The organism is Mesorhizobium escarrei (genome assembly GCF_935825525.1).
GTDB classification, from domain to species: Bacteria; Pseudomonadota; Alphaproteobacteria; order Rhizobiales; family Rhizobiaceae; genus Mesorhizobium; species Mesorhizobium escarrei.
The window spans coordinates 1-57,671 of sequence record NZ_CAKXZT010000138.1 but is presented as its reverse complement, the minus strand read 5'-3'; the positions used below and the strand labels follow the sequence as shown (position 1 = coordinate 57,671).

At 63.3% G+C, this 57,671-nt stretch carries 46 protein-coding genes and 2 pseudogenes; 17 read left to right on the top strand and 31 right to left on the bottom strand.

All coding sequences use genetic code 11. From position 1 onward, the window contains the following. Positions 1 to 6 precede the first annotated feature (6 nt). Positions 7 to 921, top strand: coding sequence for a metallophosphoesterase family protein (locus NMG80_RS21800; RefSeq protein ID WP_254020027.1), 915 nt, complete (start codon positions 7 to 9; stop codon positions 919 to 921). Here NMG80_RS21800 and NMG80_RS21795 read toward each other — a convergent pair. The 7 genes and pseudogenes from NMG80_RS21795 to NMG80_RS21765 all read right to left on the bottom strand — a co-directional run bounded on the left by NMG80_RS21795 (position 911) and on the right by NMG80_RS21765 (position 9,172). Beyond that, a complete protein-coding gene (locus NMG80_RS21795; RefSeq protein ID WP_254020026.1) occupies positions 911 to 1,534 on the bottom strand; it encodes a hypothetical protein in 624 nt (207 codons plus the stop codon). The two genes, NMG80_RS21800 and NMG80_RS21795, sit on opposite strands and share 11 nt — an antisense overlap. A gap of 130 nt (positions 1,535 to 1,664) precedes the next feature. Further along, positions 1,665 to 2,471 (bottom strand): annotated as a pseudogene (locus tag NMG80_RS21790) (alpha/beta fold hydrolase). A 102-nt stretch (positions 2,472 to 2,573) separates the two neighbouring features. Beyond that, positions 2,574 to 4,352, bottom strand: coding sequence for a tetratricopeptide repeat protein (locus NMG80_RS21785; RefSeq protein WP_254020025.1), 1,779 nt, complete (start codon positions 4,350 to 4,352; stop codon positions 2,574 to 2,576). A 321-nt stretch (positions 4,353 to 4,673) separates the two neighbouring features. Then, positions 4,674 to 6,434: a 2-isopropylmalate synthase gene (gene leuA, locus NMG80_RS21780; protein ID WP_436798651.1), complete on the bottom strand. Its 1,761-nt coding sequence runs from the start codon at positions 6,432 to 6,434 to the stop codon at positions 4,674 to 4,676. A 445-nt stretch (positions 6,435 to 6,879) separates the two neighbouring features. Beyond that, entirely contained in the window at positions 6,880 to 7,968 is a 1,089-nt protein-coding gene (locus NMG80_RS21775; protein ID WP_254020024.1) for an AbrB family transcriptional regulator, read from the bottom strand. A gap of 69 nt (positions 7,969 to 8,037) precedes the next feature. Beyond that, positions 8,038 to 8,346, bottom strand: a complete 309-nt coding sequence (locus tag NMG80_RS21770; protein WP_254020023.1) for a putative quinol monooxygenase — start codon at positions 8,344 to 8,346, stop codon at positions 8,038 to 8,040. Positions 8,347 to 8,392: 46 nt separating this feature from the next. After that, complete coding sequence (locus NMG80_RS21765) at positions 8,393 to 9,172, bottom strand: SDR family NAD(P)-dependent oxidoreductase (RefSeq protein ID WP_254020045.1); 780 nt, start codon at positions 9,170 to 9,172, stop codon at positions 8,393 to 8,395. Between the two features lie 346 nt (positions 9,173 to 9,518). Between NMG80_RS21765 and NMG80_RS21760 the strand changes: the two genes are divergently transcribed. Further along, the gene (locus NMG80_RS21760) at positions 9,519 to 9,764 is read left to right on the top strand and encodes an antitoxin (protein WP_254020022.1); all 246 of its coding nucleotides are present in this window, start codon (positions 9,519 to 9,521) and stop codon (positions 9,762 to 9,764) included. Next, positions 9,761 to 10,147 (top strand): type II toxin-antitoxin system VapC family toxin, encoded by a 387-nt coding sequence (locus tag NMG80_RS21755; protein ID WP_254020021.1) that lies wholly within the window; start codon positions 9,761 to 9,763, stop codon positions 10,145 to 10,147. The genes NMG80_RS21760 and NMG80_RS21755 overlap by 4 nt, the downstream gene beginning before the upstream one ends. 6 nt (positions 10,148 to 10,153) lie before the next feature. On the opposite strand, the gene NMG80_RS21750 is transcribed toward NMG80_RS21755, so the two are convergent. From NMG80_RS21750 to NMG80_RS21725, 6 genes are all read right to left on the bottom strand, one after another. Then, positions 10,154 to 11,083, bottom strand: a complete 930-nt coding sequence (locus NMG80_RS21750; protein WP_254020020.1) for a cation diffusion facilitator family transporter — start codon at positions 11,081 to 11,083, stop codon at positions 10,154 to 10,156. Between the two features lie 28 nt (positions 11,084 to 11,111). Continuing rightward, positions 11,112 to 13,301 (bottom strand): anthranilate synthase, encoded by a 2,190-nt coding sequence (locus NMG80_RS21745; RefSeq protein ID WP_254020019.1) that lies wholly within the window; start codon positions 13,299 to 13,301, stop codon positions 11,112 to 11,114. Positions 13,302 to 13,581: 280 nt separating this feature from the next. Beyond that, entirely contained in the window at positions 13,582 to 14,688 is a 1,107-nt protein-coding gene (locus tag NMG80_RS21740; RefSeq protein ID WP_254020018.1) for a succinylglutamate desuccinylase/aspartoacylase family protein, read from the bottom strand. Between the two features lie 85 nt (positions 14,689 to 14,773). After that, entirely contained in the window at positions 14,774 to 15,943 is a 1,170-nt protein-coding gene (locus NMG80_RS21735) for an MFS transporter (protein ID WP_254020017.1), read from the bottom strand. 133 nt (positions 15,944 to 16,076) lie between these two features. Then, positions 16,077 to 17,453, bottom strand: coding sequence for an FAD-containing oxidoreductase (locus tag NMG80_RS21730; RefSeq protein ID WP_254020016.1), 1,377 nt, complete (start codon positions 17,451 to 17,453; stop codon positions 16,077 to 16,079). Beyond that, the gene (locus tag NMG80_RS21725) at positions 17,450 to 17,911 is read right to left on the bottom strand and encodes a DUF4126 domain-containing protein (RefSeq protein WP_254020015.1); all 462 of its coding nucleotides are present in this window, start codon (positions 17,909 to 17,911) and stop codon (positions 17,450 to 17,452) included. Before NMG80_RS21725 ends, NMG80_RS21730 begins: the two co-directional genes overlap by 4 nt. Before the next feature lie 547 nt (positions 17,912 to 18,458). Between NMG80_RS21725 and NMG80_RS21720 the strand changes: the two genes are divergently transcribed. Next, the gene (locus tag NMG80_RS21720) at positions 18,459 to 18,653 is read left to right on the top strand and encodes a hypothetical protein (RefSeq protein ID WP_254020014.1); all 195 of its coding nucleotides are present in this window, start codon (positions 18,459 to 18,461) and stop codon (positions 18,651 to 18,653) included. A gap of 73 nt (positions 18,654 to 18,726) precedes the next feature. On the opposite strand, the gene NMG80_RS21715 is transcribed toward NMG80_RS21720, so the two are convergent. The 7 genes from NMG80_RS21715 to NMG80_RS21685 all read right to left on the bottom strand — a co-directional run bounded on the left by NMG80_RS21715 (position 18,727) and on the right by NMG80_RS21685 (position 28,105). Then, positions 18,727 to 20,406, bottom strand: a complete 1,680-nt coding sequence (locus tag NMG80_RS21715; protein ID WP_254020013.1) for a formate--tetrahydrofolate ligase — start codon at positions 20,404 to 20,406, stop codon at positions 18,727 to 18,729. A gap of 316 nt (positions 20,407 to 20,722) precedes the next feature. Then, the gene (locus NMG80_RS21710) at positions 20,723 to 21,145 is read right to left on the bottom strand and encodes an ester cyclase (RefSeq protein ID WP_254020012.1); all 423 of its coding nucleotides are present in this window, start codon (positions 21,143 to 21,145) and stop codon (positions 20,723 to 20,725) included. A 133-nt stretch (positions 21,146 to 21,278) separates the two neighbouring features. Next, on the bottom strand, positions 21,279 to 22,421 hold the full coding sequence (locus NMG80_RS21705; protein ID WP_254020011.1) for a DUF2333 family protein: 1,143 nt from the start codon (positions 22,419 to 22,421) through the stop codon (positions 21,279 to 21,281). Between the two features lie 33 nt (positions 22,422 to 22,454). Continuing rightward, positions 22,455 to 23,759: a DUF6638 family protein gene (locus NMG80_RS21700; protein ID WP_254020010.1), complete on the bottom strand. Its 1,305-nt coding sequence runs from the start codon at positions 23,757 to 23,759 to the stop codon at positions 22,455 to 22,457. Positions 23,760 to 23,900: 141 nt separating this feature from the next. Continuing rightward, positions 23,901 to 25,811 carry an AAA family ATPase gene (locus NMG80_RS21695; protein WP_254020009.1) on the bottom strand — a complete coding sequence of 637 codons (1,911 nt, stop codon included), beginning with the start codon at positions 25,809 to 25,811 and terminating at the stop codon, positions 23,901 to 23,903. A gap of 24 nt (positions 25,812 to 25,835) precedes the next feature. After that, a complete protein-coding gene (locus NMG80_RS21690; RefSeq protein WP_254020008.1) occupies positions 25,836 to 26,981 on the bottom strand; it encodes a hypothetical protein in 1,146 nt (381 codons plus the stop codon). 35 nt (positions 26,982 to 27,016) lie between these two features. After that, positions 27,017 to 28,105: a hypothetical protein gene (locus tag NMG80_RS21685; RefSeq protein ID WP_254020007.1), complete on the bottom strand. Its 1,089-nt coding sequence runs from the start codon at positions 28,103 to 28,105 to the stop codon at positions 27,017 to 27,019. A gap of 448 nt (positions 28,106 to 28,553) precedes the next feature. Here NMG80_RS21685 and NMG80_RS21680 point away from each other — a divergent pair, with 448 nt between their 5' ends. The 4 genes from NMG80_RS21680 (at position 28,554) to clpS (ending at position 32,225) form a co-directional block, all read left to right on the top strand. Beyond that, complete coding sequence (locus NMG80_RS21680; protein WP_254020006.1) at positions 28,554 to 29,501, top strand: choline ABC transporter substrate-binding protein; 948 nt, start codon at positions 28,554 to 28,556, stop codon at positions 29,499 to 29,501. Positions 29,502 to 29,653: 152 nt separating this feature from the next. Continuing rightward, positions 29,654 to 30,508, top strand: a complete 855-nt coding sequence (choW, locus tag NMG80_RS21675) for a choline ABC transporter permease subunit (RefSeq protein ID WP_095494431.1) — start codon at positions 29,654 to 29,656, stop codon at positions 30,506 to 30,508. After that, on the top strand, positions 30,505 to 31,686 hold the full coding sequence (gene choV, locus NMG80_RS21670; protein ID WP_254020005.1) for a choline ABC transporter ATP-binding protein: 1,182 nt from the start codon (positions 30,505 to 30,507) through the stop codon (positions 31,684 to 31,686). Before choW ends, choV begins: the two co-directional genes overlap by 4 nt. A 233-nt stretch (positions 31,687 to 31,919) precedes the next feature. After that, complete coding sequence (gene clpS, locus NMG80_RS21665; RefSeq protein ID WP_029349886.1) at positions 31,920 to 32,225, top strand: ATP-dependent Clp protease adapter ClpS; 306 nt, start codon at positions 31,920 to 31,922, stop codon at positions 32,223 to 32,225. Between the two features lie 166 nt (positions 32,226 to 32,391). Here clpS and NMG80_RS21660 read toward each other — a convergent pair whose 3' ends face one another. Genes NMG80_RS21660 through NMG80_RS21645 form a run of 4 tightly spaced genes read right to left on the bottom strand, consistent with a single transcriptional unit; the run spans position 32,392 to position 39,220 of the window. Next, complete coding sequence (locus NMG80_RS21660) at positions 32,392 to 34,479, bottom strand: hypothetical protein (RefSeq protein WP_254020004.1); 2,088 nt, start codon at positions 34,477 to 34,479, stop codon at positions 32,392 to 32,394. A 3-nt stretch (positions 34,480 to 34,482) separates the two neighbouring features. After that, entirely contained in the window at positions 34,483 to 37,305 is a 2,823-nt protein-coding gene (locus tag NMG80_RS21655) for a DUF4159 domain-containing protein (protein WP_254020003.1), read from the bottom strand. Then, positions 37,302 to 38,216 carry a DUF58 domain-containing protein gene (locus NMG80_RS21650; RefSeq protein WP_254020002.1) on the bottom strand — a complete coding sequence of 305 codons (915 nt, stop codon included), beginning with the start codon at positions 38,214 to 38,216 and terminating at the stop codon, positions 37,302 to 37,304. The genes NMG80_RS21655 and NMG80_RS21650 overlap by 4 nt, the downstream gene beginning before the upstream one ends. Beyond that, positions 38,216 to 39,220, bottom strand: a complete 1,005-nt coding sequence (locus NMG80_RS21645) for an AAA family ATPase (RefSeq protein ID WP_254020001.1) — start codon at positions 39,218 to 39,220, stop codon at positions 38,216 to 38,218. Before NMG80_RS21645 ends, NMG80_RS21650 begins: the two co-directional genes overlap by 1 nt. 146 nt (positions 39,221 to 39,366) lie before the next feature. Between NMG80_RS21645 and NMG80_RS21640 the strand changes: the two are divergent. The 3 genes and pseudogenes from NMG80_RS21640 (at position 39,367) to NMG80_RS21630 (ending at position 41,968) form a co-directional block, all read left to right on the top strand. Next, positions 39,367 to 39,995, top strand: a pseudogene (locus NMG80_RS21640) (DUF1285 domain-containing protein). 75 nt (positions 39,996 to 40,070) lie between these two features. Continuing rightward, on the top strand, positions 40,071 to 40,703 hold the full coding sequence (locus NMG80_RS21635) for a CoA pyrophosphatase (protein ID WP_254020000.1): 633 nt from the start codon (positions 40,071 to 40,073) through the stop codon (positions 40,701 to 40,703). An 8-nt stretch (positions 40,704 to 40,711) separates the two neighbouring features. Next, entirely contained in the window at positions 40,712 to 41,968 is a 1,257-nt protein-coding gene (locus NMG80_RS21630) for a CCA tRNA nucleotidyltransferase (RefSeq protein WP_254019999.1), read from the top strand. A gap of 4 nt (positions 41,969 to 41,972) precedes the next feature. Here the strand turns inward: NMG80_RS21630 and NMG80_RS21625 are convergent, their stop codons facing one another. The 3 genes from NMG80_RS21625 to hemF all read right to left on the bottom strand — a co-directional run bounded on the left by NMG80_RS21625 (position 41,973) and on the right by hemF (position 43,828). Further along, a complete protein-coding gene (locus NMG80_RS21625) occupies positions 41,973 to 42,158 on the bottom strand; it encodes a DUF1059 domain-containing protein (RefSeq protein ID WP_023799945.1) in 186 nt (61 codons plus the stop codon). A 247-nt stretch (positions 42,159 to 42,405) separates the two neighbouring features. Beyond that, positions 42,406 to 42,666: a DUF1344 domain-containing protein gene (locus NMG80_RS21620; protein WP_254019998.1), complete on the bottom strand. Its 261-nt coding sequence runs from the start codon at positions 42,664 to 42,666 to the stop codon at positions 42,406 to 42,408. A gap of 247 nt (positions 42,667 to 42,913) precedes the next feature. Continuing rightward, positions 42,914 to 43,828, bottom strand: a complete 915-nt coding sequence (hemF, locus tag NMG80_RS21615) for an oxygen-dependent coproporphyrinogen oxidase (protein ID WP_254019997.1) — start codon at positions 43,826 to 43,828, stop codon at positions 42,914 to 42,916. Between the two features lie 107 nt (positions 43,829 to 43,935). On the opposite strand from hemF, the gene NMG80_RS21610 reads away from it, so the two are divergent. Then, a complete protein-coding gene (locus tag NMG80_RS21610; RefSeq protein WP_006202578.1) occupies positions 43,936 to 44,193 on the top strand; it encodes a hypothetical protein in 258 nt (85 codons plus the stop codon). Here NMG80_RS21610 and soxR read toward each other — a convergent pair. After that, entirely contained in the window at positions 44,190 to 44,636 is a 447-nt protein-coding gene (gene soxR, locus NMG80_RS21605) for a redox-sensitive transcriptional activator SoxR (protein WP_254019996.1), read from the bottom strand. The genes NMG80_RS21610 and soxR overlap by 4 nt on opposite strands. Before the next feature lie 169 nt (positions 44,637 to 44,805). Continuing rightward, positions 44,806 to 45,264 (bottom strand): tRNA (cytidine(34)-2'-O)-methyltransferase, encoded by a 459-nt coding sequence (locus tag NMG80_RS21600; protein ID WP_254019995.1) that lies wholly within the window; start codon positions 45,262 to 45,264, stop codon positions 44,806 to 44,808. A 430-nt stretch (positions 45,265 to 45,694) separates the two neighbouring features. Here NMG80_RS21600 and NMG80_RS21595 point away from each other — a divergent pair, with 430 nt between their 5' ends. The 5 genes from NMG80_RS21595 to NMG80_RS21575 all read left to right on the top strand — a co-directional run bounded on the left by NMG80_RS21595 (position 45,695) and on the right by NMG80_RS21575 (position 55,133). Next, on the top strand, positions 45,695 to 46,120 hold the full coding sequence (locus NMG80_RS21595) for a hypothetical protein (RefSeq protein ID WP_254019994.1): 426 nt from the start codon (positions 45,695 to 45,697) through the stop codon (positions 46,118 to 46,120). Positions 46,121 to 46,149: 29 nt separating this feature from the next. Beyond that, positions 46,150 to 48,024, top strand: coding sequence for an ABC transporter ATP-binding protein (locus tag NMG80_RS21590; protein ID WP_254020043.1), 1,875 nt, complete (start codon positions 46,150 to 46,152; stop codon positions 48,022 to 48,024). Positions 48,025 to 48,064: 40 nt separating this feature from the next. Next, entirely contained in the window at positions 48,065 to 49,948 is a 1,884-nt protein-coding gene (locus NMG80_RS21585) for an ABC transporter ATP-binding protein (RefSeq protein WP_254019993.1), read from the top strand. A gap of 30 nt (positions 49,949 to 49,978) precedes the next feature. Next, complete coding sequence (locus NMG80_RS21580; protein ID WP_254019992.1) at positions 49,979 to 50,293, top strand: DUF6665 family protein; 315 nt, start codon at positions 49,979 to 49,981, stop codon at positions 50,291 to 50,293. A gap of 256 nt (positions 50,294 to 50,549) precedes the next feature. Beyond that, positions 50,550 to 55,133: an nSTAND1 domain-containing NTPase gene (locus tag NMG80_RS21575; protein ID WP_254019991.1), complete on the top strand. Its 4,584-nt coding sequence runs from the start codon at positions 50,550 to 50,552 to the stop codon at positions 55,131 to 55,133. 534 nt (positions 55,134 to 55,667) lie between these two features. Here NMG80_RS21575 and NMG80_RS21570 read toward each other — a convergent pair. After that, positions 55,668 to 56,531 carry a ferritin-like domain-containing protein gene (locus NMG80_RS21570; protein WP_254019990.1) on the bottom strand — a complete coding sequence of 288 codons (864 nt, stop codon included), beginning with the start codon at positions 56,529 to 56,531 and terminating at the stop codon, positions 55,668 to 55,670. Between the two features lie 158 nt (positions 56,532 to 56,689). Then, entirely contained in the window at positions 56,690 to 57,412 is a 723-nt protein-coding gene (locus tag NMG80_RS21565) for an RNA polymerase sigma factor (RefSeq protein ID WP_254019989.1), read from the bottom strand. Positions 57,413 to 57,671: the final 259 nt, after the last annotated feature.

Sequence of the window (57,671 nt, the reverse complement as noted above, 5' to 3'; positions counted from 1 at the left end):
GAAGGGATGTTCAGGCTCGCGCATATTTCCGATATCCATCTGGGACCGCTTCCCGGTGTAACCTATCGCGATCTCGCCTCCAAGCGGGTGGTCGGTTACGTCAACTGGCAGCGCAATCGCCGCCGCCACATGCGCGACGCCGTCATCGACACGATCGTCGCCGATATCAAGGCGAGCGCACCCGATCACCTTGCCGTCACCGGCGATCTGGTCAATCTGGCGCTCGATGGCGAGATCGAGATGGGCAAGCACTGGCTGGAAACGCTGGGCTCTCCCGATGATGTGTCGGTCGTTCCGGGAAACCACGACGCCTATGTGCCTGGCGCTTTCGACAAGTCCTGCCGGTCGTGGACGGCGTGGATGACCGGCGACGGCGTCAATACGCCGGTCGACCGCGAAGCCTTTCCCTATCTGCGCGTGCGTGGCAACGTCGCGCTGATCGGTGTCACGACGGCGCGGGCCACGGCTCCGTTCATGGCCAACGGCTTTTTTCTGGAAGACCAGGCGGAAAGGCTGCGCGACGTGCTCGATGCCACGGCCAAGCGCGGGCTGTTCCGGGTGATCATGATCCACCATCCGCCAGTGCGCGGCGCGGTTTCGCAGCCCAAGCGGCTGTTCGGCATTGCCCGCTTCCAAAAGGTCGTTCAGCGGCACGGGGCCGAGCTTGTGCTGCACGGCCATTCGCACGAGCCGACGCTGTTCTCGATCAATGGGCGCGGCGCCAAAATTCCGGTGGTCGGCGTCGCTGCCGCAGGGCAGGCGCCAGGCGGCAGGCGTCCAGCGGCGCAATATAATCTGCTGGAGATCGATGGTGACATAGGCAACTGGCGGATCAGGCTGACGCGACGTGGCCTGACCGGCCCGGCCATCCCGCCTGCCGATCTGGAGGTTGTGGAGCTTGGCGCGGACGCTATGGCCTGAAACTCAGTCCCATCGCAACGAGGCGGTCCCAGAACAACACGATCGATACAGCCAGCCCGACCAGGGTGCCGGCGGCGATCAGGCCGAGACCGGAGAGAAAGGCTGACCAACGCTTGCGGCGCGTGACGGATCGCAGTGGCGGCTCGGCTTCCGGCACCAAGGCACGTTTCAGGCCGGCGACAGCCTGCTCGACCCCGCCTTCCAGCATTCTCTGGCGTTCGATGACGCGCTCCGCGACATAGCGCGTCACCTGATCGGCGACCGGTTTCATCTCGGTCGATTCGGCGAGCACCACGCGGCCGATGCGCGTATCCCTGAGGAAGCGATAGGTGCGGCGGTCACGCCCCATGGCGACATGACTGACGGCGTCGATCCAGAGGCGCGGCTGCAGCCCGGACGAGACGGCGAAGTCGAAATTGTCCATGTCGGTCGGCACGTCGGCGAAGATGGGCGCAAGTTCGGCGGCAAGCAATTCGAGCCGCATGCGATGCGCCTCGCGCATGTCGACCACAACGTCGTCGCGGTCGGCGAAGGCATTTTTCACGTCACGGATCGCATCGGACAGTTTTCGCGACTGATCGGCGTGGCTTATGTTCTCGGCTGCATCCTTCATCGGTGTTGCCTCGCGGGTTTGGTTAACATTGAATTAACACAGCCGTTGGCAAAATGCAGCAAAATGCGCTTGCGAGATCGATAGGCGGCTTGCAAAGTCCGGCCCGAAGCCGCGGGTTGATGGGCACGGATCAGTCCGCCGCGGGAGCGGGGTTTGGACGAAGCGGCCTGTTGCGGCGTTTCATGTTGCGGCGGACGATCTCGGCGATCAGGCCTGGGCGCTTCCTCGACCAGCATATGGCCGGCCTGCAACAGGTGGTGCAGATGGAAATGCGCCGGCAGACCTTCGGCCTGGCTGAAGGGCAGCACGGCGTCATCTGTCCCCCAAACCACCATCACCGGCATATCAAGCGTTTCGAGCCGTTCGCGCGGGATGACGCCCTGCCGATCTCACCCCTGGTCATGGCGGCCGCGATCTCGACAAGTTTGTGCAACTGGCCGGGGCGCGCACGCATTTCGCCAAGCACGTCCACGATGCGCTCCGAGGGCGGGCTTTGCGGTCCGGACATGGCGGCGAGGCAGGCGCGAATTTCACTTTTGTCGGCTGCGGCGGCGTAACGGCGCAACAGCGGGCCATTGATCTCAGTGCCAAACCCGCCCGGCGCCAGAAGCGTCAGCGAGGCTATCGTTTCGGGCTCGGCCAATGCCATCAGCACTGCCGCCGCCCCGCCCATCGAATGGCCGACGAGATGCACCCTTCTGATTCCGCGTGCGGCGAGGTCGGCAAGAACGGCCCGAGCGGCCGCCTTGGCCGGGCCGCCACCCGGGAAATCGAGGGATAGCCCATGGCCAGGAAGATCATAGGCCAGCGTCCTTGAACCAGGTGCCAGTGTCGAAATCACCTCATGCCAGTCGCCGTGGCAACCGCCGAAGCCATGCAGGAAGACAAACGTCTTCGGGCCGGCGCCCCGTTCGGCAGCGTAAAGGGATGAAATCATGAAATACAATTGTTTTATGCGAATTCGGATGTGGTTGGATTGCGGCTTGTCCTAGTCGATGGCCAGTAGAGTTTTCACGATCAGCCGTGCTGGTTAGAAGCGCTAGCTGGCATTGCCGAGCCCGGCGGCACGCAAAGCCTCGACCAGCCGGTCGGTCAGATCGGCGGGGTATCTCCGCTCGACAAAGGTCGCGCGCGGATCGGCAGCGAATTTCGGGAACTTGACAGTCAACTCGTCCAAAAGTTCGTGCGCCAGTTGATCGCGGCCGGCGGCCTTGGCAGTGATCAGCCGCGCAGCCAGATAGTGCGATTTCGTCGGCGTCGCTTGCAAAGCATCGCTGGAAAGCGCGGCCTTGTTCATATCGCCAGCCATGAACTGGCCGACGAAAAGCCCGTAATCCCACCATGTCGGATGGGCGCTGGAGGTTTCGGCGGCGTGAGCAAGGATCGGTGTTCCCTCCCTGTACCTGCCGGCGAAAATCAGCCCGTAGGCGTAAGCTGCCGCCATGCTGAGGTCGTACGGGTTGAGTTCGTAGGCCTTGCGCATCCAGCGGATCGATTCCTCCGAATTGCCGAGGCGGGAATTGAGATAGCCATAGGCACGGTGGGCATAGGGGCTGGTCGGCCCCATCTGCACGGCGCGACGGGCCAGCGTCATCGCCTGTTCGATCGTTGCGCCGGCTGGATAGGCGTAGTGATCTGTACCGGCCTCGAGATGCAGGGTCGCCAGCTCCGAATAGACGAGCGACGATTTCGCATCCCGTTCGACAAGGATTTCGAGGCAGCGATAGGCAGCCGCATGGGTTTTGGCGCCCTGGTTGAGATAGTATTTGTCGGTGAGCAGCAGGCATTCCGTCAGGCCGGTCTGAAGGCCGCTCTGTTCGATATAGTTGTAGATCGCGCCCGAGGCGGGAACGGCCGAACTCAAAATGCTGGCGACACTGTCCTCGACGGTGGAGGGTGTGCTGTCGGCGGCAGTCAAGTTGCGTGACAGCAGGACCCGTCCGGTCGCCACGCTTTGAAGCTCCAGAGTGACATCGCCTGCCGTTGGTCCCGGCAAGACATCGAATACGAAGCTGATCGCATCGGTGACCGGATCGGGCGGGCCGTCGGCATCGCGACCGATGAAGGTGACCGTATCGAACCCGCTGAGGCCGGCGCGCAGCGATGCCGCGACGCGGGCAGCCTCGGCACTGCTGGTTTTCACCGCAATGTAGACGATCGGAAGGCTTTCAATCGGAGCCCATGGCGCAATGCTGCCGGTTGCGACAGCGTTTTCGATCGTCGACGCGGTATCACTTCCGGCCAGCAATGCGCTGCTTCCCTGACGAAGGATCAGCACCCCCAACATGGCGATGACCAGAGCGATCGCCAGCCAGAAGAACTGGAGATGGCGCAGCAGCGAGGGTGCCGGCTGGCGAACGACAGGAGATATCACCGATGCGGCGCCTGCGGCCATGCCGGCTTCCTCGCGCGATGCCGGCAAGCTGGCCGCCGCCTCAGCATATTCCTCCGACGCCGGCTCGACCGGCAGGCGGATCGCGTTGAGTTCATAGGATGGAACATAGCCGCCACGCGGAATGGCGATGCGGATCGGCTCGGCAACGCCCTCATTGGCGAAGTAATGCTGCAGAAGCTCGCGCAGCCTGCCCGCCTGCACCCGCACCACGGCGTCGGTCGACGGATCGAAATCGCCGTCCTTGCCGAACACGTCCATCGCGATTGAAAAGCCCTTGAGCTTGTCGGCTTCGCCTGCCTGCTCGCGCTCGACCAGGTAGCGAAGCAGCTTACGCGCTCGTTCGGATCTCCCGAACGTTTCGCTGGCTAGCAATCGCTCCAACGTCTCGCGCACTGCGGGGGCGGCAGGCGTGGCATGCTGCAAGTGTCGATCCTCTCGAAGTCGGCACAGGTTAAGACGCAATCATATAGCGCCTGCACTGCCATACAAGCATGCATCCATTATGCGATCGCGTACCCCACCAGATAATTTTCCGGTGGTTAATGATGCGAAGGACTGGAGCAGGATGATACCATCCGGGTTCATCTTGCTCCAGCCCTCAGCTTTCGACAGCTGGTCCAGAGCGGTTCAGCTTTTTGATAGAACCGCCGAACCGCCCTAAGTATTTGTTTTACGCAATTCCGGACGGAAAACCGCTACGCACCCTCGGGTCAGGCCCGAGGGCATGCTTTTGCGCGACATGCATTAGTCGACCTTTCGGCCGACGATGCGGTTGGCGGCGGAAACCACGGCTTCCAGCGAAGCGGCCACGATATTGGTGTTGATGCCGGCGCCGAACAGTTTGCCGCCGGGATGCTCCATCTCGACATAGGAGATGGCCGAGGCATTCGAGCCGCGCTGCATGGAGTGCTCCGAATAGTCGAGCACCGACATCGGCATGCCGACATAGCGCGACAGCGCGTCGACAAAACCGTCGATCGGGCCGGTTCCGGAGCCTGATATCGTCACCTCCTTGCCCCTATCGAGGATGATCGCCTCCACCGCGCGCCGCCCCTTGATCTCGATGTCGGGATAAGTGTGGTGGTCGAGGAACTTCAGCCGCGCGCCGGGCTGATCGACGTAGGTCTCGAGAAAGCGCTCGTAGATGCGCTTGGCCGGCACCTCCTTGCCTTCGGCGTCGGTGATCGCCTGGATAGCTTGACTGAACTCGATCTGCAGGTTGCGCGGCAGATTGAGCCCGTAGTCCGCCTGCAGCACATAGGCGATGCCGCCCTTGCCGGACTGCGAGTTGATGCGGATGATCGCCTCGTAGTTGCGCCCGACATCGGCCGGGTCGATCGGCAGGTAGGGCACTTCCCAGTACGGCGTGTTGGCCTTGCGCAACGCCTTCATGCCCTTGTTGATGGCATCCTGGTGCGAGCCGGAAAAGGCCGTGTAGACGAGCTCGCCGACATAGGGATGGCGCTCGGGGATCTTCAACTGGTTCGAATATTCGTAAACGTCCTTCATCCGGTTGATGTCGGAGCAATCGAGCTCGGGATCGACGCCTTGCGTGTACATGTTGAGCGCCAGCGTGACGATGTCGACATTGCCGGTGCGCTCGCCATTGCCGAACAGCGTGCCTTCGACGCGATCCGCGCCCGCCATCAGGCCGAGTTCGGTTGTGGCGATCCCGGTGCCGCGATCGTTGTGCGGATGCAGCGAGATGAGCAGGTTCTCGCGGTTGTCGAGATTGCGGCACATCCATTCGATGCGATCGGCATAGATGTTGGGTGTCGACATCTCGACCGTGGACGGCAGGTTGATGATCAGCTTGTTTTCCGGCGTCGGCTTGACGATTTCGGTGACGGCGTTGCAGATTTCCAGCGCCACTTCGAGCTCGGTGCCGGTAAAGCTCTCCGGCGAATATTCGAAACGATAGAAGCCGCCGGCCTTCGCTGCCATTTCGGTGATCATCTTGGCGGCATCGGTGGCGATCCGCCTGATGCCGGCGACGTCCTTCTCGAAGACGACGCGGCGCTGCAATTCGCTGGTCGAATTGTAGAAATGCACGATCGGGTTGGTGGCGCCCTGCAGCGCCTCGAAAGTGCGGGTGATCAGTTCCGGCCGGCACTGCACCAGTACCTGGAGGGAGACATCGTCTGAGACATTACCCCCTTCGATGCACCAGCGAGCGAAATCGAAATCGGTCTGCGAGGCCGACGGGAAGCCGATCTCGATCTCCTTGAAGCCCATGTCGAGGAGCAGGGCGAACATGCGCGCCTTGCGCTCGTGGCCCATCGGATCGATCAGCGCCTGGTTGCCGTCGCGCAGGTCGACCGAGCACCAGATCGGAGCCTTGTCGATGACTTTCGAAGGCCACATGCGGTCGGTGAGACCGACGGTCGGGTAAGGTTGGTACTTTCGGGCTGCCTCCGGCATGCCCCGGGCTGCCCCCGGCATCGCCTTTGCGGCATCCTTGCCCATCTCCCCGCTGTCTGCGCGGATCTCATCTCGTGCGTTCATTGTCGTCTCTCCCGGCGGCTCGCGGGCTTCGCCTTCAGGCGGATGGTGCCGAGCGGCGCCTTTACCAGATGTTCATTCGCTAGATGTGACTTGCCAATTTTGGCCAAGGAGCATGCGCGTGAGCGGCGGTTCGACCGCCGGGCGCTCCTTCAGCGAACCCGGCGATCGCCGATAAGGCCGAGAAGCAGCAGGGCGGAAGCAAGCGCGCGCACCGTCTCGCCAGCAAAGCCGGTCTGACGGGAAGCGACGGAGGTGGCGCGGTTGGTCATGGCGGTTTTCATACAGGAGCAGCCAAAGCGAGGCAAGTGGGGCCGAACGACTGGCGTTTCCTTACTACCCGGCGCATCCTGAGCGACTGGGCCCGTCCTTCAGAGCCCGTCAGCAGATTGGGCGGCGTCTGACGGTCCGTTTATGTCACAGCGCCGCGGCAGCCGCAGATTACCTTCTACTCCCTCAGACTTCGCGCCACCAGCCGCGCCACGCTTGGCCCGATCAGCAGCACGACGAGGAAGCGTGCCGATTGCAACGCCATGACGAACGAGATGTCGACGTGCTGTGCGGCGGCGGCGATGATGGCGACGCTGTCCATGCCGCCGGGGCTGGTCGCCAGATAGGCGGTCAGCGGATCGATGCCGAGCACATGGCTGATCATGAAGCCGAGGCCGCCGCAGAAGGCGATGAGAATGATGATCGAGCCGACGATCTGCGGCAGCGCCCGCGTCGCGTGCCGCAGAATCGCCCTGGTGAAGTTCAGGCCGATGGTCCAGCCGATCATCGTATAGCCGAGGGCAAGCAGCCAGGGCGGCAACTGCATCGTCACGCCTAGTCCGAGATGCACCGCAGTGCCGAAAATGAAGGTGCCGAGGAAAAACGGTGACGGCAGCCTGAACAGCTTGCCGACGAGGCTGCCAACGAGCGCCACGCCAAGTGTTGCGGCAAAGGCAATTGGATCGATCGGCGGGAACCAGATGATGGCCGGGATCTCGATGCCTGATGTGTCGACCCACATCTTTGCGACAAGTGCGGCAGTCATCGAGACAAAGATGACGCGCAGATATTGCATGAAGGCGACGAGGCGCTGGTCGGCGCCGAAGGCGCCGGCCATCAGCACCATGGCGGTGGCCGCACCCGGCGATGAGCCCCAGACCGCGGTGGTGCCGGGCAGGATACGCCAGCGGCTGATCAGCCAGCCGAGCAGACTGGACGCCGCAACGGTGGCCACCACGGCGCTGAGGAACAACGGCCATTCCCTATAGAAGAGCGGAAAGATGTCGGCGGAGATCGAAGCGGCGACAAGGCAGCCAACGATCGCCTGGGCCGCGCCGAACAGAGGGCGCGGCACACGCACCGTGGCGCCGTTGGTGCCGGCCAGGATCGCCGCCAGCATCGGTCCGATCAGCAGCGCTGCCGGCAACGCGCCGAATTCCAGCGCGCCGGCAAACAGGATCGAGAAGATCAGCAGGGCCAGCCACTGCCAGACTTTGGGTATCCGCGCCATGCGTTCGACGGTCGGCTGGTTTGGCAGGGAATCCATTTTTCGGTCTTAGACCCGAAGTGGGGAGATGCGAACCCCGCGGCGGCGAAAAGTGCGTCCGCTCAGGCGTCAGTCGGTTTTAACGGCGGGCAGGCCGAAGCCGCCTACGGGCTGGGTCTCGACTTGGAATTCGAAGCCAGCGATGATCGGCCGCGCCTTGGCAATCGCCGCCTGGACTTCCGGCAATTGCAGCGAAGCCTTGTGGCTTGCCTGGTCGGTCCATACTTCGGTCACCCAGATCGCGTCGGCATCAGCCGGATCGGTGGCGATGATATAGTTCAGGCAGCCCGGCATGGCGCCGGTGCTGGCGAGCAGGACGTCCATCATTGCGTCGCGCTGGCCGCGCGTCGCCCGCATCTTGCCGATCAGACCATACATCGCCGGTTTCTCCGTTGCTTGCTGCGACAAGTATGCAGGTCGCCGCTCACGGCATCAACTGGCCACCGTTCACCTCGATCACCTGGCCGGTGATGTAACCGCTCAACAGAGCGGACGAGAGGAACAGATAGGCGCCGACGCAGTCCTCGGGCGTGCCGGCGCGGCCCTGCGGAATGGTGGCCACCATGGCCTTCATATGCTCCTCGGTCGAATAGCGCTCATGGAAAGGTGTCGCGATGGTGCCCGGCGCCACCGCGTTGACGCGGATGTTGAAGCCGATCAGTTCCTTGGCCATGCCGCGCGTGACATTGGAGACGAAGGCCTTGGCCGAGCCATAAAGGCCGGCGCCGCCGCCTGCGCCATTGCGTGCCGCAATCGACGAGGTGTTGACGATAAAGCCGCCCTGGCGCTTCAGCCATGGCATCGCCTTGCGTGATGCGGTCAGCACCGAGCGGGCGTTGAGGTCCATCACCGCGTCGTAATGCGCCTCAGTCAGTTCGGCATAAGGCACGCGGCCGAGCATGCCGCCGGCATTGTTGACCAGGCCATCGAGCCGGCCGAAGTGTTGCGCGCTGTCCTCGACGACGCGCTCGACATCGGCAGCGATCGAGAAATCGCCCTGGACCGGGAATACCTCGCCACCGCCGTTGCGGATGGTCCCGGCCAGGTTTTCGGCAGCCGCCCGACTTGAATTATAATGCAGCGCGACGCGGCATTTCTGCGCGGCGTAGGCCAGTGCAAGTGCCGCCCCGATGCCGGTCGAAGCGCCGGTGATCAGCACCGCCTTGCCGGCGAGGTCGGGGATGACCAAAGTGGGGGTGACCATGGAGGTGACAGGGGCGGTTGTGGTGGCTGGCACGTCTATTCCTCCGGGACTCTCCTACTCTTCGTAGGGCCTCGCCGTCCTCATGTTCAAGTCCGCAGAGGTTACGGCCGCAAAATAGGCCTAGCCCTGGCGCTGCAATTCGGCAAGCTTGATGACGCTGCCAGGCTCGGCGGCATGGAGCCATCGAGCAGATGGGTGAGCGCAAGACCAGATCCGACGACAAGGTCATCGGCTGAACCCGATGCCGCAGGCTGCCTGCACGCCTTGAGATTTTGTAGCAGGCCATCTTGTCTATGTGATGAGATGGTATATATCTTTGCTATATCTCGTTGAGGAGATTGGTACGATGGAAAAAGCGAAGGTGTTCTGGTCAGGCCGCTCGCAGGCGGTGCGGCTGCCAAAGGAATTCCGTTTCGAAACCGATGAGGTTTCGATTCGCCGCCATGGCCAGAGTATAATTCTCGAACCGCTCGCGAAGGATTGGGCCTGGCTCGACCGGGTGATAGGTCCGCTCGACGATGATTTCGCCGAGGCAGCACTGGAACGCCCAACTGAGCAGGACCGCCCGGCTTTGGATGACGTTTTCAGGTGATCTATCTGCTGGATACCAATGCTGTCATCGCGATCATGAAAGGCGACGCATATCTGCAGGCGCGGCTCAAGCCATACAGGCCGCAGGATTTCGCACTTTCGGCCATTGTCGTGCACGAACTCTACTACGGTGCTCAAAAGAGCCAGCGAAAGGCCGACAATCTGGCGCGCATCGAAGCGCTCCAGTTCCCGATACTCGAATTCGATCGGGAAGATGCAAGGCATGCCGGCGAGATTCGGGCGACGCTTGCAACGTCGGGGATTCCGGTTGGTCCCTATGATGCGCTGATTGGTGGTCAGGCGCGCGCCCGGAACCTCACGCTGATAACCCGCAATGTACGAGAATTCGAGCGGATCAAAAACCTCACAATCGAGACCTGGTGAATCGCCTCACGCGAACGGCACGGCGGTCGTGCCCTTGGGCAGTTTTGCCTCGTCATCGGGCTCGACATGGATGGTGACTCGCACCGAGGGGATTTCTGCCTTCAGCGCATCCTCGATGCGGTCGCAGATGACGTGGCTGGCGCCCACCGACATGTCGGCGTCGACGACCAAGTGGAACTCGATGAAGGTGGCGCGGCCGGCAATCCGCGTCTTCAGATCGTGAACTTCCAGCGCGCCTTTGCAATTGGCCGAGATGATGTCGCGGATGCGCATGTGCTCCTGCGTGTCGACGGCGCGGTCCATCAGACCGTTCATCGACGAGCCGATGACGTGCCAGCCCTGCCACAGGATGTTTAACGCAACGATGACGGCGAGAGCGGGATCGAGGACTTGCCAGCCGGTCAGCACGGCGCCGACCAGACCAATGAACACGCCGACCGAGGTCGCCACGTCGGTCATGATGTGCCTGCCGTCGGCGACCAGTGCCGGTGACTTCTCGGCACGGCCGGCACGGATCAGCGTCAAGGCCCAGAAGGCGTTGATCACCGTCGCGACGCCGTTGATGGCGAGGCCGGTCCAGGGCTGTTCGAGCGGGACGGGATGCCGCAAGGACCACCATACTTCGTTGAGGATCAGAAGGGCTGCCAGCACGATCAGCACGCCTTCCAGGACAGCCGAGAAATACTCGGCCTTGTGATGGCCGAACGGATGATCCTGGTCGGCCGGCTTGTGGCTGATCTGGATCGCCCAATAGGCGGCGGCAGAGGCAATGACGTTGACGATCGATTCCAGCGCGTCCGAATAGAGCGCCACGGAACCGGTGACGTACCAGGCCGCCAGCTTCAGGCCGAGCACGACGAAGGCGAGGACTATCGACCAGAAGGCGAGGCTGGCGACCTTGCGTTTCGCGGCGTTCTTCGGATCAATAGCGGTCATCGATTGCTTCCGGCCGCCGAAACCGGAGCTAAGCCGCCTTTTCCTTGGCCTTGCGCGGCAGATGCGCAACGATGTTCTCGATCATTCGCATGCCGGCATTGTGGCCGAGCGTCATGATCGATTCCGGGTGGAACTGCACCGCGGCGATCGGCTCCTTGCTGTGCTCGAAGGCCATGATGACGCCTTCTTCAGTCTCGGCCGTGACGACGAAGCCATCGGGCAGCCGCACCGGATCAGCGAAAATCGAGTGATAGCGGCCGACCGTCACCTCCTTGGGCAGGCCGGAAAAGATGATGCCCGGCTTCGACACGCGGATGCGCGACGGTTTGCCATGCATCGGCACGTGCAACTGCCGCAGCTCTCCGCCATAGGCCTCGGCCAGCGCCTGCAGGCCGAGGCAGACGCCGAAGATCGGCAGGTCGCGCGCGCGGGCCCGCTTGATGGTGGCGGCGCAGTCGAAGTCCTTCGGCGTGCCGGGACCGGGCGACAGCACGACGAGATTGGGTTTCAGCCGGTCGAAGACCTCGTCCGGCACAGGCGTGCGCACGGTCGAGACATTGGCGCCGGTCTGGCGAAAATAATTGGCCAGCGTGTGGACGAAGGAGTCCTCGTGGTCGACCAGCAGGATGTTGACGCCGTCGCCGACGCGCGCGGTGGCGCGTTCGGTGTCGGCGGCATTGCCGGTCTTGGCGTCGCGGATGGCGGAGATCATGGCGGATGCCTTCAGTTCGGTTTCGGCTTCTTCTTCCTCGGGAATGCTGTCGAAGAGCAGCGTGGCGCCGGCGCGCACCTCGGCGATGCCGTCCTTGATGCGGATGGTGCGAAGCGTCATGCCGGTGTTCATGTCACCGTTGAAATTGACCATGCCGATCGCCCCGCCATACCAGGCGCGCGGGCTCTTTTCGTTCTGCTCGATGAAGCGCATCGCCCATAATTTCGGCGCGCCGGTGACGGTGACCGCCCAGGCATGCGACAAGAACGCGTCGAAGGCGTCCATGCCTTCGCGCAGCCGTCCTTCGATGTGGTCGACGGTGTGGATCAGCCGCGAATACATCTCGATCTGGCGGCGGCCGATGACGCGCACCGAGCCCGGGTCGCAGACCCTCGACTTGTCGTTGCGGTCGACGTCCGAGCACATGGTCAGCTCGGACTCGTCCTTCTTCGAATTGAGCAGCTTCAAGATCTGCTCGCTATCGGAAATGGCGTCGCCGCCGCGCTTGATCGTGCCGGAGATCGGGCAGGTCTCGACACGGCGGCCGTTGACGCGCACGAACATTTCGGGCGAGGCGCCGATCAGATATTCGCCCTCGCCGAGATTGATGAAGAAGGAATAGGGCGAAGGGTTGATGGTCTTCAGCTTGCGGGAGATGTCGGAGGGCGGCGTCTCGCAGCGCTCGTAGAACATCTGGCCGGGCACCACCTCGAACAGATCGCCGCGCTTGAAACTCTCCATCGCCTTGCGCACCAGATTGGCATATTCGCCGGGCTCATGGTCGCCGCGCGGCGGGATGCGGTCGGCGGTCTTGAACAGCTCGACGATTTCGTCGCGCGGCAATCCCTCCGTCGAGAACCCGTCGCCGGAATAATCATAGCGGTCGGTCCAGGCCTTGGTCGAATAGTGGTCGACGACCAGGATCTCGTCGGGCAGGAACAGCACAAGGTCGCGCTGGCCTTGCTGGCGCTCCAGCTTGTAGTCGACCGGATCGAACTGGAAGGCGAGATCGTAGCCGAAGGCGCCGTAGAGGCCAAGATTGGCGTCTTCCTCTGTCTTGAACAGAGCGGTGATGGCGCGCAGCACGGTGAAGACGGAGGGAACGCGGCTGCGTTCTTCTTCGGTGAAGACACGGCCGGGCTTGGCCACATCGAGGCGGATCAGTCTCTTCGACGTCTCGGCGATCGTCACGTCGTCAACCCCCCCAAGCGCCTTGCCGATCACCGGCAGAAGCGCCTCGCCGCGGCTGTTCAGCGCCTCGATGCGCATTGCGCGGCCGCGCGCCGAGATCACCAGCGGCGGGTCGATGATAGCGGTGTCCCAGCGCGTGTAGCGGCCGGGATATTCGTAATTCGAAGAAAACACAGCGCCGCGGCGCGCATTCAGCCCGTCGACATAAGCATCGATCGCGCCTTCGTAAGCCCGGTCGTGGCGCTCGCGGGTAATCGTCACGCCACCCGCGGTGACGAAGCGCTCCGCCCCGTTCTCCAGAATTTTCGTCGTCATTGCCGTCTCCATCAGCGTCTTGGCTATTTCAGCGTCTTGGGGCAACGGACCCGGGGCATGGCTTGAAAAAACAAATGGCCGCCCGGACATTCCGTTGCGGCCACCTTCTATTTTCACGCGCACGCGTTCGAACAGGCCGCTGTCAGCGAGCCCACCACCAAACGGTCTTGATCGAGCGCATGTTCATGGCGATTCCAATAGCGGCGATTGCACGGCCGCGCAACTGGATTCAATGGAGGGCGTGGAGAAGGGGGAGGGCATGGAGAAGGGCATGAGCCCTTCAATCCTCCAGCGTTCCCGACCTTGCATCGGCGCTCTTCCTGTCGCCGACCAGCTTCAGCAGATCTTCGCCGGCGCGGATGATGCGCCGGGAGCGCCGTGTCAGGATGACGCCCGCCTGCGGCGCTAACACCTGGGTGCGGCCGCCGGCTTCACCCGGCGCATGGACGATGGTGGCGAGCAGCGCGCCTTTTGCCACACGGTCGCCGGGCTTCACGTCGTAGAGGACCGCGCCCGCCCGCGGCGCCGGCATCATGTCGATGTTTTCGAGCGGTGCGACGATACCGGTGAAAGAATTGGGACCGGTGAAAGAATTGGGACCGGTGAAGCTGCCGGACATGGATAAGGCCTGATCCAGAATCACGCCGCGCGCCACCAGCAGCCGATAGAGCCCTTCGGCATCGGCGCCGGCCAGAGCGCCGTCGACATCGAGGATGCCGCGATACTCGACCGTGGTGGCGACGCGCCGGTCGAACCGGGCCACAACGGCAGGGACGTTCAGATACGGCGTAATCGAGGCGCCTTCGAAGGTGCCGTCAGTATCTTCATCCCACAGGATCACCGCATCGACGCCCATGGCCGCCGCACAATCCGCCATGGCCGGCCACAGGCTGGTGTGGACATAGAGGTAGGCGAGGCCCTCGTCGTCGCAGTGCAGGTCGAGGACGATGTCGTGGCCGAGCGACAGTTGCAGCAGCCGGGTCTTCAGCCGCTGATCGGCAGTGCCAAGCGCGGTGTCGGGCAACAATTTAACGTCAGGCGCGGCCAGCAGCGGAAAGCCGCGGTTGAAGTTGGTGCGCGTGCCCAAGTGAAAACGGCCCTGGTGCTCGCCGAAATGATACTGGGCGCGGCCGATCGGGTTGGCTTGCGGTACGACGGTGATATCGCCCGTGATGCGGCCTTCTGCTTCGGCCTTTTCAAGCATCGGCATCAGCGCGTCGATGGCGACGACGCCCGGCAGTTCGCCGGCATGCAGTGCCGCCTGCAGATAGGCTGAAGGTGCGGCCTTGTCGCTGCCGTCAAAGCGGAGCCCTTCGAAGCGGAAGACTGGGAATTCGTAGGAGACGCCCTCGCTGTCGCCGGCGATACGCTCGATCGATTTCTGCATGATATTCCTCCAGGAAAGAGGCCGAACACATGCCCTTTCGCCGATACGCTGTCGATTGGTCCAGTCTGCTGCGCTATGGGCGCAACTATTGCGCGGCGTGCGTCACCAGCAGCTGGCGGTCCAATGTCTGCGACATCACTGCCACGGCGACCGCCAGCAGGGCGAGCGCCGCGCCGACCAGCGGCAGATTGGCATAGGACACGCCCAGCGAAAGTGCCACGCCGCCCACCCATGCGCCGGCGGCATTGCCGATGTTGAAGGCGCCCTGGTTCAGCGTGGCGGCGAGGTTAGGCGCCTTGGAGGCCGCTTCGACGACACGGATCTGCAAAGGCGGCACGATGACGAAGACGAGCAAACCCCACAGGAAAACGATGAAGACGGCCACGGCTGCGACGGCGCCGAATTCGGCAAAGCCGACGAGCAGCAGTGCCAGCATCAAAAGCGTGCCGATCACTGTCGGCATCAATTTCCAGTCGGCCAGCCTGCCGCCGATGATGTTGCCGATGGTCATGCCGCCGCCGAACAGCAGCAGCACCCAGGTCACGGTTGCGGTCGACAGGCCGGAGACGTCGGTGAGATAGGGCTTTATGTAGGTGAAGACGGCAAACAGGCTGGCCGACGCCAGCGCCGAGATCAGCATAGCCAGCCAGACCTGTAGCTTGCCGAGCACGCGCACTTCGCCGAGCAGGCCGCCGCCGCTCGGCTGGGCAATACCGGCAGGCACCAGCCAGGCGATGGCTGCGACCGAGACGAGGCCGATCCCGACTACGGCCACGAAGGTGGCGCGCCAGCCATAGGTTTCGCCGAGCACCGTGCCGCCGGGAACGCCGAGGATGTTCGACAGCGTCAGACCGGCGAACATCAGTGCGATGGCGCTGGCCCGTTTGTTACGCGGCACCAGGCTGGCGGCGACGACCGAGCCGATGCCGAAGAAGGCGCCATGGCCGAAAGCGGTGAAGACGCGCGCTGCCATCAGCATCCAATAATTGGGTGCGATCGCGCACAACAGATTGCCGACGACGAACAGCATCGCCAGGCCGACCAGCACCGGCTTGCGCGGCATGTGTGCCGTTGCCACCGCGATCACCGGCGCGCCGAAGACGACGCCGAGCGCATATCCGGTAACCAGCAGGCCGGCCGACGGGATCGAAACGCCGAGATCGGCGGCGACCTCGGGCAGCAGTCCCATGATGACGAATTCGGTGGTGCCGATACAGAAGGACGCAATGGCGAGCGCTAGGATCGGCAGCGGCATGATGCATCCACATGAATCGGTTCAAATGGAGACTGTGCGGAGATGCACCTGGCGCACAAGCGCGATTGCTGCAACGCAGCATTGCAGAAAACGGACAGCAGATCGCGACTGCGGTGGCAGGGCGGGCCGAAGCCTATGCCAGCGGCTTCAACTCCTGGGCGATGGTGGGCAGAAGTTCCGAGACGTTGGGGTGGATGTGCATGGCGCGCGCGAGCGTGCTGATCGGCGCCTTGGCGTACATCAGATCGAGCACGCAGTGGATTGCCTCGTCGCCGCCGGGGCCGAGCACCGAACAGCCGAGGATTTCGTTGGTGTCAGCATCGGCCAGGATCTTCATGAAACCTTGCGTCTCGCCTTTTTCGACGGCGCGGCCAACGCGGGTCATCGGCCGCTGGCCGACCAGCGCGCGGAGGCCGGACTTTCTTACCGCTGTCTCGGTCATGCCGCAGCGGCCGAGCGGCGGGTCGGTATAGAGCGCATAGGCTTCGATGCGGTCGCTCACCCTGCGCGGGTCGTTGTCGAGCAGATTGGCGGCGACGATCTCGTAATCGTTGTAGGAGGTGTGGGTGAAGGCGCCCTTGCCGTTGCAGTCGCCCATCGCCCAGATGCCGGGCACGCTGGTGCGCAGCTGGTCGTCGACGATAATGAAGCCGCGTTTGTCGACCTCGACGTCGGCCTTGTCGAGGCCGAGATCGTCGGTGTTGGGCGTCCGGCCTACTGCCAGCAGCACATGCGAGCCGACAGCCGGCGCCTTGCCGGCGGTGAAAGTCACGGCAAAGTCGCTGCCCTGCCTGGCGAAGCTGATGTCGCCGGCGCCGAGATGAACCGTGATGTCTTCGTTTTCGAGGATGGACAAGATGGCGGCCGAGACATCCTCGTCCTCGCGGCCGATCAGCCGCGGGCTTTTTTCAATCACCGTGACCTCCGAACCGAAACGGCGGAACATCTGCGCGAATTCGAGCGAGACGTAGCTGCCGCCGACGACGACGAGATGGCGCGGCAGCACGTCGAGATCCATCATCGATGAATTGGTCAGGAACGAAATGCCGTCGACGCCTGGCAGATCAGGCACCGAGGCACGGCCGCCGGTGTTGATGAATATTTTCCCGGCGCTCAGCAGGTCGTCGCCGACGCGCACGATGTTGGCCGTCTCGAAGCGCGCATGGCCGCGATACAGCGTGCATTTGTCCATACCGGCAATCCAGCTCTCGAGGTTGCCGCGGGCGTCGTCCGACACTTTGTCCTTGCGCGCCTTGATCGCCGTGTAGTCGACGCCGACCGGACCGGAGAGCGTCACGCCGTAGTCGGCGGCGCTGCGGGCGAGATGCGCGGCATAGGCGCTGGCCACCATGGCCTTGGTCGGCATGCAGCCGGTGTTGACGCAGGTGCCGCCGACCAGTTTGCGCTCGATCAGCGCCACGCTCATGCCGGCGGCTGTCAGCCGGCCGGCGAGCGGCGGGCCGGCCTGTCCGGCGCCGATGATGATTGCGTCGAATGTCTTTGCCGTCATGCCACCGCCGCCACGATCAGCAGGCCACCGATGATCGCCACTGCGTCCTCGATGAGGGCAGCGGGCCGGTCCTTGCCGAAAGCCAGCGCCAGGCGTTTGCGCAGCTCGGCACCGCCCAGCGTGCCGATCACCGCGCCGATAGCGCCGGCGATCAGTCCGCCGATGGTGGCGCCGCCGGTCGCCCCGATCACCGCGCCGGTGAAGGCGCCCATGACAATGCGTGCGCCGAACTGCTGCGGCACCTTGCGACTCGGCGTCGACGGCAACTGATCGGTGACCAGCTCGACGATGGCCAGGATGGTGAAGATGCCGACGGCGATCCAGTGGCCCATGAAACCAGCCCAGGTTCCGGCGACCGGCAGCCAGCCGAGCCAGCCGCCCCAGGCGACGGCGGCAGGCGCGGTCATGGCGCGAAGGCCGGCAACGACGCCGATCAGAAGTGCAAGGATGTACAGCATGATTGATCCCCTCGATCACTCGGCCCGGGACAGCCCAGCCGGGGCAGGCTAGCATAGGTTCGGCATTTGACCAGAGGCCTGCGATCTCTGGCGTTATACCATTTTCATGGACTGTGCTTCGACACCATCTCGAAAAAGCAGGGTAAGACAGGAGGCATCAACCCGTTGCCCAAGTTAGATCAGCGAAGCGGCGGCCACGATGAGCATGGTCGGTATCGGCAGGGTCGAGCGCAGGGTAATCGCTTCAGATTTGCGCTGCCCCTCATTGCCCTGCCACCACTTTCTCCCCGTATAGTGACGGGGAGAAAGATGCCGTCATCGCCGATTTCGCCAATCTCCAGCGTTGCAGAAAGGGTGCCAAGGTTGCGGCCAGCCCCTTCTCCCCGTTCACGGGGAGAAGATGCCGGCAGGCAGATGAGGGGCGGCGCCGACATCGACAGTGGTTGTTCCAACATGAGTTGGAGCTATCTTACCACGCGCTCCTGAGCGTCCTTCGAGAATTCGCGGCGGCATTGCGGTCGAGTTCCTGTCGGATGCAACTGGGTCGTTGCCCTATGCCAACAGCGCCGGCTACGCCTCGGCCGAGGACATCCATCGCGTGGTGACTGTTGTCCTGCAGTCGCGCTTCGCCGCCGTTCTCAAGACCGCCGAATGGATCGACTGCCTGAAGACCGGCGTGCTGCCCGAGCGCGATACGCCCTACGCCTCCAACCAGCGCGCGCTGGCACGCGGCGCCGCCTAGAAGTTTGGCGCGGCCAAGCAAAAGAGGGCGCCGCGTCGCTGCGGCGCCCCTACCATGCCGGCCTTCAAAATTCTCAGAACAGGCCTTCGATCTGGCCCATCTCGTTCAGGAAGATCTTCTCCGAGGACGGCGCCTTGGGCAGGCCGGGCATGGTCATGACCTCGCCGCAGATGACGACGATGAAGCCGGCGCCGGCAGACAGCCTGACCTCGCGCACCGGCACGGTGTGGCCGGTCGGCGCGCCGCGCAGGTTCGGATCGGTCGAGAACGAATATTGCGTCTTGGCCATGCAAACCGGCAGGTTGCCGTAGCCGGCGTGCTCCCAGGCGTGGAGCTGGTCGCGCACCGACTTGTCGGCGATCGCTTCGGATCCGCGATAGATGCGCTGGACGATGGTGTTGATCTTCTCGAACAGCGGCATGGCGTCGGGATAGAGCGGCGCAAACTGCGAGGAGCCGGATTCGGCCAGCGTCACCACCTTGTTGGCGAGTTCCTCGATGCCGGCCGAGCCGTGGGCCCAGTGCTTGCACAGGATCGCCTCTTCGCCCATCGAGGCGACATAGTCCTTCATCGCCCTGATTTCAGCGTCGGTGTCGGAATAGAAATGGTTGATGGCGACCACGGCAGGCACGCCGAACTGCCTGACATTCTCGATGTGACGGCCGAGATTGGCGCAGCCCTTCTTGACCGCCTCGACGTTCTCCTTGCCGAGATCTTCTTTCTTGACGCCGCCATTCATCTTCATGGCGCGCACGGTGGCGACGATAACCGTGGCCGCGGGCTTCAGGCCGGCCTTGCGGCACTTGATGTCGAAGAATTTTTCAGCGCCGAGATCGGCGCCGAAACCGGCTTCAGTGACGACATAGTCGGCTAGTTTTAGCGCCGTCGTGGTGGCGACGACCGAGTTGCAGCCATGCGCGATGTTGGCGAAGGGGCCGCCATGGACGAAGGCCGGATTGTTCTCCAGCGTCTGCACGAGGTTGGGCTGCATGGCGTCCTTGAGCAGCACGGCCATGGCGCCGTCGGCCTTGAGGTCGCGGGCATAGACGGCCGACTTGTCGCGGCGATAGGCGACGATGATGTCGCCGAGGCGCTTTTCCAGGTCCTTCAGGTCGGTGGCGAGGCACAGGATCGCCATGACTTCCGAGGCGACGGTGATGTCGAAGCCAGCCTCGCGCGGAAAGCCGTTGGCGACGCCGCCGAGCGAGCAAATGATCTCGCGCAGTGCGCGGTCGTTCATATCCATGACGCGGCGCCAGACGACGCGGCGGATGTCGATGCCGAGTTCGTTGCCCCAGTAGATGTGGTTGTCGATCAGCGCCGAAAGCAAATTATGCGCCGTGGTGATGGCATGGAAATCGCCGGTGAAGTGGAGGTTCATGTCCTCCATTGGCACGACCTGCGCATAGCCGCCGCCGGCAGCGCCGCCCTTGACGCCGAAATTCGGCCCGAGCGAGGCCTCGCGGATGCAGACGATCGCCTTCTTGCCGATGCGGTTGAGACCGTCGCCGAGGCCCACTGTCGTCGTCGTCTTGCCTTCGCCGGCCGGCGTCGGGTTGATGGCGGTGACGAGGATCAGCTTGCCGTCCTTGTTTGCCTTCACCGACTTGATGAACTCGGCCGAGATCTTCGCCTTGTCGTGGCCGTAAGGCAAAAGATGCTCGCTCGGAATGCCGATCTTCTGGCCGATCGCCTGGATCTGCTTCTTGTCGGCGGCGCGCGCGATCTCGATGTCGGACTTCACTTCGGCCATGGCGGCTTTCCTCTGGATTGGACGGTGGAGGGGACGGGTTTGATCAGTATGGTCGCAAGCTTGCTCGAAACAGCCTGGCGCTGCAGGCGAGGGCACGTTCTAACCCTGTCGCTGCCGTGGCGTCAACTTGCGTGCAACTATGTTTCCTATAGAGAAAGACGACTCTGTTTCCCGGTCGACCTGTCCCGGGTCTTCGCGCCCGGTTGTCGCGCCGTATAGAAGCCAGAGCACGCGCCGTCCTGCCGTCTCAAAACAGCCGCGGAATGCACGGAATGCGACAGGGTTCGAGTGCTGGTCGGCGCTTCGACCGGTGGCGCTAGAATGCGCCGATCTGGTGCATCAACCCCAAGCCGTCAAGCTGCCCGAAATGCTCGACCACGATACCGTTCTCAACCCGATCAATGTGAATCACCCCAACCGAGACGCAATTTCCGCTTGGCTCGACGCCATGGAAGATGCCGGTGTGCGTGCCCTGAAAGCGGCCGCGCGTGACCACCTTGTCGGCATCGCTGACAAAGTCGTCCATGACGTGATGTCCGTCCGGAAATCCAGCAAAGAACTCGGTCAGGGATTTGCGCCAGTCATCGAAGCCGATCGGATTGGCGCTGCCGAGATGAACTGTGAGATCCGGAGAGACCAGATTGGCCAGTCTATCCCAGTCTTGCGCATCGATCGTGGCATAGAAATTTCGAGCAATTTCCCGGATATCCATCGCGTGTCCTCGCTGGCTGCCGCCCACGGTTGAACGACGGCGAGACGATCAGGTTCCGCTCCTCACAATGCGCAGCCGAACTGCTGCGTCAGCACGTTGCCGATCCCGACCAGGGCCAGCGGTGATTTCAAGCCAAGGCGTCTTTCACCAATCGCTTGCTTCACCGATCCAGAACGGACCTGACCTCGACGAGGTTCGATCGCACCCTAAGCACATAGAATCCCATCGTGGTGAGGTGGGTGGGCATGATCCAGCCATCCTCGCGGCCGTTGGAGATTATCAGAGGCTGGATGGCGAGCGCTGCCTTGAGCTGGCCTTCAACGCTGTTCCACAGCGGCGTGAGGCCGCGATTGTCGAGGATCTGCTGGAAGTCGTGATGCGCCGCCGTCAGGATGCCGTAATAGCCGTAGAGCTGGCCGTAGGCGAACCAGAAGCGGTCGTCAGCGCGCGTGTCGAACCAGCCGCTGTTGAAATTCTGCGAACGGTCACGGATCAGGTCCGACGTCGAGCCTATGTCACTCGCGATCCGGTCGACGAACTGTAACAGATTGTCGGCGCGCGCGTTGAAGACCACCTCGCATTTCATGAGCCGGTCGTTGAAGGCGCGAAGGCTGTTCGCCGCCGTGCGATAAAAACTCGGCGTCGGGGTTTTCGGACCAAAGGGCCTGAAGCCGAAATACCAGGTTTCCTCGTCGAAGGTGATGGCGCCGCGCGCATCCTGCAGGTTCTGGTCGATCTGGCTGGTGCCGCGGACGCGGCCCAGCGTATCGACAAGCTCGACCGCGGTGCGCCGGATGGCCTGATTGACCCCGCGCTGGAAGGACGCCTTGTTGTCGAGAAACGGCGTGCGGTCCCAGTCCATGCCGAAGAACCCGAGCTTGTAGAGTATCATCGACGAGATCCAGGCGTTCTCGTTGACGTTGAAATCGATGAGATCGGCCGAGACCTGGACAATGGCAGAGTTGGTGCAGGTCTTGACTTCTCCCTCGACCCCAGCGGTTTCCCCGGTGGCGGAGGGAGCGGGCTGCGCAGGGGCGGTTCCGGCCGGCTGCTTGAAATTATATGCCTCCGCATAGGCGGGATTGAAATTGCTCCAGACCTGCGTGTTCCAGATGAAATAGCCGTAGAGGCCGATCAGCATGAGCAGAGCGAGGCCGAGCACCGCCTTCAGGATCCAGCCGCGCTGCGTATACCAGTGCCCGGCCCACATGAACGGCCATAGGATCACGCCGACGGCGAAGCCGATGCCGCGGCCGATCCACTGGAACATCCGTGTGAAGAAATTCACGATCGGATCAAGCATGGCGATGTCACCCCTCGTCAGTCAGCCGGTGATTCAATCAGTAAGGCCGTAGAGGCGTGTGCGAAACGCCACCTTGTCTTTCAGATATGAGGTTTTCAGAACGTCCACAACATGCGATCTCCAGGCGTCGCTGAAGCCGTCATAGTCCCTATAAAAACCCGGTTTGTTGAAGACGTAGCGCGAGACGAAGTCCTGCGGCACGAAATCCGAGATCAGCTGGTTGGTCAGCCAGGCGTCGGGATGGCCGGGCTTGGCCCGGATCACCAGGAAACGCTGCTGCGGGAACACGTCTTCGATCTTGAGATAGCCGAGGTGAGCGATCTCGCGCTTGGCGGCGTTGAGAAAAGGAAAATTGCCGTCCCTGGTGATCAGGTCGGCATGGCTGTGGATCCAGGTCTGCAGCCAGACCTTGTCGACGTCGGTCAGGTTGCGGTCGGGCTCGGCGTCGCGGATCAGCGCGCGCACCACCATTTCGGCGCGGTGTTCGAGATAGCCTGATGTTTCGATCCACGAGGCCCGCGGCAGTTCGATGCGCCCGGTCGCGGCAAGGAACTTGAACACCCTGTCGGCATCGTCGATCGAGAGGTAGCTCACTTGCCACGGCCGCGAGCGGCGGAAGCCGGGTGCTGCCGGGTCGCTGATCACCGTCGTCATATCACGGTCGATGAACACATAGAGCCCGCCGAAATGGCTGGTCCAATAGGCGCTGTGGCGAAAGATCACCTGATCCGGCACCAGCGCGTTCTCGCGGATGTCGCCGCAGATCTTGGCCAGCTCGACCATGCGGGTGAGCATGGCGCTGTCGCGCCAGGCGTCCGGTTCCTGCTTCAGCCGGTCGACGAGCTTACCGAGTTCGGCGGCTTTGCCGAGCACGTCCTCCGCCGACAGCACCTTGAACTCGACCTGGTTGATAGACAGCAGGTCCTCGATGTCGTCGACCTTGGGGACCGAATCCTCGATCTCGCCATAGATGACATCCTTGATGGTCAGCGCGTCGATGGCGCGCTGGTTCGTCGACATGAACTCGAACATCAGTTGCGAGGTGTTGGAAAAAGCGGTGTGGACCACCGGCAGGTCGACCTGCGACGGCGTCAGGATGATGAAGCGGCGGTTGATCCCGTTGGGATCGAGATAGTTGTAGTCGCCGCATTCCTCGGCCACCTGCGGCGAGAAGCCGGTGCGGTCGATCTCGAAGCTCTTCAGCTTCGTCGGCTTCAGGCCGAAGGCGACCAAAGCCTTGTTGTAGCGATGGATCAGATGCGGCTCGTCAATGGTCAGCAGCCGGCCATAGATCAGCTCGTTCTCGCGCAGCAGATCGGATTTCTTGGCGGGGCTCATCTATCCCTTCTCCCCTTGTGGGAGAAGGTGGCCGAGCGAAGCTCGGCCGGATGAGGGGTGTTCCAGCTTGACGAATACCCCTCATCCGTCGCCTTCGGCGACACCTTCTCCCACAAGGGGAGAAGGGAGTGTCGGCGCATCTCACGCATTCCACAGGCCCTTCTTCTTCAGCTCCTCGATCTCGCGCACCGCGCGGTCGCGCAGGCGGGTGTCGCGGATCATCTTGGTCACCGCTGCGTCGTCGGACCTGTCGGAATAGCGGAACTCCGAGTCGGCGTAGCGGTTGACCTCCTGCATGACCATGTCCATCGAGAACGGGCCGCGCAGCTCCTCGATCATCGCCTTCTTGTCGTCGTAGCTCTTGTGCATGAAGACTTCAGGTTTCTCGAACCATTCGTCCGGCAGCCCGATGTCCATGGCGCGCATCTTGATCGCGTCGGTGACGTTCTTGATGGCGCGGCCGGTGAAGCGCGGCTCGGCCTCCTTGATCATGTGCAGATAGGTGCCGATGTCGGCCATCGACTTCGGTGCGCCGTTCTCCTTCATGTAGCGCTCATAGACCTTCATCAGCCCTTCTTCCCTGGGCTTCTCGTGCTCTTCATAGGCCTCCATCACCGCGCGCTGGATCTCCTGGGCGGCATATAGCTTGTGGTCGCCGAGCGGGATCTTGTGGTTCTTGCCGGCGAGCAGCACGAAGATGTCGATATAGTCGTCCCGCGTTTGTGGCCCCTCGACCAGCCAGCGGGCGCCGGCGCGCTGGCGCAGCGCGTCGTCGACGTTTTCGGGATAGTTGGAGAACATGCCGAAGGAGCAGTTGCCGCGCACCACCGTGGCCGCACCCCCGAATGCGTCCATCAGGACGCCGGTGATTTCCTGCTGGCCGGCCGAGGCGCGATCGTCCGAGCGTCGGGCCGCCACCTGGTCGATGTCGTCGATGGTACCGAAGCCGATGACGCGCGGGTTCAGCACATTGTTGATGAACTGGCGGCAGTTCTGGCCCGACTTGCCCTGGTAGGAGGAGATCTGGTCGACGCCGAAATTCTCGTAGGCGAAGGGATAGCCGGCGACCTGGCAGTAGCCGTTGACGAGACCGGCGATCATCTGGATCAGCGTCGTCTTGCCGGTGCCGGGCGCGCCGTCGCCGATGAAGGTGAACAGGAAGCCGCCCAGCTCGACGAACGGGTTCAGCTCGCGCTCGAAATCGTAAGCCATCAGCATCTTGGCGAGCTTGACCGACTGGTACTTGGCGATGTGGTTGCCGACGACCTCTTCCGGCTTCTTGAAGGTCATCACCAGCGGCTTCGACCGCTTGCCCGGCGCGACGTCGAAGCCGTCAAGTGTGAAGTCGTCGACGTCGATGCGGATATGCGCGTTCTCAAACGGACCGATCCCGTCGAAGCGGCCCTTTCGCGCCAAAAGCCCGTCGATGGCGACACGGGCAAAGGCGCGCGCCCGGGTCATCAGGTCGGCGTCGTCCTTCGCCCCTGCTATCGCCCTGTCGAGGCCGGCCACGATCGATTTCACCGCGTCCTGCGGCGTGTCGAACAAGAAGTCCGGCTCGGGCGTATCGTTCGGCGCCTCGCCGTCGCTGTCGATCAGCTGGAACAAATAGGAGGCGAGGCTGAAGGCCGAAATATAGGCCGAAGCCGACAGCAGCTTCTTGAAGGTGGCGGCCTCGTCGCCTTCGAGCGGGGCGCGAGCGTTTTTCGCCTTCAGGCTCTCGAGATCTGAGCCTTCGGCGAAGACATCAGCGATGGCCAGCGCGATCGCCAGCCCGCGCCGGGTGCGAAACAGCAGCATGTGCTGTGCAATGCTCAGCAACTGATCGTCGGGATGGACGGCGGCTACCGTTTTCGAAAGTTCGACTTCGCGGGTGCGGCGCACCGAGCCGACCGAGACGGTCGAGACGAAGCGGCGGTTGGTGCCGGCAAGCGCGGTACCGGATTCCCGCGACGGGTCCTCCAGCACGACGATGCGGGTGATGAAGCTCTGCGCCGTGGCGCGATGCTTTTCGATTGCCGCTTCCGAAATCGTGGTCAGGCCGGTGTCCATGAAGGATGCTCCGCGGTTTGACGGTCAGACGTCACTGATGACCTGTCCTTTGGACAGGATGTGGACCTTGTAGCCGGAAAAGATCTTCTGCGCCTCGCCGGCGGCGTAGAGCGCCTGATAGGCCTCATGCGGGATCAGCGCGTGCTTCTCGTAACTCGACACGCCCTGTCGCGCTGCCTCCAAATCGTCGGTGTCGATGAAGAATTCCTGCGTCGTCTTCTCGCTCGAAAACAGTCCTTTGCGGCCGGGTTTTTCGGCCTTGGAATAGACCTCCTGGATGGTCCAGGTCAGCAGCCAGGCGTTTTCCGGCTTGCGCACCTTGTCCAGAATGTCGGTCACCGTCGAATTGTTGTCGGTGATCCCGGCCGAATAGAAGGGACCGAGCACGACGCGGCGCAGCTGCTTGGGGTGGAGTTGCTCGAAATCCTTGTCGAGGTTGACCGCGATCGTCGCCGGCGACAGCGTATAGGCGGAATTCTTCTCGGTGAAGTCGTCGAAGCGGTGGGCAAGCTCGGGATTGAGCAGCCCTTCAACGGGAAGCGGAATGTCGACCTTGTCGTTGAGCTTGCCATTGCGGTCGACAAGCTGCCCGATCATCTCTTCGGAGGAATCCTCGACCGTCACCATGTAGACCAGCGGCAGATTGGCGCTGCCGTCGAAGGCGGCCCAATGGACGAGGTAGTAAGGCCGCCCGGTCTTCGGATTGACCGAGACTTTTGCCGTCTGCGCCAAGGTGAACGGCCCGAAGGTCGTCTCGCTCCTGACGCCTTCCAGATAGAGCCGCTCGGCCATCGACTTCTGCAGCGCCTTGGGAAATTCCTTGTGGCGCAGGATGAAATCGGCCATTTCCTCGCGCAACTCGTCGGCCAGCGGTATGTTGGCCAGTCGCGTATCGGCCTGGCGGCGGTCGTTTTCCAGTTCGAGCACATTCTGGAAGACCGGAAAGCCGCTTTCGGCGCGCGAAATGCGGAACGTCTCCATGAAGCCCAGCCGGTTGCGCCAGCAGGAAAACGAGTTGTCGAGCCGCGCAATATATTCGGCGACGATCTTGGCGACGATGCCGTGCCGGTAGAGCGGCGAGCGATCGTCGCGCATGAACACTTCGAGGCCGCTGAGTGCCGCCGTGATCGCCGAGAAATAACGCGTTGCCGCTTCGTTTTCGGGGGTCATGCAGCCAGCCCTTGGGAGGTATGCGGGTGCAGCAACTACGACTGCACGTAGTTTGCCGCATTGTGCTTCTTCAGCACGTCGTCGAAGCGGCGGGCAAAGGCATCGTCGGCCAGCTTCTTGCGGCGCTGGATGTCGGCGGTCGCCACCATGTTCTTCTCGTGCATTTCGAGAAGATCGCCAATGTGCTTCTGCGAGGCCGCGCCGATGCCGGCCATGGTCTCCTCGGCGGTGTTGTCGACTTGGCTGCCCAGCGTGTTGATCTTGTGGGCGACGTCCTGCTGGGCGGCAGTCTTCAGCGAATCCTCCAGGGCCTTGTAGAGGACGATGCGCTGCTCGGTATCGATGGTCAGCTTGTTGATCAGCGTCGACTGCGCCGCGATCTGGTTGTTGAGCGAATCGACGAAGGTCTGGAACATCGAGGTGTAGCGCTCCAGCGTCTGGCTTTCGGCCAGCAGCTCCTGCTCCTTGGCCTGCTTCTCGTTGTACTCGGTGGCCAGTTTCGAACGCTCGCCCTCAAGCTCGGTGCGCTCCTTCTGGCTGGTCGAGGCGGCGATCTTGTTCTCGATGTCGAGCAGCATCGGATTGAGCTCCTCGATGCGCTTCTGCACGGTCTCGAGATTGGACATGGTCGCCTTGCGCCGCTCGATCACCTGCGACAGGCTGGCCTCGGAGGTCTTGTAACGCTGGTCGAGGATCTGCTTCTGCGCCTTGAGGATGCCGACGATGGTGTCGGATTTCGCCAAAAGCTCCTGCAGATTGCCGGCCAGCGACATGTTGCGGACGCGGTCGGTGCGCATGCGCTGCTTGCTCTGGTCGGAAAATATGCCGACGAAGCTTTCCCAGCCGGTGTAGTTCTTCATGCTCTCGAATTCGGCGCCGAAGACGTTGGTGGCGTCCTCCAGCCCGATGATCAGGTCGGCGATGTTGCCTTCCATCACCTTCTGCTGCTTCAGCACATCTTCGATGCGGGCGTTCTCGAGGTCGAAATTGGCGTCGCCGATCTTCTGGTCGGTCTTGGCGAGCGTGTCGAGCACCGTGCCTGACTGCTCGATCTTGGTGCGCATGTCCTGCACGACCTGCTTGGTCTTGGCAATTTCGGCATCGAAATTCTGCAATGTCGCCATAGGAGCCTCCCGCTTCGGTAATTGTTCGTGTCGCGAACGCCGCGAATATATGTTTCGCAAGGGGGGAAGGGAAGGCGGAAGATTAGGGCTGATAAAGGATGGCGCCGAAACTTGAAACAAAAAACCCGCCTCAGCGGCGGGTCGTTGGCGCAATCAGCACCATGCCCAGATTAATAGCATAACTGCCGTCACAAAGCAACGGAAATGGCTGATGCCGAGTTGTCCCGGCGCAGGGAGGGGCGTCCCAACGTTCCTCCGGAAAAGCGCCTGGTCACCAGAAAAGCGCCTGCAGCAGCAGGCGGCGTGTCGCTGGTCGGCCAGCCCCCGCCGTTGATCGCGATTGTCTTAGTGCTTGAAACCGCACCAGAATGGTGTTTGGCTGACGAAACAAAGGCGGAGACAAAACCGCAATTTCGCTTCGCCGATCGATCACAATGGGAGAATACAGATGTCGCGTATCAAACTATTCGCCGCCGGCTTCGGTCTGGCGGCATTTCTTTCGGCGAGCGGCGCACTCGCCGCCGAGCCGGAAAGCTGCAAGCCGGTGCGTTTTGCCGATGTCGGCTGGACCGACATCACCGCCACCACGGCTACCGCCAGCGTCATCCTCGAAGCGCTCGGCTACGAGCCCGACGTGCAGGTGCTGTCGGTTCCGGTCACCTACACCTCGCTGAAGAACAAGGACGTCGACGTCTTCCTCGGCAATTGGATGCCGACCATGGAAGCCGACATAAAGCCCTATCTCGAAGACAAGTCGGTCGAGACGGTCGTGACCAACCTCGAAGGCGCGAAATATACGCTCGCCGTGCCGCAGCACACCTATGACGCCGGTCTCAAGGATTTCGCCGATATCGCCAAGTTCAAGGACAAGCTCGACGGCAAGATTTACGGCATCGAAGCCGGCAATGACGGCAACCGCCTGATCCTCGACATGATCGCCTCCGACAAGTTCGGCCTGAAGGATTTCGAGCTCGTCGAAAGCTCGGAGGCCGGCATGCTGTCGGCGGTGCAGAAAGCGGCCGCATCGGGCGAAGACGTGGTCTTCCTCGGCTGGGAGCCGCATCCGATGAACGCCAACATCAAGATGGCCTATCTGTCGGGCGGCGACGAGGTGTTCGGCCCGAATTTCGGCGGCGCGACCGTCGCCACCAATGTCCGGGCCGGCTACACCACCGAATGCCCGAACGTCGGGGCGCTGCTCAAGAACATGGTGTTCTCGCTCAAGATGGAAAACGAGATCATGGGTGCGATCCTCAATGACGGCGCCGACCCGAAGGCCGCGGCCACCGAATGGCTCAAGGCCAATCCGGATGCGATCACGCCCTGGCTCGCCGGCGTGACGACCTTCGACGGCGGCGACGCCGCGGCCGCCGTGAAAACCGCACTGGGTTCGTAGCAGACTCCCCTTGCGGGGAGGTTCGGCGCGGCACGTGCCGTGGTTGGGATGGTTCAGAACGGAGCGTAACCCGTGACCATCCCACCCGCTCCGCTGCGGTTCGACCGACCCCGCCAGGGGGGAAGGTGAAGAAGAATGAGGGGACACTTGCCATGGATCCGGTATCGCAACTGATTTCGAGCTTCAAGATCCCGATCGGGCGGTGGGGCAAGACCTTCTTCGACTTTCTGACCACCAATTTCGAATGGTTTTTCGACAGTATCGCCGACGGGCTCACCGTGGTTCTCGACGGGCTGGTCGATCTTTTGCTGCTCGTCCCCCCGGTTCTCCTGGTTGCCGCCATAGCCGGGCTTGCCTGGTACCTGCAGAAATCATGGAAGCTGGCGCTTGCCGTCGCGCTCGGCCTGCTCTTCATCGTCAACCAGGATCTCTGGCAGGAAACCGTCGAGACGCTGGTGCTGGTCGTGGGCGCCGCTGCGGCCTCGATGGCCATCGGCGTGCCGATCGGCATCTGGGCGGCGCATAACGAGCGCGGCTACCGCTATCTCCAGCCGATCCTCGACCTGATGCAGACGATGCCGACCTTTGTCTACCTGATTCCGGTGCTCATTCTCTTCGGCCTCGGCATCGCTCCCGGCCTCATCGTCACCGTCATCTTCGCCGCTCCCGCGCCGATCCGCCTGACGCATCTCGGCATCACCTCGGTGCCGAAACCGATGATCGAGGCCGGCGAAGCGTTTGGCGCGACAAAACGCCAGCTGCTGTGGAAAGTAGAGCTGCCGGCGGCGCTGCCGACCATCATGGCGGGGCTGACGCAGTGCATCATGCTTTGCCTCTCCATGGTCGTGATCGCTGCGCTCATCGGCGCCAACGGCCTTGGCAAGCCGGTGGTGCGCGCGCTGAACTCGGTCAACATCCCGCTCGGCCTCGAAGCCGGCCTCGCCATCGTGGTGCTCGCCATCATCCTCGACCGCATCAGCCGCATCGGCACGGGAGCCGCCAAATGACCGCCGCGGTCGATTTCAAGGATGTCGACATCGTCTTCGGCGCGGCGCGCAAGGAAGCGCTGGCGCTCGTCGACAGCGGCGCGACGCGTCAGGAAATCCTGGAGAAGACCGGCGCCGTGCTCGGCTGCGCCGGCGCCAATTTGACCGTCAACGAGGGCGAGATTTCCGTCCTGATGGGCCTCTCAGGCTCCGGCAAATCGACGCTGCTGCGTGCCGTCAACCTGCTCAACGTGCCGGCGCGCGGCAACGTCATGGTCAAGGACGGCGACCGCATGGTCGATGTCGCGGCCTGCGATGCGGCCACGCTGCGCCACATCCGACAGACGCGAGTCGCCATGGTGTTCCAGCAGTTCGGCCTTCTGCCCTGGCGCACCGTCGCGGAAAATGTCGGCTTCGGCCTAGAGCTTTCCGGCGTGCCCGAAGCCGAGCGCAAGGCGCGCGTCGAGCGCCAGTTGAAGCTCGTCGGCCTCGACCAGTGGGCGTCGAAATACGCCCACGAGCTTTCCGGCGGCATGCAGCAGCGCGTCGGGCTGGCGCGCGCGTTTGCCACCGAAGCGCCGATCCTGCTGATGGACGAGCCGTTCTCGGCGCTCGACCCGCTGATCCGGACCAAGCTGCAGGACGAATTGCTGCAGCTTCAGGCCGAGCTGAAGAAGACCATCATCTTCGTCAGCCACGATCTCGAGGAGGCGCTGAAGATCGGCAGCCACATCACCATCATGGAAGGCGGGCGTATCGTGCAAACCGGCGCGCCGGAAGACATCGTGCTGCGCCCCGCCAACGACTATGTCCGCGACTTCATCGCCAATGTGAATCCGCTTTCGGTGCTGACCGCCTGGAACGTGATGCGCGACCGCCGCGACCTCGACCACGGCGAGGACGGCTGGGTGTGGCTCGACCGCCGCAAGACGACGCGTTTCAAGATCGACGAGCACGGGCTGGTCGCGGCGGCCGAGCGCGACGGCAAGCCGGCGTTCTGGGTGTCGTGCGCCGATGTCGAGGCGCAGCCGGAGGAGACGACGCAGGTATTCTGGGCCAATCCCGGCACCTCGTTGAAGACGGTGATGCTGGCCATGCACCGCTCCCAGACGGCACCGGTGGCGCTGTTCGACGACCAGTCACGCTTCGTCGGCGCCATCGGCGTCAGGGATGTGCTGAGTGCGGTGTTGCGGCGGTAGTTTTTTCTAAACGAAACGGCCCGTATCGTTCGTTCGCGCGCGCCTTTGTACTGCCGCACATCTCCCCCGCGGGGGAGATTGGCTGCCGTCACGGATTTCGTCAATCGCATGGGCACAGACTTGTGAACGGCCGCGCCCGCCGGGAAGGCGGTTTGGGCGCGGCTCAAAATGGACGATCGCTTTTGCCTATGCCAGAATAAGCGCGAAATTCTTCCGCGCAGTTGCCGGTTCCAATGCCTGAGATCGTCACCAAACCCCGCACCAAAACGAAGCCGCAAATCGAACGGCCGAAGCTCTACAAGGTCATCCTTCTCAATGACGATTTCACGCCGCGCGAGTTCGTGGTGACGGTGCTCAAGGGCGAATTCAAGCTGAGCGAAGATCAGGCGCGGCGGGTGATGATCACCGCGCACCAGCGCGGCGTCTGCGTCGTCGCCGTCTTCACCAGGGACGTCGCCGAGACCAAGGCGACACGGGCGACCGATGCCGGCAAGGCCAAGGGCTACCCGCTGATGTTCACGACGGAACCGGAGGAGTAGTCTTTTCCCTTCTCCCCTTGTGGGAGAAGGCGGATTGTCGCGGAGCGACAAGACGGTTGAGGGGTGCTGGACGGAGTGCCGTCGATGCCAAGCTGGAACACCCCTCATCCGACCTCGCTTCGCGAGGCCACCTTCTCCCACAAGGGGAGAAGGATAAACCGCTGCGCTACCGCCCTTCGCGGTACCACATCGAGCCCAATGCCAGCAGCAGCAGGCCGAGGCCGAGGAACCCGCCGAACAGCGGCACGCGCGAGACGGCCTTCAGCACACTGTCGTCGGTGGTGCGCAGGCCGATCCAGTCGTTGCCGGCCGCGGCGCCCGTGGAGCGGACCGGGACGACCGAGGGTAGCGTCACGCCGCCGGCGAGATTGCCAAGCGCCGAAGATGGCGCCAGCCGGCGCACGCTGCCGCCGGTGGCCTCGGCCGGCGCTTTCAGCCGGTTCTCGGTGGAGACGACGTCGGTGAATTCCGGCGCATTGACCGGGCCGACATGGGCAAGCGCTTTCAGGTCGCCATTGCCGACCTGATAGAGGCCGATCTCGCTGGTCTCGATGCTGCCGAGGAAGACGCCGGGTTCGGCTCTCTCGAGCTTGACGGTCATCGCCTTGCCGGACGGGGTGATGATCTGCGCCGGGCCGGGATCGTCGCTCATCGTCTGGCGGCGGATTTCCAGCATCATGCCGCGGCCGTCGGCGGTCAGCCGCTCCTCCTCGAGTTCGGGCTCCTTCATCAGCCAGTGGGCGATGCGGCGATAGAGCTGGACATGCGGGCCGCCGCCCTCGAAGCCGCGCGCCCACAACCAGCCCTGGTCGGACAAGAACATGCCGACGCGGCCTTCACCCTTGCGGTCGAGCAGCAGCAGCGGACGGTTGTCGGCGCCCTTCATCACCGCCTCGCCCCCGGGGTTCTCGACGCCGATGGTGCGGAACCAGCGGCTCCAGTGCGGCGGCTCGGTGGCGGAGCCGTCAAGCCCGCGCGTCACCGGATGGCGCTGGCCGAGCTCGGTGAGGCGCGGATAAAAGGCCTTTTCGACGACTTCGCCGGTCGGCATCGCCGGCAGCGCCGACATCAAAGGCGTGCGGGCGATGGAGCTTTCGCCGGCATATTCGGGTCCTGCCGCGATCAGCAGCGCGCCGCCCTTTTCGACATATTCGGCGATGTAGTCGTAATAAAGGATCGGCAGCACGTCGCGGTGCTGGTAGCGGTCGAAGATGATCAGGTCGAAATCCTTGATCTTCTCGACGAACAGCTCGCGCGTCGGGAAGGCGATCAGCGACAATTCGTTGATCGGCGTGCCGTCCTGCTTTTCCGGCGGCCGCAGAATGGTGAAGTGGACAAGATCGACCGAGGCGTCGGATTTCAGCAAATTGCGCCAGGTGCGTTCGCCGGCATGCGGTTCGCCGGAGACCAGCAGCACGCGCAAATTCTCGCGGATGCCGTCGATCAGCGCGATGGCGCGGTTGTTGGTGTCGGTGAGTTCGTCGGGCTCGGGATCGATGGCGAGTTCGACGATGTTGCGGCCGGCGCCGGGAATGGTCACCTGCAGCGGCATGGCCTGGCCGATGGTGGCGCGCTCGACCGAAACCTGCTCGCCATTGACCGAGACGCGCACATCGACCGAGCTGGCCTCGTTGTTGGTGCCGATGACGCGATAGGTCATTTCGAGCGGCTTGCCGACCAGACCGAAGCGCGGCGCATTCTCGAAGCGGATGCGGCGATCCTTTTCCTGGTCGTTGCCGGTGATCAGCGCGTGCAGCGGGGCGTTGAAGTCGGGCGTGCCGCCTGGGGCGTCATGCACCTCGCCGTCGGTGATCATGATGGCGCCGCCGATGCGCGAAGGCGGCACGTCGCGGAAAGCGCTCTCAAGCGCCCCGAAAAGCCGCGTTTCGGTGCGCTCCTCGGCGGCTTCCGACTTGCCGGCCTCGACGACGCGGACGTCGAACTGCTTGAAGCGGCCGAGGCGCTGCTGAAGCCCGGCCAGCGCCTCGTCGGTCTGCTTGGTGCGCTCGCCAATGTCCTGGCTCTGGCTGCGGTCGACGACGACGGCGACGACGCTTTTCAGCGCCTCGCGCTCTTCGTCGAGCAACACCGGGTTGAGCAGGGCCGCAGTCAGCGCCAGCAGAGCGGCAAAACGGAAGACCGCGCCGCGCTGGCGGAACCACAGGCCGACCAATGCCAGCAGCAACAGCGGCGCCAGCACCAGGCCGAGCAGCGGCCAGGAGATGAGCGGTTCGAAGGCGAGCGACAAGTTCATGGCTTACTGCCCCAGCCGTTCGAGCAGAACCGGCACATGCACCTGATCGGATTTGTAGTTGCCGGTCAGCATGTACATCATGATGTTGACGCCGGCGCGCAGGGCATAAATGCGCTGCATCGGATCCGACGGCACGGTCGGTAAAAGCGGGTCGCCATTCTCGTCGACCGCCCAGGCGCCGGCGAAATCATTGGCGGTGATCATGATCGGCGAGACGCCGTCGCCGGTGCGTACCGGGCGGTTCTCTGTGTTGCTGGCTTCAAGTGACGCCGCGACCCAGAGCGGGCCACCAGCGAAGCGTCCGGGAAAATCAGGCAGGATGTAGAAGGATTTGGTCAGCACATGGTCCGACGGCACCGGCTCCAGCGCCGGCACGTTGAGGTTGCCGAGGATGTCGCGCAGCCGCTCCGTCGCAGGGCTGGCCTGCTCTGCGCCGATGCCGGTGGCGAACTGGTCGCGCGTGTCGAACAGCACCGTGCCGCCCTGCTGCATATAGGCGTCGACGCGGGCGATCGCGGCCTGGCTCGGCATCGGTGCGGCAGGGTCGATCGGCCAGTAGATCAGCGGATAGAAGGCAAGCTGGTCCTTCGAGATATCGACACTGGCCGGCGCCCCCGGCTCGAGCGCGGTCTTCTCGATCAGAAAGCGGGTCAGGCCCTCCAGCCCGGCTTGGCTGATCGAGTCGACGCTCCGGTCGCCGGTCTGCACATAGGCGATCCGGGTCTTCGAAATGTCCTCGATCGCCCGCTCATCACCGGGTTTAGCATCGTCGGCGCGGGCGATGTCGGTGTGGCCGACCAGGGCGCCGAGCGCAATCAGCAGGGCGGCGGTGGTTGCGGCAGTGCCGGTGCGGCGCGGCCGGCGCGAGAACAGGCCGCCCATCCAGAACACCGCCAGCGTATCGAGCACCATCAGCAGGAGAGCTGCCGCCACCAGCGGGCCCTTCAAATTGTGCGATTCGTCGAAAGCGTACTGGATGGTGGTAACCGGCACGGTGATCTGAGGACGCACCAGCGGCGCGAAGCTGCTTTCGGCATTGAGCAGATTGTGGGCGAGGACGCCGGTGTCGGAGCCGTAGAGGCCAGGCGGGTTCTCGAACGTCACCGGCAGCGGGCCGGCGCCCGGCACCAGCGGCCGTGCATCCGGCGTCGGCGGCACGAGCGTGCCGTCGGCTGATATCATGCGGTAGGGCGCGAGCGAGGCGGCGGCGGCTTCTGCATTGGCGACCGCCGCACCCTGGTTGCGCGACAGTTGCACGATGCGGCGCAGCATCTCGACGAAGCTGCCGGAGATCGGTAGGTTCGACCAGGTCGCCTCCGGCGTGACATGGAACAGGACGAGCGTGCCCTTGCCCTTCTTCATCCCGGTCACCAGCGGCGTGCCGTCGGCAAGCGTGGCCCAGCTGCGCTCGACGATATCGGGCGTCGGCTCGGCCAGCACCTGCCTGGTGACGGTGACCTCGGCGGGCGGAGCGAGATCGGCGAAGGGGCCGGTCTTCGGAAAATCGGTGACCGGCTGCGGCGTCGTCCACGACAGCGCGCCGCCGAGCGAGCGCTCGCCGGTGCGCAGCCTGACCGGCAGCAGGTCGTCGTCATTGCCGGCGGCGACCAGCCGCGAGCCGGCGAACCGCACCAGCGTGCCGCCATTGTCGACCCAGTCGACCAGCCTTTGCCGCACCTGTTGCGGAATGGTGCCGACATCGGCCATGACGATCATCGCCGGCTTCTGGTCGAGGAGCTGCGGGATGGCGTCGGCAAGGTCGGCGCTCGACGGCTCGGCCAGATCGGCGAAGGGCTGCAGCGCGCGGCGGATGTAGTACAGCGGCGACAGAAGCGGCTGCGCCTGGTCGGCTTCGGCCTGCGACAGCAGTCCGACGCGGCGGCGCTTGGAACTCTCGTCGAGCACGCGGACGGCGCCGGCCTGCCGCTGACCGTCGATCGCGATCGAGGCGAAGTCGTTGCGCAGCTCGAAAGGCACCGCCATCGTGCCGGTGGCGGTGGATTCGCCCGGTGAGAAGGTCAGCGTGGCGTCGGCGATGCGGCGGCCCTTGTCGTCGAAGGCGCCGGCAGTCACCTGAGCCGGCGCCGGATCGCCCGGCACGCGGATGGCGGTCAGCTCGAAGCCGTCCACCTGGTTGTCGGCGCCGGTCAGGCCGATCAAGCCAGGCCGGTCGGAAGCGGCCCAGACGACACGGGCGGCGTTCTTCGACAGAAGCGTGTTGAAGGCGGCCTCGTCGCCTTCCGCCGCCAGACCGTCGGCGAGCACGGCGACGCTGGCGCCCGGCAAGCTCTCCAGGGTTGCCGCGACGCGGGCGTAGACGGCCGGCCGGTCGGTCGGGATCGGCCGCGGCTTTCCCGCGCGCAGCCGGTCGAGCGCGGTGGCGGCGTCGAAGGGACCGATCTCGGCATTCGGCTTCTCGGCGGTGAAGGCGATGATGACAGGCACGTCGTTAGAGCTGGCATCGGCGATCAGCCGTTCGGCAGTGGCGACGCGCTGGGCCCAGTCGGCGGCACTTGCCCAGTCATTGTCGATGACCAGCGCAAGCGCGGCGCCCTCGGCCGGCAGTCTTTCACGCGGGTTGAAGACAGGTTCGGCCAGCGCCGCAACGATAAGGGCCGCCATCAGCAGCCTGAGCAGCGTCAGCCACCACGGACTCTGTTGCGGCGTCTCCTCGCGCTTCAGCACGCGGGCCAGGATCTTCAGCGGCGGGAAGATTTCGGTCTGCGGCTTGGGCGGGGTGAACCGCAAAAGCCACCAGATCACCGGCAGGGCCAGGAGCCCCCACAGCACCATCGGCGCCCCGAAGGAGAGCGGCAGCCAGCTCATGCGCGGATCCTCCCGGCTGAGCTGCCATCGACGGTCATCGCCATGTGGACACGCACCAAGGCATCGGAGGCGAGGCGGTCGGTGTGGTTGACGGTAAAGCTCCAGCCTAGGCGCTTGCACCAGTCGGTCAGTTCCTGGCGGCGGGCGATGTAAAGCAGTCGGTAGTCATCGCCCAGCGTTTCGGCGCGGCCGGCGGTCAGCTTGTCGCCGGTTTCGGGATCGGTGAATTCGGTGCGGCCGGCATAGGGGAATCTCTCCTCGGCCGGGTCGGCGACCTCGATCAGATGGGCACGCACGCCGTGGCGGGCGAGCACGTCAAGCCAGGCGATGGTCTCCTCGACCGGATCGAGGAAGTCGCTGACGATGACGATGTCGCAGAAGCGGCGGATTGCGGACAGGTCGGGCTTTGCCGGCAGTTCGCCGGCATGGCTGAGTTGTGCTGCGATCCGCTCGGCGCCGTTGCGGGCGGTGAACGGATCGGTCAGCCCGGGCCAGGCGATGCGCTCGCCGCTGCGCGACAGAAGCTCGGCCATGGCCAGCGCCAGCACCAGCGCGCGGGACTCCTTCGAGACGGTGGCGCCGGTCGATTTGTAGAGCATCGAAGGCGAGGGATCTGCCCACAGCCACACCGTATGGGCGGCCTCCCATTCGCGGTCTCGCACATAGATGTGGTCGTCGCGAGCCGAACGGCGCCAGTCGATGCGTGACGAATCGCCTTCGACATAGGGCCGGAATTGCCAGAAATTCTCGCCGATGCCGCGCTTGCGGCGGCCGTGCCAGCCGGCGATCACCGTGTTGACGATGCGGCGCGCCTCGACCAGCAGGTCCGGCACCAGCGACGCCCGCAACCGGCCGCGGGCGAGCGCGTCACGCCTCGCCGCCGGTGCCTGGGCCTCGCCTATACGCGCCATCAGATGCCTTTTGCCAGTTTCGCCACCACGTCGCGCACGGTCGTGCCCTCAGCACGGGCGGCAAAGGTCAGCGCCATGCGGTGCTGCAGCACCGGCTCGGCCAGCGCTCTGATATCGTCGATCGACGGCGCCAGCCGTCCGTCATAGAGGGCGCGGGCGCGGGCGCACAGTGTCAGCGACTGGCTGGCGCGCGGGCCCGGGCCCCAGGCGACGTGCTTGTCGGTCTCGGCATTGCCCTGGCCGGGGCGCGCCGAGCGCACCAGCTGGAGGATCGCCTCGACGACGCTTTCCGGCACCGGCATGCGGCGAATGAGGGTCTGGATCTCCTTCAGCCGCGCCGGCTGCAGCACGTTCTGCGCCTTGGCGTCCTCGATGCCGGTGGTCTCCAGGAGGATGCGGCGCTCCGCATCGATTTCAGGATAGAGGATATCGACCTGCATCAGGAAACGGTCAAGTTGCGCCTCGGGCAGCGGATAGGTGCCTTCCTGCTCCAGCGGGTTCTGCGTCGCCAGCACGTGGAAGGGCGCCGGCAGGTCGTGGCGGACACCGGCAATGGTGACGTGGTATTCCTGCATCGACTGCAGCAGCGCCGACTGGGTGCGCGGCGAGGCGCGGTTGATCTCGTCGGCCATCAGCAGCTGCGCGAAGATCGGCCCGGAGATGAAGCGGAACGAGCGCTTGCCGAATTCGTCCTGCTCCATCACCTCGGAGCCGAGAATATCGGACGGCATCAGGTCGGGCGTGAACTGGATGCGGCGGGAATCGAGGCCGAGCACGATGCCCAGCGTCTCGACCAGCTTGGTCTTGGCGAGGCCGGGCACGCCGACCAGCAGCGCGTGGCCGCCGGCGAGCAGCGCCACCAGCGTGCGTTCGACGACGCTTTCCTGGCCGAAGATGACGCGGCCGACGCCCTCGCGAACCCTGGAAATGTCGGCCAGCGCCGTCTCGGCCTGGGCGATCATGTCCTTTTCGCTGATCGGGCTTTCCTTGATCATCACGCTCATGCAGCATCGATCCTTCTCGTTGGAAATACCGGCTTGCAGCTTCGACGCCACAGAGTGCCGCGATTCGGCCTCACGTGGCGCCTGTCTTTGAACTTAAATCACAGACTTAGGCTGACAAGCGGAACAACAGTGACTATTTCGTGACCATGACAGAACGCGCCGACGATCGTGAAGGAAGTTTGACGACCGCGACCGAGGCGCGCGGACTGGAGGCGCTGATCTCGCGTGCCGCCCGCGCTGGCAAGGGGCCGGCGCCGGTGGATCGTTGGAATCCGGCCTTTTGCGGCGATCTCGACATGGAGATCAGACAGGACGGCACCTGGTTCTACCAGGGCACGCCGATCGGCCGCATGCCGCTGGTGCAGCTGTTTTCCTCCGTGCTGCGCAAGGACGAAGACGGCCGGACCTATCTGGTGACGCCGGTGGAAAAGGTCGGCATCCGCGTCGTCGACGCGCCGTTCATCGCCGTCGAAATGGATGTTTGCGGCACCGGCGATGGCCAAGTCATCACCTTTCGTACCAATGTCGGCGATGTGGTCGAGGCCGGGCCGGAGCGTCCGCTGCGCTTTGTCGACGAGGACGCGACCGGCGGCCTGAAACCCTATGTGCTGGTGCGCGGACGGCTGGAGGCGCTGGTGGCGCGGCCGGTCATGTATGAACTGGTCGAGCATGGCGAGGAGATCGAGGTCGGCGGCCGAAGGATGTTTGCCGTCCGTTCAAAGGGTGCGGTCTATCCGATCATGCCGGCGGAAAACTGCAGCGGCTGAGCGCATGATCGGGCAGCCAAACGGCCAGCGCAAGCCGGATTGGGGCATGATGGACCAGGTGACGCTATGGACCAGGTGACGCTATGGACCAGGTGACGGGGGCGCCGTTTTCGGCCGCGGATTTTCGCGCCCGCGTCGCGGCGCAGCCGCTGGCGCATGCCGCCGACGATTATGGCGACCATCGCTTCAACCCTGGACATCCGCGTTTGAAGCTCGCAAAGGCGCTGCGCGATGCCGCCGTGCTGATCCCGGTGGTCGATCACGGACGCGACGCCACGGTTCTGCTGACCAAGCGGGCGGAAAAGCTGCGCAACCATTCGGGGCAGGTGGCCTTTCCCGGAGGCACGATCGATCCTACCGACCCGAGCCCGGAGGCGGCGGCATTGCGCGAGACATTCGAGGAGATCGGGCTCAGCCAGGACCGGGTCGAGATCATTGGCCGCATGCCCGATTACGTCTCCGGCAGTGGCTACCGGATCGCCCCGGTGCTGGGAATAGTGCGGCCGGATTTTTCACTGACGCTGAATTCCGAGGAGGTCGACGCCGCCTTCGAAGTGCCGCTGCGCTTTCTGATGGACCCGGCCAACCACGGCCGCGACAGCCGCATGTGGAACGATCTCGAATGGGTCTTCTACGAAATGCCCTATGACGGACAACGCATCTGGGGCGTCACCGCGGGCATCATCCGCACCCTCTATGAAAGGCTCTATACGTGAGCGGTCGGATGTCGCTCGCGGGCAAAGCCGACTGGCTCGGGGAACGGCATTTGCAGCGCCTGCTGGCGGCTTTGGCGGATGGCGGCGAGGAGGCGCGCGTCGCCGGCGGTGCGGTGCGCAATGCGCTCATCGGCCAGCCGGTCGCCGACGTCGATATCGCCACCACTTGCCTGCCTGATGAAACCATCCGCCGCGCCGAGGCGGCGGGTTTCAAGGCCGTGCCGACCGGCCTCGAGCACGGCACCATTACGATTGTCGCCGGCGGGAAGCCGTTCGAGGTGACCACGCTGCGCGCCGACATCGAGACCGACGGACGGCGGGCCAAGGTGTTGTTCGGGCGCGACTGGAAGGCCGATGCGGAACGGCGCGATTTCACCATCAACGCGCTCTATGCCGAGGCCGACGGCACGATCGTCGACCTGGTCGGCGGCATTGCCGATATCGAGGCGCGCCGGTTGCGCTTCATCGGCGATCCGGAGGCGCGCATCCGCGAGGATTATCTGCGCATCCTGCGCTTTTTCCGCTTCTTCGCCTGGTATGGCGACGGCCGGCCGGATGCCGAAGGGCTGAAGGCTTGCGCCCGGCTCAAGCAGGGGCTTGGCCAACTCTCGGTCGAGCGCGTCTGGTCCGAACTGAAGAAGCTGCTGTCGGCCCCCGATCCATCGCGCGCCATGCTGTGGATGCGCCAGGCGGGCGTGCTCACCAGCGTTCTGCCGGAGAGCGAGAAATGGGGCATCGATGCGATCCATGCGCTGACCAGGGCCGAGAAGGATCTCGGCTGGACGCCGGACCCGCTGCTCAGGCTGGAAGCGATCGTGCCGCCGGACGCCGCGCGGATGAAGACGCTCGCCGAGCGGCTGAGGTTCTCCGTCAGCGACGCCGGTCGTCTCAGGCAGTGGGCGCTGACGGCGCCCGTCGAGCCGAAGACGACCGAAGCGGAACTCGCAAAACGGCTCTATCGCGGCGATCGTCAAGGCATTGACGATCGCTTGCGGCTGTCGCTCGCTTCCGCTCGAGCCCGAGCGGTCGAGGACAACGACGCGCTGCTCGAAGCTGGCGGCTTTTCGCGGCTGCTGGCCTTTGCCGCAAAATGGAAAAAGCCCGACTTTCCGCTGAAGGGCGCCGATCTGACGAGGCTTGGCGCGTCGCCCGGGCCGAAACTCGGTGCAACCCTGAAGAATCTCGAAAACGAGTGGATCGAATCCGGCTTTGCGCTGGATCGCGGCGCACTTCTCGAGCGCGCCGCAGAAGCACTCGAAAATTAGGCAATCAGGCCGCGTCGCGAGCCTTTTCGATGCGCGAACGGATCGCTTCGATCATCGTCTCGCGAATGATCGTCTCGCCATGCGTCTCACGCATATGCTCGACGGCGCGCCGCATGATCTCGGCTTCCTCGTCGGCGCGCGTATGCCAGTCACAACCCGGAACGAGCGAGCCGCAGTGGAATTCCTTCATCGGATTTCTCCCTTTTCCTCCTCGGGCGCCGCATCTGCTCTGACACGGAGCTCCCAGCACCTTTGATCGACGCATGATCTCTGTCGGAAACCGGTTCGGTTTTCGGGTCATGCGCTGGCCGAACCAGCATAACACGATCGGATGGTTTTTGGTTGCCGCACGGACCGAAAAAGGCGGAGCATCGCTGCTCCGCCCTCTTGACGCTACCCCGGAGGCAAGACCTCGTCTTGCTCCAGCGGGCAGCCGATCACTTGACGATCCTGACTGCCTCGGCAATTTTGTGCTTGCCGCTCATGTCCCACGAAACGCGGACCTTTTCGCCGGCCTTCAGGCCAGGATTCTTGAAGGCCTTGGGCAGCGTAAAGGTAGATCCGTTATCCAGAACAAGGCTCATCGCCGTTCCATCGTAGGTCTTGACCGTGCCCGTGGTGTGCTTGACCGCTGCGAAGGCAGCGCCACCAGAGGCAAGAACGGCAGCAGCCGCAAACGACATAATAAGCTTGCGCATGGCATGCTCTCCTGGAAAATGAGGGCACAATCTTGGGAAGGTGCCCCACTCAATCATGGGCCGTCCGGTCGCGTCGGGTCGCGGTTCCAGGGAGGCGAGAACCGCCGGCGTTTCCCGGCCCGGAACGAAAAATAGTCCTGTTTTTTCAAGTGGATATTAGACGAAAAAGATATTCTGCGCGCCACATTCGCCGCCAAAATCCTGCGAATTGGACCTGATTGCGGCTCACGTCCGACTCACCGAGATTTTACGGCCATTTCACCTCTGGCGGTAGGCTGGACAGGATCGCGGCAACGTTGCCGCCGGTCTTCAGCCCGAAGATGGTGCCGCGATCGTGAAGCAAGTTGAATTCGACATAGCGGCCGCGGCGAATGAGCTGTTCTTCGCGGTCGCCGTCGGTCCAGTTGTCGTTGAAATTGGCCCGCGCCAGATGCCCGTAGACGACGAGAAAAGATCGCCCGACATCCTGGACGAAGTTGAAATCGGCGTTCCAGCCGCCTCTGTCCTCGTCCGAATGCAGCCAGTCGAAGAAGATGCCGCCGGTGCCGCGCGGTTCATTGCGGTGCGGCAGATAGAAATACTCGTCGCACCAGGCCTTGAATTTCGCATAGTCGGCGACGCCAGCGTGCTTATTGCAGGCGAATTGCATGGCGCGGTGGAAGGCGACCGTGTCCGGGTCCTCCTGGGTGCGGCGACGGTCGAGCACCGGCGTCAGGTCGGCGCCGCCGCCGAACCACTGGCGCGAGGTGACGACCATGCGCGTGTTCATGTGCACGGCCGGCACGTTGGGGTTCCACGGATGGGCGATCAGCGAAATGCCGCTTGCCCAGAAGCGCGGGTCTTCCTCGGCGCCCGGCATCTGCTTCCTGAACTCCGGCGAGAACTCGCCATGGACCGTCGAGGTGTGGACGCCGACCTTTTCGAAGACGCGGCCACGCATCATCGACATGGTGCCGCCGCCGCCCTTGCCGGCGTCGCGCTCCCACGGCGTCTTTTCGAAGCGGCCGGGCGACCATGAAGCCTGCGGCCCCTGCAGGTCCAGCTCGATCTGCTCGAAGGCGGCACAGATGCGCTCGCGCAACGTCTCGAACCACAGCCGCGCCTTCATCTTCTTCTGCTCGATGTCGGCCGGCAGCCCCGCCGGTATTTCGGGTCGTTCCAAATGCTGTCTCCGGTTGTGGGGCGCGCACCCCGACAAATGACTCGTCTTTTCCGGCAGCGATCCCTAATCTCTTAGGTGCAAGGGTCAAGTGTGAATGGAGTTCTTTCGTGCGCACCCCGGCAAGACCGCCGCTGGATGGCCTGAAGAAGAGGCTCGACCGTTCGCGTGCCGAGCGCGAGCGCATGCCGCGCGACGGGTTCCTGCGCGAGACCTTCGTCCTGCCGCGCTCCGATGCGCGGCTCAAGGCGAAGGAATGGTTCGAGCGTTTTCCCAAGCAGGCGTACTGGACCGAGATCGAAAGCTGGTTCGAGCGGCCGGGCGACGTCATCGAATTCACCATCAGGCGATTGCCCGCGGCGGATTAGCGAGTGACCAACAACCGCCTTGCGCCCGGGCCTTGGGCGCTCAGCCGGTCTTCCTTGTTTCGCAACGGGCATCTGTCGATCGACATGCAGCCGCAGCCGATGCAGTCGGTCAACCCGTCGCGCAGCTTTTTCAGCTGGGCAATCTTCTGGTCGAGTTGGTCACGCCAGGCGGTTGAAAGCAAATTCCAATCCTCGCGCGTCGGGGTGCGGCCTTCAGGCAGGGATGCCAATGCCTCGCCGATCTCGGCCAGCGAGATGCCGACCTCCTGTGCCACCTTGATGATCGCCACCCGCCGCAGCACGTCGCGGCCGTAGCGCCGCTGGTTGCCTGATGTGCGGTGGCTGCGGATCAGTCCGCGCGCCTCATAGAAATGCAGCGCCGACACCGCCACCCCGCTGCGCGTCGCCACCTGGCCGACTGTCAATTCCGTTGCCGCAGCCATTCGAATTTTCCGCTTGACCTCAAGTTAAGTTGAGCTTGTAACGAAGAAACCTGTGATATGCAAACCGCAGGAGAAGGCGATGTGCGCCTGGGTGAGAATGACGAGAGACGGTGCAGTCGTCGGCCAGAAAGCGGCTATAATCGCTGCCCCCACTGAGGGTCTGCAAATCCTATGCGAGCTGCCGGATCGCCTCGCCGGCCACCATGGCGACGGAAAGCGCGACGTTGATGCTGCGCGCGCCCGGCTGCATCGGGATGACCAGTCGCGCATCCGCCGCCTCGTGGACAGGATCCGGCACGCCTGCGGATTCACGGCCGAACAAAAGAATGTCGGCGTCGGTGAAGGCGAAATCGGTGTAGGCGGTCGCGGCTCTGGTCGACAGCAGCACCAGCCGCCGCGCTTCGCCTCTGCGCCAGTTCTCGAAGGCGTGCCAGTCGACATGCCGGGTCAGCGCCGCCATTTCGAGATAGTCCATGCCGGCCCGTTTCAGCGCCCGGTCGGAGAGCGGGAAGCCGGCCGGCTCGATGATGTCGACGCCGAGACCGAGGCAAGCCGCGAAGCGCAGGATTGTCCCGGTGTTGCCGGCGATATCCGGCTGGTAGAGCGCGATGCGGAGACGGTTGTTCATTTCCACGCCATTTTGATCCGTGGCAGATCGGCCACAGGGGTCGCGCGGTTTTGGAAATTGCTGGACTGGCGGGTGGTCATTTTCTGCGAAGTCGGTTATACGCCGGGCATTGTCAACCCGAACCGATGGAGGGGTAATTCATGATGATCATGCACATCCAGCGCCCCTCATGTGGGCTTACCAGCCTGCCGGCGGTTTCGGTACGACGATTATCCTGACGCTTTAGACTTCGATCGCACCGACTCCCGCCGAAACTTTTTTTCGGTCTTCGAAGGAATCCTGCGATGTTTTTCAAGCTGTCGAAGGGGCTGAACGCCCCACCTGAACACGCCTCTATTCAATCCCTGCCTTCGCTGGCCCCGCCTTTCGCCCGCCATTCGCCCGCGAACCGGCCGGACTTTTTCCCTATTTTCACATGGAGGACGGACCGATGTTCGATCCCTGCAAGATTCCCGGCTCGAGAAACCTGCACGAGCGCAGGATGGCGACATGGGCGCTTCTGGTCGGCGAAACCTACTCGTCGGCGGTTCACGCCGAAACCCGCCGGCGCCCGCATCGCGGCATGCTGCCGGACGTGGATTTCTCGCGCGCGGTTCCCGACCGCAGCCGCCCGTCGCTGGTGCGCCGGATCATCAGGCTGATCCGCCCTGGCGCAAAAACCGGCGCGAAACTCCGGGTCGTCGAGACAGCGCTGTCAGGATCATCAAACGAGCCTGTCGGCGAAAAGCCCGCGACATCCTATATTGCGCGGAGCAGGATCGGCGGCCCGGGTGATTCCGGGACGCCGGTCCTTGCCGCCACGCGATCCCATGACGCCATGCGCTCCCAGGACGCTAAGCGTTCTCGCGCCGCGTGAGCGAAAACAAGCACATGAGTACCAAGACAATGTTCCGCTGGTTTGAAACAAGGCTCGATCCGTTCCCTGTCGAGGAGCCGGTCGAGCCGCCGAAGACGCTGATCGCCTTCTGCGTCCACTATACGCGCGGCGCCTGGCCCTACATCGCGATCGATGCGATGCTGGTGACGGCTATCGCCCTTGCCGAGGTGTGGATGTTCGGCTTCATGGGCCGGATCGTCGACTGGCTGTCGGCGCAGAATCGCGAGACATTCCTGCAGACCGAGGGCTGGAAGCTCGCCGGCATGGCTTTCATCGTGGTGTTCGCGCTGCCGGCGACGGTCTGGTTCCATGCGCTCCTCAACCAGCAGACGCTGATGGGCAACTATCCGATGCGTATCCGCTGGCAGGTGCATCGCTATTTGCTCAAGCAGTCGATGGCCTTCTACCAGGACGAGTTCGCCGGACGCATCGCGACCAAGCTGATGCAGACGGCGCTCGCCGTGCGCGAATGCGTCATCAAGCTCATCGACGTGCTCAATTATGTCGTGGTCTATTTCCTCGGCATGCTGTTCATTGTCGGCTCGGCCGACTGGCGGCTGGCGGCACCGCTTGCCGTCTGGCTTGCCGGCTATGTCTTGCTCCTGCGCTATTTCATCCCGCGATTGGGCAAGGTCGGCGAGGAGCAGGCCAACGCGCGCTCGACCATGACCGGCCGCGTCGTCGACAGCTACTCCAACATCCAGACGGTCAAGCTGTTCTCGCATGCGCGGCGCGAGGCGTCCTTCGCCCGGGAAGGCATGGCCGGCTTTCTCGATACGGTCTACCGGTCGATGCGGCTGGTGACGCAGCTCTATGGCCTGCTCTACGTCCTGAACTCACTGCTGTTGTTTTCGGTCACTGCGATCTCGCTGTGGCTGTGGCTCGGCCAGGTAGTGACGATCGGCGCCGTCGCCCTGGTCATAGGGCTCGTTCTTCGGCTCTGGGGCATGTCGCAATGGATCATGTGGGAGATGTCCACCCTCTTCGAGAATATCGGCACGGTGCAGGACGGCATCAGCTCGATCTCGCTACCGCGCGTCGTCGAAGACAGGCCTGGCGCCAAGGACATTGTCGTGACCAAGGGCGAGATCCGTTTCGAGGACATCCGCTTCCACTACGGCAAGCAAAAAGGCATGATCGAAAGCCTGTCGCTGACGGTGAAGCCGGGCGAAAAGGTCGGCATCGTCGGCCGCTCGGGCGCCGGCAAGTCGACGCTGGTCAACCTTCTGTTGCGCTTCTACGACCTTGAAGCTGGCCGGATCCTGATCGACGGCCAGGACATCGCGGCGGTGACGCAGGATTCGCTGCGCGCCCAGATCGCCATGGTCACGCAGGACACCTCGCTGCTGCATCGCTCAGTGCGCGAGAACATCCTATATGGCCGACCGGACGCCAGCAACGAGATGCTGGTCGAGGCAGCAAGCCGCGCTGAGGCGCTTGATTTCATATCAAAGCTTTCGGATGCCAGTGGCCGCACGGGTTTCGATGCGCATGTCGGCGATCGCGGCGTCAAATTGTCCGGCGGGCAGCGGCAACGCATCGCGATTGCCCGTGTTATGCTGAAGGACGCGCCGATCCTCATCCTCGACGAGGCGACGTCTGCGCTGGATTCGGAGGCCGAGGCGGCGATCCAGGAGAACCTTTACAAGCTCATGCGAGGCAAGACCGTCATCGCCATAGCGCACCGGCTCTCGACCATCGCGGCGATGGATCGGCTCGTCGTCATGGACAAGGGTCGCGTCATCGAGGAAGGCTCGCATGAGGAACTCGTCGCCAGCGGCGGGCTCTATGCGCAGCTTTGGCAGCGTCAGTCGGGCGGCTTCCTGCTCGACGAGGGTGCGGCCGCCAACGATGCCATCGTTAGGGGTCAAGCCGCAGAATGAAGGGCAGCAGAATGATGGGCCGCAGAATGATGGCACCAGAATGATGATTGCCGTCTATCGCTGGTTCGAGAACTGGGTCTATCCGTTCAGGGAGCCCGCGGGCCTTCGGCCACCGGTCAGCGTCAGCGGTTTCCTCTGGCACTATGTCGGCCAGGCGAAGGTCGCCTTCTTCGCCATGCTGGTCATCGGCGGCATTGCACCGCTGGTCGAAGCCGGACTGTTCTACTTCGTCGGCAGGCTGGTCGACATTCTCGACCAACTCCCCGGCGAGCGCAGCTGGGACGCGCTGTGGACCGCCGCCGGTCCCGAGCTTGTCTTCATGGCCGCCGTGGTGCTGATCGCCCGCACCATCGTCGTCGGCCTGGCGGCGCTGGTCGACGAGCAGACGATCACCCCCGGCTTCTACAATCTGGTGCGCTGGCAGGCGCACCGCCATGTCTCGCGCCAGTCCTACGCCTTCTTCCAAAACGATTTCGCCGGCCGCATCGCGACAAAAGTCTGGCAGGCCGGGCAAGCGACCGGCGATTTGATGCAAAGTTTCATCGAGGTCGTCTGGTTCATGGTCGTCTATACGGTGACGACGCTGGTTCTGGTCGCCGGCCTCGATCTCAGGCTGGCGGTGCTGGTGGTGATCTGGATCACCGCCTTCGGCTGGCTGGCCAAGAGCTATCTGCCGGCGATCCGCAAGCATGCCGAGGCAACCGCAGAGGCCGGTTCGATGATCACCGGCCGCATCGTCGATTCCTACTCGAACGTGCAGACGCTGAAGCTGTTCTCCGCCGACGGCGACGACCGTTACATCAGGAGCGGTTTCGATATCTATCTCGACGCGCTGCGCCCGTTCACCCGCAGGCTGACCGGCGTGCGCATGGCGCTGACGACGCTGTCGGGGATCATGATCACCGCGATCGCCTGTTTTGCCGTCTATCTCTGGGTCGAAGGATCGATCACCGTCGGCGCCGTCGCCTTCACATTGTCACTGGTGCTGCGGCTCAACATGCTGCTCGTCCGGCTGATGATGCAGCTCAACGGCATCCTGCGCAATCTCGGCGTGCTGGAAAACTCGAAGGCGCTGATCTCGCAGCCGCTCGGCCTGACCGACGCACCCGACGCCAGGGAGCTTGTCGTGACCGGCGGCCGGATCGACGTGAAGAAGGTCGAGTTCCACTATGGCAAGGGGTTCGGCGTGCTCAACGGCATCGACCTTGTCGTGCGGCCGGGCGAGAAGGTCGGACTGGTCGGGCCGTCCGGCGCCGGCAAGACGACGCTGGCCAATCTGATCCTGCGCCTCTACGACCTCGAGGGCGGCAAGATCACCATCGACGGCCAGGACGTCTCAAAGGTGACGCAGAATTCGCTGCGCGCCAACATCGGCGTCGTCAGCCAGGATACCGCGCTTTTCCACCGTTCCTTGCGCGACAACATCAAGCTCGGCATGCCGGAAGCAACCGACGCCGAGGTGATCGCGGCCGCGAAGAAGGCCGAGGCGCACGACTTCATCCTCGACTTGCGCGACAATCGCGATCGCCAGGGCTATGAGGCCTTTGTCGGCGAGCGCGGCGTGAAACTGTCGGGCGGCCAGCGCCAGCGCGTGGCGATCGCCCGCGTCTTCCTCAAGGACGCGCCGATCCTGATACTCGACGAGGCGACGTCGGCGCTCGATTCCGACATCGAGGCGGCCATCCAGGAAAATCTGGCGCGGCTGATGGAGAACAAGACGGTCATCGCCATCGCGCACCGGCTGTCGACCATCGCCGCACTCGATCGCCTGGTGGTGCTCGACAGCGGCCGCATCGTCGAGCAAGGCACGCATGACGAGTTGGTCGCGCTCGACGGGCTCTACGCGCGGCTGTGGAAGCGGCAGTCCGGCGGCTTCCTGTTCAACGAGGAGAGCGTGCTGGAGGAGACGCGGCCGGCGGAGTAGGGCCAGATTTCAGCAAAACCGGAGTGAATCATGTCGGTGCGAATGCCATCGAATTTCGGACGGCCGGGGGCGCAGGAGAGCGCGCTCGACCTGCTCGGCCATGAAATCCTCGGCGAAAAGGCGGCGGCGCTCGGCCGCGCCGGCCGGCGCGTGGATGAAACGCTGGCGAGATTGCGTGAACATGGCGACGATGGCGAACATCGTGCCCGGCTGCTCAAGGACGCGGCCGAGGCGGTGCACGCCTACTTCATCCAGCGCGAATTGTGCGGCTTGCGCAAGCACGACGCGGTGATCCGGGAATACAATATTCCAAAAGCCGTGCTGGCCAGGCTCGGCGCGAAATAGACAAGAGTGTTGAAAATCTGATGGCACCGAAGACGAAAATACCGATTTCGACCTTTTCCAGTCGTCCAGATTCGCTCGCGCTGCGGAATAAGTTGACCCAACGCAGTCATTGCCGCCACACAGGCGGGATGTCTGGTTGCACGGCGGAAGCGGACCCCTTGCGGTTAGTTCGGCGCCCCTCCCCAAAAGGCACCATTTCCACTAGGATGTTGCGAGATCGCGGGAGGGTTCCGGCTTGGATCGCGTTCATCGCAGAATGGCTACCATCCTCGCTGCCGACGCAGTTGGCTATAGCCGTCTGACAGGCAGAGACGAGGAAGGGACGCTTGCGACGCTGCGGGCGCATCGTCAGATCATTGACCGGGTAATCGAGCAACATGAGGGGCGGATATTCGGGAGCGCTGGGGACAGCGTCATCGCCGAGTTCGCGAGCCCTGTCGAAGCAGTTCGGTGCGCGACCGAAATCCAATTCGAGGTCGACAAACAAAATGCTGAGCTTTCCGAGGTGAGCCGGCTGCGCTTTCGGATCGGCATAAATCTCGGCGATGTCGTCGTAGAGGGCGACAATCTCATGGGCGACGGTGTGAACGTCGCTGCCCGTCTGGAAGCGCTGTCACACCCGGGTGGATTGTGCATTTCGGAAGCGGTCTACGCACAGGCACGCGATCGGCTCTCGCTCGAATTCGTCGATCTTGGCGAGCACAGGGTGAAGAACATCGCTCGGCCTGTACACGCCTACCGCGTGCCACTCGCCTCGGAGGAGCAGGTCACGTCGCCTTTTCGAGGTCTCAACCCCTTCGAGTTCGAAAACGCTGATCTCTTCTTCGGCCGCGCTCGAGCCACTGCTGCCTGCTTGGAACGGCTCGAGCAGCAGGCTGCCAAGGGCAAGGCATTCCTGCTCATTTATGGGATGAGCGGCTCCGGCAAATCTTCTCTCCTTCGAGCAGGGCTGCTGCCTTCCATCACTCGACCCGGCGCAGTGGCTGGCATCAATTTTTGGCGCCGCTGTCTGGTCCGCCCGTCGGATGGGTCTGATCCGGTCACATCATTGGCTGCGGGGCTGCTTCGGGAAGACGCACTCCCCGAGCTTGGCTGCGAACCGGCAGCGTTGGCTCGACTCTGTCGGAGTTCGTCTGATCGAGCTTTGGCGCTGATACGCCACGCCCACGCCAAAGCTGCGGCCGCAGCAGGTTCGGTCCCTACGCAACTGCGTCTGATAGTTGCCCTCGATCAGATGGAGGAGTTGTTCACGACGGAGAAGGACCCGGCGTCGCGCGAAGTGCTGGTGCGGCTCCTCGCGGCGCTCGCCGGCAGTGGACTGGCTTGGGTGATTGCGACGATCAGATCGGATTTCTTTCACCGTTGCGGCGAAGTCCCCGGTTTCTCGGGGCTGAAGGATGGGCTCGGCAGCTACGAGCTCTTGCCGCCGTCCGGCCCTGAGATCGCCCAGATTATCCGCGAGCCGGCCAGCGCCGCCGGGCTGCGTTTCGAGGAGAGTCCCGATCGGGGGCGGCTCGACGATGTGCTGCAACATGCCGCAGCTGCCGATCCCGGATCCTTGCCGCTTCTCGAATTTGTGCTCGACGCTCTGTACGAGGCGGGGCGGGAGCAGCGCATTTTGGCCTTTGCTGCGTATCAGGCCCTTGGCGGTCTCGAAGGGGCGATCGCGCGCCGTGCCAACGAAGTCGTCGACGCGCTCCCGCCGGACATCCAGGATGAGCTGCCAGTCGTGTTGCGTGCCCTTACCACGGTGCGCCCGGGTGATGAAGCCGTTGCGGGACGTCCTGCCTTGCGTGCGGAAGTCACGGGCACGCCTCAGCGATTGGCTCTCGTTGAGGCGTTGGTCGCCGCTCGCCTCCTCGTCAGCGATGAGGATGCCGCAGGCCACGTCTTCGTTCGCGTGGCCCATGAAGCTTTGTTGAGCCGCTGGCCGCGCGCCGGCGACATTGTCAATGCAAACAGAAGCTTCCTCGAGACGCGGGCTCGGCTCGCGGCTGACGCCCATCGCTGGCATTTGGATAACAGGAACCAGGAACTCCTCCTGCCATCCGGCAAGCGTCTGGCCGAAGGCGAGGAACTGCTGCAGTCGAGACGGGAAGAAGTCGACGATCAGGTCATCGCCTACATCGAGGCTTCTTCGCGTGCCCAGAACGAGCGGGAGGAGAAGGACCGGCAAGGCGAGCGGGCACTGATTGAGGCCGCTGAAGCTGCAAGACGCGAACGCCTCGAGCGAGAGGCTGAACGTCTGGAGCGCGAGGCCGAACGCCGTACTCTCGCAGCCACGGCAGCGGGCCGGCTCGCGCGACGCACACGCTACGCTGCGATCGTGGCAACCGTATTGGCTCTCATAGCCTGCGCGGGCGCGTTCTTCGGGTTTAAAGGACAACAGGAAGCAACGCGGCAAGCGGAGTTGGCGGAACAGAGCGCGGACAAGGCGAGGTCGGCCGAAAAGGACGCCCTCGCAGCACGAGACCAGGCGCTCCGCAACCAGTCTCTTTCGCTCTCGCTTCTCTCAAAGCAAACCGCAGCGAGCGGCGTTACGGAAACCGCGATCCTGTTGGCGCTGGAGGCCTTGCCGAAGAGCGGAGCGAAGCCTGCGCGACCACATCTCTTTGAAGCGGAGGCCGCACTTTTCAACGCTCTGCTGGCACACTGCCAGACGATGGTGTTCAAACACGACGCCGAAGTGACGCAGGCCGTCTTCAATCGGACGGGCGATCGCATTGTCACTGCGTCCCACGACAAGACGGCACGCATTTGGGACGTCTCGAAAGGTACCGAGATTGCAGTCTTGAAGGGCCATCGGGGACCCGTGGAGAGAGTCGGATTCAGTCCGGACGGACGCCGGGTCATTACGGCCGCAAGGGACGGCACCGCGCGCATCTGGGATGCTGCGTCCGGTGAGCAACGTGCTGTGCTCGAGCCGTCCGGCGCCTATCCTACGGCTGTGTTCGATCCCAACGGCGAGCGGGTGCTGACAGAGGGATTAGACGTTCAGGCGTCACTCTGGGACGCTCGGACGGGAACGAAACTCCTGAGCGTAGGCAGCACCGGAGGTGCATCAGACATTGGAGATGCATTGGCCGACTTTAATCCGGATGGTCGCAGTTTTGCGACTTCCCAAGCGCGGAAGGTCTTCGTCTGGAATGCCACGGATGGCACTCTGATCCATGAATGGTATGTAGGCACTTGGGCATCCATGCTGACATTCAGCCCCGACGGAAGCCGGCTGTTGGTAGGCTCGTTGGGCACAATTTCATACAGTAGTTTGCCCGCCCTTTGGGACGTTGGGAACGGGACTGAGATCGCCAGACTGGCCGGTCACAAGAGCGACACCCAACTGCAGGGTGTCATCTTCAGTCACGGTGGCCGCCAGATCGCAACGGTCTCGCTCGATGGCAGCGCACGGATTTGGGACGGCAAGTCGGGAACCTTGCTTGACGTGCTTGGCCAGGAGACCCCGAACTTGAAACTGGCTGACATCGGTTATGACCCTGACAAGGAAATGAACAGCGCGTTCAGCCCCGACGATCGCCTCCTGGTGACCGCAGCCATCGACGGTCCGATACGCATCTGGGACGTCGGTCGAGCATCGCTGTTCACAACCATTGCCGGCCATGATGCCTTGATCGAACACGTGGAGTTCAGTCCGGTCGACAGCAACACTCTTCTCACCGCTTCACACGATGGCACCGCTCGCCTATGGGACGTCAACGGGATTCTGACGACGAATCTGCTGCATGAATATCCACCGACCTTTGCGGTCTTCAGTCCCGATAGCGTGCATCTTCTGACTGGAGGCGGGGACGCCGAAGTACACCTTTGGGATGTCACGACCGAACGCGAGATTGCCAAGTTCGACACAGGCGAGATCGTCCACAGTGCGACGTTCAGCCCGGATGGAACTCGGGTCGCAACCGTATCGCTCGCCGGCCGAGTTCTGGTCTGGGATGTTGCGAGTAAACGTCAGCTCGCGACCATCAAATCGCCCATTGGACTGCGTCATATTCAGTTCAGCCCGGCGGGAAGCCTTCTGGCGGCGGGTTCGGGTCGCGGTACCGCCCTGGTGTGGGACGCGGCGAGCGGCGCCAAAGTCGCCACCATCCCTTCAAGCGAGACGTTACCGCAGGTTGTTTTCAACCGGGATGGCGATCTCGTCTTCGCTGCGACCGGCAGCGCGGGACACCTGGTGAAACCCGACGGGACCGAACTGAAGAAACTGGTCGGGCACGAGCGCTCAATAACCGGCGCGGCATTCAGTCCGGATGGCCAACTGGTTGCCACGGCTTCGCTCGACCACACGGCGCGGATCTGGTCGGTCAAAGACGGACGCACCGTCGCGATCCTGAAAGGGCACAGCAACGAGCTGACAACAGTGTCCTTCAGCCAGGACGGCCGGTCCGTGCTGACTGCCTCACGCGACGGCACCGTACGAACCTGGGGCGTCCCAGAAGGAACGGAAAGAACAGTTCTAAGGGGACACAGTGGCGGAGTGAATAGTGCGCAATTCAGTGGCAATGGCGTTTATGTCGTGACGGCTTCATTCCAGGATCGCACGGTCCGTCTTTGGGCAGCTCAATCGGGGCGCCAGATGGCAGTACTTGTCAGTCCGGACGAGGAGAACAAGCGACCAGCCCTGACGCGCGCGGCCTTTAATTCGGATGGAACGAGGATAGTCATTGTATCCCATAATGAAGGCGTTCGCGTCATACGGGCTTTTCAGACACCCCAGGAACTCATCGATTTCGCGAAGCAAACTGTTCCACGCGAACTGACCGCGTGCGAACGGCGTCGCTTCTTCCTTCCCGTAGAAGGCGACGTTAGCGATTGTCCAAGCTGATGTCGCCCAACGCCCATGGCTGGTAACGTTACCTCGACGGCCACGCCGTAGCCCATCGCCGTTGTCTCAAAGGCGCGTATTGGATCTCATAGCGGTCGATGCTGAGCCGTTCGCAGCCGACTGCAGTGGCGTAACCTTGGCCGTGATGTCGACACTAGCGATGTCCGCTTTTGGAACATGGGAGGGGCCGGCGCAATGGCCGAGATGGGCGCAACCTTCCCGTTCTCAAACCGGAAGGAATGACCCAAAGCGGAAGTTTCGCTCGGTCGCGCTCGACGGGCTCTACGCGCGGCTGTGGAAGCGGCAGTCCGGGGCTTCCTGTTCAACGAGGAGAGCGTGCTGGAGGAGACGCGGCCGGCGGAGTAGGGCGCCGCGCCGGTCACAGAGACTTTCAGGAAATTGCGGCGAGACAGCACTCGGCTTGAAGCTGCCGATCCGTGGTTCACATCATCATCTCTATTCATGGTCTTTCTCCGAGAGCAGCCGATATCAGGCCGTTCGGTTTGCGGCGCATCGTCACTCGTCGCAACTGGCTCAGGTGCTTTTCAGCGTGCCGTTCATCCCTTCCGGATAGAAGCCGCCCTTGCTCACTCCGTCCTTGTCGGTGAGGTAGACGATCCGGAGCACCTCTTGCGGCGTTCTGGTGAACGCGATCGCATCGGGCGTCGACGGAACGATGTTGGCTTTTCCGTCCACCTGGATGCCCTGGTCCTTATCGTCCGATCCGTCGATTTTGTCTCGGGCATCGGAGACGGCGTTGGCGGCCTTCCAGGCTTCCTCTCCCTTCCGGTACAGCGTAGATCGGGCCATTCCCATGTGATACGCCTCGACCGCCAGGATGCCTGCGGCGGCGGCGAGGAAGTCCTTGTTTTTCAGAACTGTCGCAGCACCGGCATAGGCGGTGACGCCGACATCCTCGAACAGCATACCGCCGAGAACGAAGTTCGTTTCGTTGCCGAAGGGATCGAAGTCCGTACCGAGACCAGCCGCTTCCGCGACCGCCTTGAACCCCGCATCGAAATCGATTGCGGGCCGGTCAACGGCGTTGGCGCCAAGCGTCTTGCAATAGAAGCGAACGTGCGCGAGTTCGTTTTCCGCGATTTCCTGCATGAATTCGCCGATGGCCGGCGTCTCGAACGATACTTGCTTTCCACCAACGACGTCGCCGGGTTTCGAACCGGCATCGGCTGCGTCGATGCCTTTTCCGGTCGTGCCGCGGAGGTAGTATTCAGCCTCCATATATTCGAGGTTGAGCGCAAAGCGGAAAATGTCCTCGTCCGATATGTCCTGTGCCAATACCGGAGAAGGCCATGCGATTCCGCCGAGTGCCGCTCCGGCGCCGAGTACGACAAGTCCCTGAAGCGACTGACGCCGGGATAGGTGAAGTACGCCCTGCATGGCGGTCTCCTATGTTTGTTGATTCAACGCCGCTGTCAGCACCGCGGCGCCGAGTGCATTTGCCTGATGATTAGATGGTCCGGGCCGCCAAAATATTCCCGCGTCTTGCTACAACAGCCCCGCGAAAGGAGCCGGCGTAATCTCGGCGTGGACGGCGCCTACGTGCGCTCAGTCGCCGTGTTCAACGGATGAGTATCCTTTCGAACCAGGCGGATTTCGAGCCGATCTAAGACTGATTGCGCGAGGCGGTCACAACGGGCGCCGGCGAAGAGAAACGTATCCGTGAACACGGTGGCGAGCTTGTCCCCCAGCGCCTCGCGGAGCAGCCGGCGTGCGCGATAAAGACGGGTACTCACTGTCTGAGGTCGCAAGGCCAAAAGAAAAGCCGTTTCCTCAAGGCTCATTTCCTCGACGTCCCGCATGACAAAGACGATGCGAAAGGGCTCTGGCAAGCCACCGACGGCTCGCTCCAGGAGGCTGCGGATTTCAGCGAGAGCGGCCGCCTCTTCGGGATCAGGCTTGTGGGCGCTGAACGGAGCGGCCATGCCTTCGATGGCTTTCACGTCCACGGTAGGCCGCCTTTTCCGGCGGCGTCCCAGCGCCTCGTTCAGCGCGATCCGGGTGAGCCAGGTCGACAGCCGCGCCTCCGCGCGGAATTCGGCCAGATGGGTGAAGGCGTGGATATAGGTCTCCTGAAGTACGTCCTCGGCCTCGGTGTCGTCATTCAGGACGGCGCGGGCGACCCGGTGAAGCCGCTGATTGTGACGCTTGATGATTAACCAGAATGCGGCGGGGTCACGCAGTCGCGCGTGTTCAACCAGCCCCGCGTCGTCGAGGTCCTCGATCCTCACTGCCTCGGTGGATCCGGTCGGCTTCATCATAGGCGCTCCAGCTGCAATCAGCTTACTATGAGATAAGCGTTTTCCGGGTTTTCAGTCTGCAGCCCGGTCGAGACTTGGGACTCTAGCGGACCAGAGGTCTGCTCACCAAGCAAATCGGACGTTGTTGTGGAGCAGTTCCATGTTCCGCTTGTGGCGCTGCCTGCCGGTTCCGATGGGCAAAACGGACGGCCGCTTTCCATCCAACCTAGCCGTATGAGTCCGGACCGGCTTTGGCGCGCCAAAGAACGAACCCGCTCGC

Coding starts and splice junctions, on each gene's coding strand:
- NMG80_RS21795 (WP_254020026.1), bottom strand. CDS start 1,534: ATGAAGGATGCAGCCGAGAACATAAGCCACGCCGATCAGTCGCGAAAA.
- NMG80_RS21655 (WP_254020003.1), bottom strand. CDS start 37,305: ATGAGCTGGCTGCCGCTCTCCTTCGGGGCGCCGATGGTGCTGTGGGGG.
- NMG80_RS21575 (WP_254019991.1), top strand. CDS start 50,550: ATGGCTACCATCCTCGCTGCCGACGCAGTTGGCTATAGCCGTCTGACA.
- choV (WP_254020005.1), top strand. CDS start 30,505: ATGACCGCCGCGGTCGATTTCAAGGATGTCGACATCGTCTTCGGCGCG.
- NMG80_RS21765 (WP_254020045.1), bottom strand. CDS start 9,172: ATGGTCACCCCCACTTTGGTCATCCCCGACCTCGCCGGCAAGGCGGTG.
- NMG80_RS21740 (WP_254020018.1), bottom strand. CDS start 14,688: ATGCAGAAATCGATCGAGCGTATCGCCGGCGACAGCGAGGGCGTCTCC.
- NMG80_RS21690 (WP_254020008.1), bottom strand. CDS start 26,981: ATGACCCCCGAAAACGAAGCGGCAACGCGTTATTTCTCGGCGATCACG.
- NMG80_RS21565 (WP_254019989.1), bottom strand. CDS start 57,412: ATGATGAAGCCGACCGGATCCACCGAGGCAGTGAGGATCGAGGACCTC.
- NMG80_RS21705 (WP_254020011.1), bottom strand. CDS start 22,421: ATGCTTGATCCGATCGTGAATTTCTTCACACGGATGTTCCAGTGGATC.
- NMG80_RS21715 (WP_254020013.1), bottom strand. CDS start 20,406: ATGGCCGAAGTGAAGTCCGACATCGAGATCGCGCGCGCCGCCGACAAG.
- NMG80_RS21630 (WP_254019999.1), top strand. CDS start 40,712: ATGTCGCTCGCGGGCAAAGCCGACTGGCTCGGGGAACGGCATTTGCAG.
- NMG80_RS21645 (WP_254020001.1), bottom strand. CDS start 39,220: ATGAGCGTGATGATCAAGGAAAGCCCGATCAGCGAAAAGGACATGATC.
- NMG80_RS21685 (WP_254020007.1), bottom strand. CDS start 28,105: ATGGCGACATTGCAGAATTTCGATGCCGAAATTGCCAAGACCAAGCAG.
- NMG80_RS21590 (WP_254020043.1), top strand. CDS start 46,150: ATGTTCCGCTGGTTTGAAACAAGGCTCGATCCGTTCCCTGTCGAGGAG.
- NMG80_RS21625 (WP_023799945.1), bottom strand. CDS start 42,158: ATGAAGGAATTCCACTGCGGCTCGCTCGTTCCGGGTTGTGACTGGCAT.
- NMG80_RS21760 (WP_254020022.1), top strand. CDS start 9,519: ATGGAAAAAGCGAAGGTGTTCTGGTCAGGCCGCTCGCAGGCGGTGCGG.
- NMG80_RS21650 (WP_254020002.1), bottom strand. CDS start 38,216: ATGGCGCGTATAGGCGAGGCCCAGGCACCGGCGGCGAGGCGTGACGCG.
- leuA (WP_436798651.1), bottom strand. CDS start 6,434: ATGAACGCACGAGATGAGATCCGCGCAGACAGCGGGGAGATGGGCAAG.
- NMG80_RS21595 (WP_254019994.1), top strand. CDS start 45,695: ATGTTCGATCCCTGCAAGATTCCCGGCTCGAGAAACCTGCACGAGCGC.
- clpS (WP_029349886.1), top strand. CDS start 31,920: ATGCCTGAGATCGTCACCAAACCCCGCACCAAAACGAAGCCGCAAATC.
- NMG80_RS21735 (WP_254020017.1), bottom strand. CDS start 15,943: ATGCCGCTGCCGATCCTAGCGCTCGCCATTGCGTCCTTCTGTATCGGC.
- NMG80_RS21725 (WP_254020015.1), bottom strand. CDS start 17,911: ATGCTGTACATCCTTGCACTTCTGATCGGCGTCGTTGCCGGCCTTCGC.
- NMG80_RS21730 (WP_254020016.1), bottom strand. CDS start 17,453: ATGACGGCAAAGACATTCGACGCAATCATCATCGGCGCCGGACAGGCC.
- NMG80_RS21635 (WP_254020000.1), top strand. CDS start 40,071: ATGGACCAGGTGACGGGGGCGCCGTTTTCGGCCGCGGATTTTCGCGCC.
- NMG80_RS21700 (WP_254020010.1), bottom strand. CDS start 23,759: ATGAGCCCCGCCAAGAAATCCGATCTGCTGCGCGAGAACGAGCTGATC.
- NMG80_RS21750 (WP_254020020.1), bottom strand. CDS start 11,083: ATGACCGCTATTGATCCGAAGAACGCCGCGAAACGCAAGGTCGCCAGC.
- NMG80_RS21800 (WP_254020027.1), top strand. CDS start 7: ATGTTCAGGCTCGCGCATATTTCCGATATCCATCTGGGACCGCTTCCC.
- NMG80_RS21770 (WP_254020023.1), bottom strand. CDS start 8,346: ATGTATGGTCTGATCGGCAAGATGCGGGCGACGCGCGGCCAGCGCGAC.
- NMG80_RS21745 (WP_254020019.1), bottom strand. CDS start 13,301: ATGACGACGAAAATTCTGGAGAACGGGGCGGAGCGCTTCGTCACCGCG.
- NMG80_RS21620 (WP_254019998.1), bottom strand. CDS start 42,666: ATGCGCAAGCTTATTATGTCGTTTGCGGCTGCTGCCGTTCTTGCCTCT.
- NMG80_RS21580 (WP_254019992.1), top strand. CDS start 49,979: ATGTCGGTGCGAATGCCATCGAATTTCGGACGGCCGGGGGCGCAGGAG.
- NMG80_RS21600 (WP_254019995.1), bottom strand. CDS start 45,264: ATGAACAACCGTCTCCGCATCGCGCTCTACCAGCCGGATATCGCCGGC.
- NMG80_RS21775 (WP_254020024.1), bottom strand. CDS start 7,968: ATGGATTCCCTGCCAAACCAGCCGACCGTCGAACGCATGGCGCGGATA.
- choW (WP_095494431.1), top strand. CDS start 29,654: ATGGATCCGGTATCGCAACTGATTTCGAGCTTCAAGATCCCGATCGGG.
- NMG80_RS21585 (WP_254019993.1), top strand. CDS start 48,065: ATGATGATTGCCGTCTATCGCTGGTTCGAGAACTGGGTCTATCCGTTC.
- soxR (WP_254019996.1), bottom strand. CDS start 44,636: ATGGCTGCGGCAACGGAATTGACAGTCGGCCAGGTGGCGACGCGCAGC.
- NMG80_RS21680 (WP_254020006.1), top strand. CDS start 28,554: ATGTCGCGTATCAAACTATTCGCCGCCGGCTTCGGTCTGGCGGCATTT.
- NMG80_RS21570 (WP_254019990.1), bottom strand. CDS start 56,531: ATGCAGGGCGTACTTCACCTATCCCGGCGTCAGTCGCTTCAGGGACTT.
- NMG80_RS21695 (WP_254020009.1), bottom strand. CDS start 25,811: ATGGACACCGGCCTGACCACGATTTCGGAAGCGGCAATCGAAAAGCAT.
- NMG80_RS21660 (WP_254020004.1), bottom strand. CDS start 34,479: ATGAACTTGTCGCTCGCCTTCGAACCGCTCATCTCCTGGCCGCTGCTC.